Origin of the sequence: Streptomyces sp. NPDC060205, from assembly GCF_042728395.1 — a bacterium.
Lineage (GTDB): Bacteria > Actinomycetota > Actinomycetes > Streptomycetales > Streptomycetaceae > Streptomyces.
On record NZ_JBHWZP010000016.1, the window covers coordinates 1 to 57,671 of the forward strand.

The 57,671-nt window shown below is 73.7% G+C and carries 16 protein-coding genes and 1 pseudogene (1 of these 17 running past the window's edge); 12 read left to right on the forward strand and 5 right to left on the reverse strand.

All coding sequences use genetic code 11. From position 1 onward, the window contains the following. Together ACFWGJ_RS04795 and ACFWGJ_RS04800 are read left to right on the forward strand one after the other, a co-directional pair. A pseudogene (locus ACFWGJ_RS04795) lies at positions 1-829 on the forward strand (hypothetical protein); the annotation flags it as partial. 183 nt (positions 830-1,012) lie between these two features. Continuing rightward, entirely contained in the window at positions 1,013-2,983 is a 1,971-nt protein-coding gene (locus ACFWGJ_RS04800; protein ID WP_387321035.1) for an FHA domain-containing protein, read from the forward strand. Here ACFWGJ_RS04800 and ACFWGJ_RS04805 read toward each other — a convergent pair. Continuing rightward, positions 2,902-4,086, reverse strand: coding sequence for a P1 family peptidase (locus ACFWGJ_RS04805; protein WP_387321036.1), 1,185 nt, complete (start codon positions 4,084-4,086; stop codon positions 2,902-2,904). The genes ACFWGJ_RS04800 and ACFWGJ_RS04805 overlap by 82 nt on opposite strands. A gap of 362 nt (positions 4,087-4,448) precedes the next feature. On the opposite strand from ACFWGJ_RS04805, the gene ACFWGJ_RS04810 reads away from it, so the two are divergent. Beyond that, positions 4,449-5,357: an oxygenase MpaB family protein gene (locus tag ACFWGJ_RS04810; protein WP_387321038.1), complete on the forward strand. Its 909-nt coding sequence runs from the start codon at positions 4,449-4,451 to the stop codon at positions 5,355-5,357. Between the two features lie 336 nt (positions 5,358-5,693). Next, positions 5,694-7,721: an ATP-binding protein gene (locus tag ACFWGJ_RS04815; protein WP_387321039.1), complete on the forward strand. Its 2,028-nt coding sequence runs from the start codon at positions 5,694-5,696 to the stop codon at positions 7,719-7,721. Positions 7,722-7,777: 56 nt separating this feature from the next. On the opposite strand, the gene ACFWGJ_RS04820 is transcribed toward ACFWGJ_RS04815, so the two are convergent. Then, positions 7,778-9,052: an NAD(P)/FAD-dependent oxidoreductase gene (locus tag ACFWGJ_RS04820; protein ID WP_387321041.1), complete on the reverse strand. Its 1,275-nt coding sequence runs from the start codon at positions 9,050-9,052 to the stop codon at positions 7,778-7,780. A gap of 393 nt (positions 9,053-9,445) precedes the next feature. On the opposite strand from ACFWGJ_RS04820, the gene ACFWGJ_RS04825 reads away from it, so the two are divergent. Beyond that, positions 9,446-9,916 carry an MSMEG_6728 family protein gene (locus ACFWGJ_RS04825; RefSeq protein ID WP_387321042.1) on the forward strand — a complete coding sequence of 157 codons (471 nt, stop codon included), beginning with the start codon at positions 9,446-9,448 and terminating at the stop codon, positions 9,914-9,916. Positions 9,917-9,931: 15 nt separating this feature from the next. Here the strand turns inward: ACFWGJ_RS04825 and ACFWGJ_RS04830 are convergent, their stop codons facing one another. Beyond that, positions 9,932-10,507 carry a TetR/AcrR family transcriptional regulator gene (locus ACFWGJ_RS04830; protein ID WP_387321043.1) on the reverse strand — a complete coding sequence of 192 codons (576 nt, stop codon included), beginning with the start codon at positions 10,505-10,507 and terminating at the stop codon, positions 9,932-9,934. Positions 10,508-10,616: 109 nt separating this feature from the next. On the opposite strand from ACFWGJ_RS04830, the gene ACFWGJ_RS04835 reads away from it, so the two are divergent. Next, on the forward strand, positions 10,617-11,249 hold the full coding sequence (locus ACFWGJ_RS04835; RefSeq protein WP_387321045.1) for a TetR/AcrR family transcriptional regulator: 633 nt from the start codon (positions 10,617-10,619) through the stop codon (positions 11,247-11,249). 48 nt (positions 11,250-11,297) lie between these two features. Here the strand turns inward: ACFWGJ_RS04835 and ACFWGJ_RS04840 are convergent, their stop codons facing one another. Continuing rightward, positions 11,298-12,041: a VOC family protein gene (locus ACFWGJ_RS04840; RefSeq protein WP_387321046.1), complete on the reverse strand. Its 744-nt coding sequence runs from the start codon at positions 12,039-12,041 to the stop codon at positions 11,298-11,300. 1,096 nt (positions 12,042-13,137) lie between these two features. On the opposite strand from ACFWGJ_RS04840, the gene ACFWGJ_RS04845 reads away from it, so the two are divergent. The 6 genes from ACFWGJ_RS04845 (at position 13,138) to ACFWGJ_RS04870 (ending at position 56,225) form a co-directional block, all read left to right on the forward strand. Continuing rightward, positions 13,138-14,262, forward strand: coding sequence for a cytochrome P450 (locus ACFWGJ_RS04845; protein WP_387321047.1), 1,125 nt, complete (start codon positions 13,138-13,140; stop codon positions 14,260-14,262). Positions 14,263-14,366: 104 nt separating this feature from the next. Then, positions 14,367-15,713: a serine hydrolase domain-containing protein gene (locus ACFWGJ_RS04850; protein ID WP_387321048.1), complete on the forward strand. Its 1,347-nt coding sequence runs from the start codon at positions 14,367-14,369 to the stop codon at positions 15,711-15,713. Between the two features lie 129 nt (positions 15,714-15,842). Next, a complete protein-coding gene (locus tag ACFWGJ_RS04855; protein ID WP_387321049.1) occupies positions 15,843-34,784 on the forward strand; it encodes a non-ribosomal peptide synthase/polyketide synthase in 18,942 nt (6,313 codons plus the stop codon). 13 nt (positions 34,785-34,797) lie between these two features. Further along, the gene (locus ACFWGJ_RS04860) at positions 34,798-55,365 is read left to right on the forward strand and encodes a non-ribosomal peptide synthase/polyketide synthase (protein ID WP_387321051.1); all 20,568 of its coding nucleotides are present in this window, start codon (positions 34,798-34,800) and stop codon (positions 55,363-55,365) included. A 56-nt stretch (positions 55,366-55,421) separates the two neighbouring features. Beyond that, on the forward strand, positions 55,422-55,625 hold the full coding sequence (locus ACFWGJ_RS04865; RefSeq protein WP_387321053.1) for an MbtH family protein: 204 nt from the start codon (positions 55,422-55,424) through the stop codon (positions 55,623-55,625). A gap of 75 nt (positions 55,626-55,700) precedes the next feature. Further along, on the forward strand, positions 55,701-56,225 hold the full coding sequence (locus ACFWGJ_RS04870) for a GNAT family N-acetyltransferase (RefSeq protein WP_387321054.1): 525 nt from the start codon (positions 55,701-55,703) through the stop codon (positions 56,223-56,225). On the opposite strand, the gene ACFWGJ_RS04875 is transcribed toward ACFWGJ_RS04870, so the two are convergent. After that, positions 56,214-57,671, reverse strand: the 3' portion of a protein-coding gene (locus ACFWGJ_RS04875; RefSeq protein WP_387321056.1) for an FdhF/YdeP family oxidoreductase. The gene runs 858 nt beyond the window's last position; the window shows 1,458 of its 2,316 coding nt (coding positions 859-2,316); the start codon falls outside the window, past its right edge; its stop codon occupies positions 56,214-56,216. The genes ACFWGJ_RS04870 and ACFWGJ_RS04875 overlap by 12 nt on opposite strands.

The following is a 57,671-nucleotide window of genomic DNA, read 5'->3' on the forward strand; positions in this document are numbered from 1 at the left end:
GACCGCCGACGCGCAGACCGGCGCCGTCCGACCCGAGACTCTGCCCGTAGAAGCGTACAACACCCCGGAGACCCCCGTCGACGCGCCCTCCGGACAGGCGCTCCCCGCACCGCAGGCCTCGCCCTTCGACGTGACGGCGACGAGCACCACCGGCCCCAGCGCCCCCGTCGGCGCCTTCGGGCCCGCCCAGTCGGCGGGGTCGCTCACCCCGCCGCAGACCCAGTCGGCGTACTCGCTTCCGACGGCGAGCGGCCCGGTGACCGCGCAGACGCCCGCCCCGGCCCAGCCGCGGAGCAGGCGCAAGGGCTATCTGCTGGTGGCGCTGGCGACCGTGTCGGCCCTGCTCCTGGGCGGGCTGGGCTACGCCCTGACGCGTGACGACGAGGACCGGGCGGACGGCAAGACCCCCGGCGCGGAGACGAGTTCCTCCGCGCAGCAGGCACAGAACGGTTCTCCGTCCGCGGACGCCGACGGCTCGGGCGCCGCGGGGCAGCCGCCGGTCACGGTGAAGGTCACGGGGACGAACACGACGTACGCGGGAAGCTGCCCGCCGCCCCAGGGGGAGGCCCCCGCGTTCACGGCCACCTTCGAAGTGACGCAGCTGCCCGTGCGGTTCACCTACCGATGGGTCTCGGCGGAAGGGTCGGTGGTCGACAAGACGTGGCGGGCGCTGACCTTCTCGGAAGGCGGGCCCCGCACCCACCAGGAGACGATCCGTGTGACGACGTACGCGAAGGAGGGGACGCTGGCGAGTGCGATGGGCGTGGAGATCAAGTCGTCGCAGCAGACCATCTCCGACACGGTGCCGTTCACGCTGACATGCGAGTGACGGTCCGGGCGGCGGCCGTGCACCCTCGGCGTACCGCCGCCCGCTGACCGGCCCGGGTCGGCCCGATCGCACCCGGGTCACCTGCTTGTGATGGTGCTTGTGAAGGTCCAGTTGGCCCTTGTGCCGGATCGGCCGCCCGGTGCGGTCCCGCCCGGCACCTGGGCATGTCTGCTAGGAGTTTGAGTGTCGTCGGTCATCGTGGGACGCACGGGTCCCTTCAGCGGTCAGAGCGTGGTGCTGGGCACCGCTGCCCTGCGGTTCGGTCGCAAGAGCGACAACGATGTGATCATCGTCAGCACCAGCGCTTCCCGGCTGCACGCCGAGATCGTCGTGGAGGACGACACCTTCGTCCTGCACGACCGCAACAGCAGGAACGGCACCTACGTCAACGAACGGCGCATCACCCGCCACCCGCTGGCCCCGGGCGACGTCATCCGGATCGGCGACGAGACCTTCCTGTTCGAGACGCAGGAGGCGCTGGAGACGGTCATGGACCTCTCCCAGCTCGATGTGCCGCGTCCCACGGCCCTGGCGAACCCCAGCGCGCTCCGCGTCACGATCGCCGGCGGCGGGCCGGTCGGCCTCGCCTTCGCCCTGCTGCTCGAAAACGCCCTGCAGGGACGGGTGTTCATCACCGTCTACGAGGGACGGTGGGTGAAGAACGGTACGACGGTGGCCTGGAAGGACGAGACGCTGGGCAACGTCCGCCGTCAGCAGGTCGTCACCATCCAGAGCCGGCAGTACCTCGCGCTGACCGAGGAGATGCAGTCCGCGCTGTTCGCCGAGGGCCGGAACTTCTCGGAGATGTGGCCCGTCGGGCCCGACTCCGTCGACGGCCGGCCGCCCCGCAACATCCGGATCGCCTACGTCGAGGACAAGCTGCTGGAGCTGGCCAACAGCAAGTCGGCGATCCGGCTCGTGCCCAAGCGCTTCGACCCCTCGGAGCACGAGCACCGCGTCGCCAACGACCATGTCCTGGCGATCTGTGACGGCGGACGGTCCCGCACCCGCGAGCACTACGCCGACCGCTTCGGCGCCGCCGACGCCTCGATCTACTCCCTCGACGGCGAACACCTCCAGGACGTGGTGCTGGGGCTGCGGGTCAAGTCGCCGCTCACGGACCAGATGAGCGTCCTGCTGACCGTGTCGCAGAACAGGTTCCTGCTCAACTCGCTGCGCGGCGAGGGCTTCTTGAACATGAGGCTCACCCGCGAGGAGACCAAGGCCGTGATCGGCATCGATCCCGTCCGCCAGGTCTTCGAGGAGTGCATTGCCGCCCGCCCCTGCGTGATGAGCCGCCACGAGGACAACGAGTTCGTCTGTCCCACCCACGGCACCCTCTTCCTGCCCGCCCTGCTGCGCGGCTCCCACCTGTGGAAGCGGATCCGGGAGGGCCTCAAGCTGTTCGGGGTGGCCGAGGACGACCTCAGCGCGATCACCTCGTTCCGGCTGGACATGGTGCAGCGCCCCAGGTTCACGGCGCAGCTCACCCGTGCCACCGCGACGACCCCGGGAACGTACGGCTTCCTGCTGGGCGACGCCGCCAACGCCATCCACTTCTGGCCGGGCCGCGGCCTCAACAGCGGTCTCGCCTCCGCCGTCTCCCTGGCCCGCTCGCTCAGCCGCACCTGGCAGGGCAGGCCGTTGCGCGACGCCGACTTCATCCGGCACGAGGCCGCGATGTCGATGCTGCAGTACCGGCACAAGAGCCGCGCGTGGAACGCCATGGTCACCACGGACGAGCAGGGCGCCACCCGTGCGATCAAGGACATCATCGCCCGCAGCATGGAGCAGGGCGAGTCCCCGGTCGCCGCCATGGCACAGGCCGGCGGGTCCGAGGCCGAGGTGGAGCAGCCCGACCTGGACGCACTGCTTGAGCGCATGCGCGCGATACGCGACCGGCTGGAGACCCGCCTGCCCGGCATGCCCTCCGACGAGGAACTGCGCGAACACCTCGCCTCGCTCGCGCCGTCGACCCTGCGGACGCTCCAGGAGAGCGGTGCGTGGGACACCCTGATCGTCGGTGGTGAGGAGGCCGACATCGACCTCTTCTACCAGGAGGACGCCCCCATCTACGCCCCCCGCCCCGCGGACCCGCGCGTGGCGGGACCCGACGCGGGCCCCCAGGGCCCGGTGGCCCTCGACCGGGCCTGAGACCCTCCCGCGGCGCCCGGGTCCTCTCGTCCCAGCAGGGCGAGGAGCGGCGCCGCGGGCAGGGGATGGCGGGTGTGGCCGTACGGCCCCGTGGTCGTGGTGGCGGTGAGCAGCGAGTTGAGGACGGCCTCCTCGACGGCGTCGAGGACGGCGACGAAGAGGAGGTCCAGCCGGTCGTCGGGCACCACGGAGGGCCCGGCGGGCGTGCCCAGGGGACGCGTGCCGAAGGCGAGCCCGTAGTCGCCGCTGCCGTGTCCGTACGCGGCGCCGACCCGGGCGAGTCCGTAGACGGCGCGCCGGGCGAGGCGGGTCAACTGGCGGGCGTCCAGCGGCGCGTCGGTGGCGACCACGACCATGCAGGAACCGGCCTCGGGCGCGGCGCTCGTGCTGGAGCCCGGGTCCGCGGCCGGTACGCCGACGTCGGCGGGGGTGACCGTACGGCCCGACACGCGAAGCGTGCCGCCGAAGTTGGCCTGGACGAGCACCCCCAGCGTCACCTCCTCGCCGGCCAGCGGTACGCGGCGTGACGAGGTGCCGATACCGGCCTTGAACCCCAGCGCGGCCATCCCGGTGCCCGCGCCGACGCTGCCCTCGGCGACCGGCCCGCCGCACGCGGTGTCGAGCGCGGCCCGGACGTGTTCCTCGCGGACGGGACGTGAGCGGATGTCCGACAGGAGCCCGTCGTTGCATTCGCCCACGACCGGGTTCAGGCTCCGCGCGGCGGCCCCCTCGGGCCGCTCCAGGACCCAGCCGACCAGGGCGTCCGCGACCCTGAAGGCGGACAGCGTCGAGGTGAGCAGCACCGGTGTCTCCAGCGCGCCGAGTTCGGCGAGCTGCGTGGTGCCGAGCAGCTTGCCGTAGCCGTTGCCCGCGAACACCCCGGCGGGCAGCGGGCTGCCGGGGCCCACCCCGTCCGGCACGATCGCGGTGACACCGCTGTGCACGCGCGGCGGCCGGACGAGCGTGGTGTGCCCGACGCGGACCCCCGGCACATCGGTCAGGGCGTTGTGCGGTCCCGTGGGCAGGTCACCGACGGAGAGCCCCAGCTCACGGGCCCTGCGGGCGCTGACGGACGGGGACGGTTCGGGCAGTGACTCGCGCATGTCGGCACGCTACCCGGACGGCTCGGGCCCCGGCCCACTCGGCCTCCCGGGACGCCGCGTCCGCCGGGTGGGGCCGTCACCCGGGCCGTCCCGTCGCCCGGCCGGTCCGACACGCCGGGCAGGCAGCCTGCCAGGCCACTCCGCGTCCGGCGACACGCCCGGGTCACGCCCCGGCGCGCCGCCCGCGCGGATTTCGCGGACCGCTGCGTCCGAACGCCCCCGCAGTCCGGAATCAAGGGTGGGGAGCGGACCCGACAGCCGCCGGACGGAACCGGCGGGGGCGGGTGCCGGCCCCACCGGGCGCGGGTACCGCGTGCTACGCGCGCCCGCGAGCGACCGCCCGACAGGAGAACACGGCACCGATGAAACCGAACAGACCATCCTGCGTCGACGGACTGCGGGAACGCCTGGGCAGTGTGCTCTTCGCCCGGGTGGCAGGACCCGAGGGCCCCCGCAACCGTGCCCGCATCCACGACACGCCGGGCCCGCGCTGGTTCGGTCCGCAGCGCCCCGTCCGCCGGGTGCACGGGGACGCGTCGATGTTCATCGGGGGTCTCTCGGCCCTGCTCCTGCAGTCGCTCCACCCGCTCGCCATGGCCGCGGTCGCCGCCCACTCCGGCTTCCGCGGCGACCCGTGGGGCCGGCTCCAGCGCACCAGTACGTTCCTGGCGACCACGACGTACGGCACCGCCGAGAGCGCCCAGCAGGCCTGCGCACAGGTGCGCTCCGTCCACGAACGGGTGTCCGGGGTGACCGCCGAGGGCTCCGCCTACCGAGCGGGCGACCCCCATCTGCTGGGCTGGGTCCACGTCGCGGAGACCGACAGCTTTCTGCGCGCCCACCAGCGCTACGGGCGCCACCCGCTGACGGCCACGGAGTGCGACGGGTACATCGCGGACATGGCACGCGTCGCCACCGCGCTGGGCGTCGTCGACCCGCCGCGCGACCGGGCGGAGCTGGCCGAACGGCTCGCCTCGTACCGCCCGGAACTACGGGCGAGCGCACAGGCGCGCGATGCCGCACGCTTCCTGCTGCTGAACCCGCCGCTGCCGCTGCTCGCCCGGCTGCCCTACGGGGTGCTGGCCGCGAACGCGGTGTCCCTGCTGCCCGCCTGGGCCACCACGGAACTCGGCCTGCCACGGCTGGCGGTGGCCGAGAACCTGTGCGTACGGCCCCTCGGCTCGGCCATGACGTCGGCCGTGCGGTGGGCCATGACACCGGCTCCGGCCGCCGCCACGACTGCGGCCGCGACCGTGACCGCGAACGACTGAGGGGGCCGATCCGAGATGCCGCGCCGATGCCGGACCTGGCGCATCCCGCGCAAGAGACGCGTCGCATCCCGTGTGGCAGACGCATGACGTGTGCCGGGGGCGCACCTCGTACCAGACGCGTGACGCGTCCCGCGGCCTCCCCGCGCACCACAGCCCACACGGTGCGCCCCACCGGCCCGCAGCCACAAGCCGGCGCCCCCACCCGCCCCCCTGGGGGCGCGGGGACCCGCGCGACAAGCCGCCGCCGGCCCGCACCTGCAACCGGACCCCTGCACGCACCCCACCCGCAACCACCCAAGCCCTGCGCACGCGCTACGCACACGAAAGACGGTCACCGTGCTGAGGAACCTGCCCGAGCCCCCTGACGAACTCGTCGGACGACGCCGGGAACTGGCCCGCGTCGCCGACGCACTGGACCGGCACCGCCTGGTCGTCCTCACCGGCGTGGGCGGCGTGGGCAAGAGCCGGCTCGCGCTGCACGCGGCGGAACAGGTGATGCGTACCGGCACCAGAGGCGTCGCCTGGGCCGATCTGTGGCCGCTCACGAACCCCCGTCTCCTGCTCGCCACGGTCGCCGACGCCCTCGACTTCGCCGACCATGCGACGGCCGAGCCGCTGGACGCGCTGTGCGCATGGCTGGCGGGCAAGGACGTCCTGCTGGTGCTGGACTCGTGCGAGCACCTCTCGGCGGCCTGCCGCGACCTGCTCACCCGGCTCCTCGCCGACTGCCCGGGAGTGACCGTGCTGGCGACCAGCCGGGAGCCGCTGGGGATGGACGGCGAACACCGCGTCGTCGTGGAGCCGCTGCCACCGGCCTCCGACGCCGTGGAACTGTTCTCCCGCCGTGCCGCCGCGACGGGAGCCGGCCCGCTGGGCCCGCAGGACGTCCTGATCGCCGCCCGGCTGTGCCGGCGGCTGGAAGGGATCCCGCTCGCACTGGAGCTGGCGGCGGGCCAGCTGGCCCACCACACGCTCGACGAGGTCGAAGAACTCCTGCGGGCACGTCTGGACCTCTCCGCGCAGAACTCGGTCCGCGCGGGGCGCGTCCACTTCCGGCAGCGGACACTGCGCACCGCGATCGGCTGGAGCCACGAGCTGTGCGAGCCCGCGGAGCGTCTGCTGTGGGCCCGGTTCTCGGTGTTCCGGGACGCCGTGGACGCCGACGCGGTGCGCGCGGTGTGCGCCGACGACGCCCTGCGCGCCGCGGACGTCGAGCGGGCGCTCGCGGGCCTGGAGCGCAAATCCGTCGTGGCCCGCGTGGACGGCCGCTTCCGCATGCTGGACACGCTGCGCGAGTACGGCCGGATGTGGCTCGGAGAACTCGACGAGACCGAGGTGCTGTCCCGGCGCCACGCCGCGTACTTCCTGCGCCGTGCCCGGCGGGCCCACGCCGACTGGCTGGGCCCGACGCAGATCGACGCGTACCGCTGGATCTCCGCCGCCCACTCCGACCTGTGCGCCGCGCTCGACCACCTCCTCACGGGCCGGCCGCAGCAGGCGCTCGAACTGGCCGGGCTGCTGGGCTTCTTCTGGAGCTGCTGCGGCCATCTGCGGGAAGCCACGGCCTATCTGGAGGAGGCCCTGGCGCTGACCCAGGAGCCGGGAGCAGTGCGCACCCGGGCCCTGTGGTCCCTGGGCGTCGCCCGGGTGCTGTGCGGCGAGCACGACGCGGCGCAGCGGCTCGCCCTGGCGTGTCAGCGGCAGGCCGCGGCCCAGGAGGGGCCCGAGGGGGCACTGCACGCCGCCTATCTGCAGGGGCTGGTCCATCTGCTGCAGGGCAGGCCGATGGCCGCGCGGTTCGTCGTCGACGCGGCCCTGCGGAACGCCGAGGGCGGGCCCTTCACGTCCGTGGGCCGTGTGCTGTGCCGACTGGTCCGCGTCTTCGCCCTCACGGGCGAGGGACTGCGCGAGGATGCCCGCAGCGAGGCCGGTGAGCTGCGTCGGGAGTGTGTCGTACACGGCGAGTGGTGGACGCGGTCGTACGCCGAGTACCAGTTGGCGCTGCTCGCGCTGTTCGAGGACCGTGCGGAGGAAGCCGCCGGTCACGCGGCCGCCATGCTCGACGGCAAGCGGCGCATCGGCGACAGCTTCGGCATCGCCCTCGGCCTGGACCTGCTGGCCTCGGCGCTCGCCGCACAGGGCGCCGGGGAGCCCGCGGTCGCCGCGTACGGGGCCGGCGAGAACTACTGGGCCGCCGTCGGCCATCCACAGCGGGGCACTCCGGAACTCGGCCCGGTACGGGACCAGTACGAGTCGACGGCCCGGTCCCTGCTGGGCGACTCCGCGTACGACAAGGCCCTGCTCGTGTCGGTGCTCCGCGACCCCGAGTCGGTGCTCCAGGAACTCCTGGACAGCACCGGCTGAAGGACGCGGAGCCGACGACGGCGACGGCCGGGCGAGGGGCGCCCGCCACGCGGCGGCTACCTGCCGAGGTCCCGGGCCATCTCACGGGCCGCGCGGGCGCCCGAGGCCAGCGCGCCCTGCACCGAGCCCGTGGCCCGGTGGTCGCCGCACACGTACCGGCCGGGTGCGACGCGGGCGGTCCGGCTGAGCGGCTGCGGGGGCGCCATGACGGGCAGCGCGTCCGGCACGGTACGGACGGTCAGCAGATCCCAGTCATCGGTGTCGGCGCCGTACGCGTCGGCCAGTGCCGTCCGGACCTCCCGCTCACGGCCCTCCGTGTCCTTGCCGAGCACCGAGGTCGCGATCAGCGACATGCCCGCGGGCGCGTACGAGGGGACCACCTCGCTGAGGACACAGGAGTTCAGGAACCGTCTGCGGGTGTCGGTGACGAGGGTGGGCTCGGGGAGCGGGGAACGTGTCGCCGCGTGGTAGTACGTCGTCACCACGCGGTACGCGGGCACGTCGAGGTCCGGCAGCAGCGTGGCGGCCGGACCGGGGCCGGTGGCCACCACCACGGCGCGGGCCGCAAGTGTGGTCCCCGTGGCCAGTTCGACCCCGTCGTCCGTGAGCCGGGCCACCGGGGTGCCGAGCCGTACGGTCGACCGGGGGAGCGCGGCGGCGAGCGCGCGCGGGACCGCTCCGATGCCCTCGTCCGGCAGACACAGCGTGCCGCGCAGCATGCTGCGCCACACGAGGTGGAAGACGCGTGCCGAGGTCTCCAGTTCGTCCTCCAGGAAGACGCCGGAGAGGAAGGGCCGGAAGAAGCGCTCGACGAACTCCTCGGAGAACCCCGCCGCCGCGAGCGCGGTACGGGTGGTGCGGTCCTCGCCGCGTTCACGTTTCAGCAGCCGTGCGGGCGCGAGCATGTCCCGGCCCGACAGGGCGCCCAGCGCGACGAGATCGCGTGTGCCCGCCAGTCGGCCGGGACGCAGATCGCGGAGACTGCGTGCCCTGGGAGGCATCTGGGGAGTGCGCGGTCTGCGCGTCGGGTCGCTGAAACGCAGCGGTCCGTCCTCGGTGTGCACGAGGACGCCGGGGGTGAAGGGCCTCAGCCGCAGTTCGCGCAGTGGCAGCCGTCGGCGGACCTGAGGGTAGGCGGTGTTGAAGACCTGGAAGCCGCGGTCGACGACGAAGCCCTCGTGACGGTCGGAGCGCATGCGCCCGCCGACTTCGTCGGAGGCCTCCAGGACCTTGACGTCGAGACCGACATCCACCAGGTCGCGGGCGCAGGCCAGACCGGCGAGACCTCCGCCGACCACCAGGACATCCGGTTCTCCGCGAGTAGCGGCCATGGGCACTCTCCTTGTTCGGCAGGCGACGTGTGACCGGCGGCGTGCGACGTCCGGCGTCCGGCTGACGACATCCGGCGGACGGCATCCGGCTGACGGCGTCCGGCGTGCCGCGTGGAATCCGCCGACGTGGCCGCCGTCGGCACCCCGACTCCGCGTACCCGCGTACGCACGTTCCACAACCGATCTTCCAGCCGCACCACGTGGACAGATGCGGGCCGCGCCGACAGGTGTGCCCACCCAGGTGAGCGGCTGCGCCCGGATCGTCCGTACGGGCCAGGATGCGGACGGCCAGGATGCGGACGGCGCCGGTGCACGTACGGGGACGGTACGCGTGCGGGGACGGTACGCGTGCGGGTCCGTATGGGAACGGGCCCGCCGCGGTAGGCATGCTCCGTGCAGACCTTTCTTCCGTACTCCGACTTCACGCGGTCCGCCGCCGTCCTCGACCAGGCGCGCCTGGGCAAGCAGCGGGTCGAGGCCCTTCAGGTGCTGCGCGGGCTGACCGTGCCCGGCTACGGATGGCGCCACCATCCCGCGGTACGTATGTGGATCGGTTACGAGGAGGCCCTGGTCCGGTACGGCCTGGACGTGTGTGCCGTGTGGGTGGCGGAGGGGCGTGCCGACACCTGTGCCACCACGCTCGTCACCGACTTCGGCCTGGCCCGCCCGGGGGCCGCCGTGCGGATCCAGGACGACCTCGCCGACGAGGGGGAGCTGCCGCCCTGGCTGGGTGACCCCGACTTCCACCGCAGTCACCGGTCGGCGCTGGTGCGCAAGGCGCCCGAGTTCTACACCCCGTTGTTCCCGGACGTTCCCGACGACCTGCCCTACCTCTGGCCCTCCTCCGACCGCGTCACTCCGTAGTGCGAGCCGCGCACCTCACGGCCGTGCGTCGGCGCGCAGACCGTCGATGATGACGGTGAGCATCCTCGTACTGCGTTCCGGACACGGGGTCCCGCCGTCCGCCCGTCCGTCGTCCGTCCTCCAGAGGCAGGACCCCAGCGCGAGGACCTCCTCCGCCTCGGCGTCCTGTCGTACCTGCCCCGCCTCCTTGCCCGCACGGAGCAGCAGCTCCACGGCGGCGACGACCGGAGGGTGCCGGCGGCCGGCACGGGTGGCGGCCGCCACGGCCAGGGACGCCCCGCCGTTGGCGCGGGCGTCGGCGGCGAGGCGCTCGAACCAGCGGCGCAGGGCTTCCAGCGGCCCGTACGCGCGCAGCAGGAGCGGAGCGGCGGCGACGAGCGCGTCGAGCTCGTCGCGGTAGACGGCCAGCAGCAGGGCCTCGCGGTCGGGGAAGTGGCGGTACATCGTTCCCTGGCCCACGCAGGCCGCTCTCGCGATCGCCTGGAGGCTCGCCGAGGGGTCGCCGGTGAAGGCGGTGTGCGCGGCCTCGATGATGCGGGCGCGATTCTCCCGCGCGTCCGATCGCGGCGCACGACGAGGGGTTCGCATCATCCGATGCCTCCCGTTCCGGTCTACGGCATGCCTTCGGGGCAGGCGCCGCCGACAGCGCATTCTTATGCACTTGTTGGCCGTATGACAAGTTTCTTGTAGGGTCGGTCCCATGACCACCGCCCGCCGCACGCAGAAGCAGCGCCGTGAAGAAGCCGAGACCGCTCTGCTCACGGCCGCCGCCGAGGTGGTCGACGAACAGGGCGTGCGCGCGCTGACACTGGCGGGCGTGGGGGAGCGCGCCGGATACAGCCGCGGACTCGTGACGCACTACTTCGGATCGAAGCAGGCGCTCGTCGAGTGCCTGGCACGCTCGGCGCAGGCCGGATTCGTGCCGGGACTGGACGGCCTGCCGCCAGGGCTCGACCGTCTCCTGCGACTGATCGACGGCTACATCGGGGGACTCGGCCGTATGGGCGTGCTGAACAGGGTCTTCCTCAAGCTCTGGACCGAGTCCGCGACGGCGACGGAACTGACGCAGCTCTTCCGCGAGCGGAACAAGGCATTCCATGCGGATCTGTACGAGGACGTCGCCGCCGGGATCGCCGACGGCACGATCCGTCCCGAGGTGGCACCGGACGAGACCGCGACCGCGATCGTCGCGCAGCTCCGGGGGATCGGTATGCAACGCCTGGTCGACCCTGAACGCGTCGACACGGAACGGCTGCGGACTCAGGTCACGGAGTTGTGGCGCCGGGCGCTGGAAGAGGCCTCGCTCTCATCGGCAACGGCCAGGAACAGCTGAGCGCTTGCCGCTTCACGCGCATCGCGGGCTTCACGTGCATCACCTGCTTCACGTGCGCGACAGGACGCAGAATTCATGGCCCTCCGGGTCGGTCAGGCACGTCCACGGGACGTTCCCCTGGCCGACGTCGAGGTCGGTGGCGCCGAGGGCCCGCAGCCGGGCCACCTCCGCCGCCTTGTCGTCGCCGGGGCCCGGCACCAGGTCGAGATGGACGCGGTCCGGGACCGTCCTTGCCTCGGGCGAGCGGAGGAACTCAAGGTACGGACCGACACCTTCGGCGGAGCGCCACACCGCCTGCTCGTCGGTCACCCGGTGCAGGGTCCAGTCCATCGCCTGGCCCCAGAACCGGGCCATGGCCCGCGGATCCGCGCAGTCGACCACCACGGCGGCGATCGGCCCGGTGTCCCGGTAGATCTCCCGGGGCTCCAGCACACAGAACTCGTTGCCCTCGGGGTCGGCGAGGACCGTCCACGGCACAGCGCCCTGGCCCACGTCGGCGGGCGTCGCACCGAGATCCCTCAGGCGGGCCACCAGTTCCGCCTGATGGGCTTCGGAAGTGGTGGCGAGATCGAGGTGCACACGGTTCTTCGTCCTCGCCCTGGCTTCCGGGACGGCGACGACGTCGACGCAGACGCCGCTGCCCGGGTCCAGCCAGTCGAAGCCGTCGGGGTGAACGGCGGTCGCACCCGATCCCCCGCTCGTGACACGCCAGCCGAGCGCGTCGCCCCAGAACCGGCCGACCGCCGCATCGTCGACGGCCTTGATGTTCACCAGAACAGGTCGCAGAGTCATGCGCGGATCCTATGCACCCGCCCCGCGAAGAGGACTCCTCAGGCGGCTTCGCCCGGGTGGGCGGGGACCTCGTGGAGCAGACGGGAGACGACGTCGAAGACGAATCCCCGCACGGCGTCGGTGCAGGGCACGAAGGGGTTCACCGTGCTGCCTTCCTTGCGATGCGACCGCTCGGGGGCGAAACCGTCGGGCAGGGCCGCACTTTGGCGGAGGCGACCAGTGAGGGCCGTGGGGCTCGGCGCGCGAACTCGCGTGTGCCGCAGGGGAGTGCGCCCCGCGCGCTCCGGGCGGAATTCAGCCGAAGTCGGTGACGGGCCGGCAGGGTGACCGACGGTAGGGGGAGTTCGGTCTCCCGGTCCGGTGCCGAACGGCTCCCGCGTCCGGACGGTCTTCGAATGAAGTGTTCCGCTTTTTTATTTCCCTGCCGGGATGCCGCTGTGAGCAATCTCTGCGCAGGTGAGGGGAGATGCGGCCGACGGCCGCTCAAGGGCAGTTCCAGGTTCTGTGGATTCGGCTGTTTAGCCATCTGCTTCCGGGGCACGCGTGGGGGGCGGTGAAGCGGGCCGGACCATCGCCGACGCGTTTAGTGCGGGCTGCTCGCAGACAATGCGCTATGGCTTGCCGATATACCCTCCACCCGACTTCGGGGGGTTGCTCTCGGTTGACCCACCATGAAGACTGTCGCCGGGTTCGACGGGGTCGAGGATATTCACCCCGGTCATGTCCGCCCCGCCCGGCGGCTATGCACGGTTTCGCGTGTGTCGACAGCACGTCCGGCCCCACCCAAAGGCCCGGCATACGTGAGGTAAAGGCAAAGGCAATTCGCCGCGCGAACGCAGCGCGGGACGTGCACTCATTGGAGATACGTGATGTCAGCCGCTCGCGCGCCCAGGGCGATCGTCGACCGCGATCACCCCAGGTCGCGCCCGGGATCCGCCGCCGGGCCGGGGCGCGACGTCAGCCGTCCCGTCTGCGGTTCCGCCGTCCCCGCGTACCGCACGAAGGAGAACAGGTGACCGGCAACGCATCGCAACAGGAACACTTACCCTTCGACGCGCTGAACGATCGATGGCGGTCCTTACGCGCACAAGGACCGGTGCACTACGACGAACAGCAGAGCGCCTGGCAGGTGGTGGATCACGAGTCGGTGGCCGCCGTGCTGGCCGACCCGGCGACGTTTTCCTCCGACTTCTCGTCCATCGCGCCGAAGCAGGAGGATTTCGAGGTCTTCCGGCAAGGCAATTTCGTCGGTATGGATCCGCCGGAGCACCGGAAACTGCGAACTCTCGTGAGCCAGGCATTCACTCCCCGCGTGGTGAGCGGATTGGAGCCGCGCATCGAGAATGTGTGCGGCCGGTTGCTGGACGAGGTCGCCGACCGTGACCGCTTCGATCTGGTCGACACGCTCGCCTACCCGCTGCCCATCATCGTCATCGCCGAACTGCTCGGCATACCGGCAGCCGACCACAGGCTTTTCCAGGAATGGGCGGCCACCCTCTTCGGCGGCGACGAACTCGGCGAAGCGCCCACCATGGACGACCTGGCCCGCGCCCTCGAAGCCATCGCCCCGACCGTCCGGGCGATGAACGGCTACGTCCTGGACCACATCCGGCGCTGCCGGGCGAATCCGGGGAACGATCTCACCAGCAGACTGGTGGCCGCCGAGGTGGACGGGGTCCGCCTGGAGGACCAGGAGATCGTCGGGTTCGTCGCCCTGCTGCTCGTCGCCGGGCACGTCACCACCACGGCCCTGCTGGGCAACGCGGTCGTCACCTTCGACCGGCACCCCGGCACCCTCCCGGCGCTGCGGGCCGACCCGGGCCGGCTGCCGGACGCCGTCGAGGAGGTACTGCGCTGGCTGCCTCCCTTCGCGGAACTCGGCCGACGCGCCACACGCCCCGTGGCGATCGGCGAGCACGACCTTCCCGCGGGCGCGATGGTGGTGGCCCATCTGGGCGCCGCCAACCGCGATCCCTCCCGCTTCGATTCACCGGACGTCTTCGATCCGGCCCGCAGCCCGAATCCCCATCTGACCTTCGGTCACGGCATCCACTTCTGTTTCGGCGCACCGCTCGCCCGGCTGGAGGCGCGTATCGCGCTCCGGATGCTGCTTGAACGTTTCTCCGATCTGCGCGTCCCCGCCTACGGAGAAGTCACCTTCCAGAACCCGGGCGTCATCGTCGGCGTACGCCATCTGCCCGTCGAAGTCGCAAGGAACTAGCAGGCAAGAGCGCATCACCCGCACCGACGCGGGGGCCGTTCCGCTCATCCCCATCGGCCTCCGGCGTCACGTACACACCAAGTATCAGTGGGAGTCCCCTTCACATGCCTTACCCCACCACCGCTCAAGTCGCCCCGCCGTCGTCCCCCTTACGCCGCGTACTTCAGGACCGTCTCGACAGCCTCGCGCGGACCCATCGCGTACCCGGCGCCCATCTGGCCGTGGACACCGGGACGGAGATCGTCAGCGTGCACACCGGCACGGCCGACGCCGTCCGGGGCACCGCGTTCACGGCCGACACCGCCGTGCCACTGGGCAGCGTCACCAAGACGTACACGGCCGCTGCTGTCATGCTCCTGATCGACGACGAGGATCTCGGTCTGGACGAGTCCGTCGCCGATGTCCTGCCGGAGTTCCAGGACTTACCCAAGGTGACCGTGCGTCACCTGCTCTCCCACACGGCCGGCCTGCCCACCGGCCCCGACTCGGACACCGCGGCAGGCATGACGGCCTCCCGCTATCTCTCGGCGGTCTGCACCGCCGAGGACGCCCTGTTCGACCCCGGGACGGACTTCTCCTACTCCAACGCCGGTTACGTGGCCGCCGGGCGGCTCATCGAAACCGTGACGGGCATGACCTGGCACGAAGCCGTCCGCGTGCTCTTGCTGGAACCGCTGGGCATCACCCCCGCCTTCCTCGGCGACAGCACCCCCTCCCGCCCCACCGCCGGCGGCCACGCCCTGAACACGGCGACGGGAGCCGTGCGGCCGGCCCGGCAGAGCCTGGCGCCCGTCGAGGCCCCGGCCGGCGCCCTGCTGGCGAGCGCCCCCGATCTGCTGGCCCTGGGCAGGACCCTGATCGGCCGGTCCGCCGTCCTCCCGTCCGTCACCGCCGCGCTGATGCGGCGCCCCGAGGAGGGCACCGAAGCCGGCCCCCTGGCAGACGCCTGGGGCCTTGGCGCCGCCCTCTACCAGCAGGACGACCGCTGGTGGTGCGGCCACGACGGCAACGCCCAGGGCACCTCCTGCCATCTGCGCGCGGAGCCCCGCAGCGGCGTCGTGGTCGCCTTCACCGGCAACGCCGGCGGCGCCACCGCCCTGTGGCGGGACCTGGCCGACCAGCTCACCCGGCTCACCGGCCTGCGCGTGCCGGTCACTCCCGTGCGCCCGGACCGGGGCGGCCCCATCGCCTTCCCCCAGTGCGCGGGCACCTATCGCAACGGCACGAGCGAGTACCGGATCAGCCTCGGCGCCGACGGCCGTCCCGCCCTGTCCATCGACGGTGACCTGCCGCTGCCCCTGGTCTGCTACCCCGATCTCAGCTGCGACCTGGTCGACCCGGCCACCGGTCTGCGGGAACCCGGCGGACGCTTCCACCGTGATCCCGCCGACGGCAGCGTCGACCGCGTACAGATCTCCGGTCGTACGGCCCGCCGCGTCGGCACCGCCTGACGCCTGACGCCGAGCCGCCCCGCCGTACCCCTCCCCGCGCCGAAGCGCCGCCCCGTGCGGCCCGCCGCGCCCGGGCGCCTCCCCACGCCCGCGCGCACCCGTGTCACCACCGCTTGCGAAGGACCCCCCATGACGGACCTGCACAACGAGCCCGTGCCGATGTCCCCTTCCGCCCCGGCGGAAGACGTCACCGCCGAAGGCGGCACCGACGGCACGGTGGAGCCGCTGCCGCTCGGTGAACTGTTCGCCTCGTGGGCGCGCCGCACGCCGGACGCGCCTGCGGTGACCGACGGCCGGCGGACCTGGTCCTACCGGGAACTGGCGGAGCGGACCGGGCGCCTGGCCGCCGATCTCGTACGGCGCGGAGCCGGTCCTGAGCGGACGGTGGCGCTGGTCCTGCCGCGCTCGCTGGAGCTGATCGCCGCCGAACTGGCAGCGGCCCGTGCGGGCGCCGCCTTCCTGCCGGTCGATCCCCAGTACCCGCGTGAGAGGCGCGCGTTGATGCTGACGGACGCGGCGCCTGCCGTCGTCCTCGACGACCCGGCCGCCCTGCGCGCCGTCATGGAGGCCGCCGGGCCCGCCCCGGACCGCCCGGGCCCGCCGGTGGACGCCGACCAGGCCGCGTACGTCATCTACACCTCGGGCTCGACGGGAACGCCCAAGGGAGTGACCGTCACCCACCGGGGCATCGCCGCCTTCACCGCGGGCGCCGCCGAACAGTACGCCGTGGGCCCCGGCGACCGGGTCCTGCAGTTCTCCTCGCCCAGCTTCGACGCCTCCGTGCTGGAGCTGTTCATCTCCGTCCTGTCCGGCGCCACCCTCGTCGTCCCGCCCGACGGCCCCTGGCTGGGCGACGAACTCGCCGCGGTGGTCGACGAACACCGCATCACCCACGCGCTGATCCCGCCGGCCGCCCTCGCCACCGTGCTCGACCCCGCGCGGATCGGCCCGGGACGGCTGAGCACACTGATCGTGGGAGCCGAGGCGTGCCCCGCGGCACTCGTCGACCAGTGGGCGCCCGGCCGCCGGATGATCAACTCCTACGGTCCCACCGAGACGACGATCGTGGCCTCCTGGACCGGCCCGCTGTCCGCAGGCAGCGGCACACCGAGCATCGGCAGGCCTCTCGCCGGCACCGGGACGTACGTCCTGGACGCCGCCATGCGGCCGGTGCCGGCGGGAACCGACGGGGAACTGTACGTCGGCGGAGTCGGAGTGGCCCGCGGATATCTCAACCGCCCCGGCCTCACCGCAGGCCGCTTCGTCGCCAGCCCCTTCGGCCCGCCCGGGGCCCGGCTCTACCGCACGGGCGACCGGGCGCGCCGGAACGCGGACGGCGAACTGGAGTACCTGGGCCGCGTCGACCGCCAGGTGAAGGTGCGCGGTTTCCGTATCGAGCCCGGGGAGGTCGAGACGGCCCTGCGGCGCCACGGCGGGGTGCGCGACGCCGTGGTCGTGGTCCGCGAGGACGAGCCCGGACGGCGGCAACTCGTCGGGTACGTCACCGCCGCCGGCCCGGAACACCCCCTGGAAGCGGCCGACGTGAAGGCGGTCGCCGCAGCCGTCCTGCCCCCGCACATGGTGCCCGCCGCCGTGGTCGTCCTGGACGCCCTGCCGCTCACCCCGCAGAACAAGATCGACCGGCGTGCGCTGCCGGCACCCGTCCGCGCGGTCGCTCCGGGCCACGTGGCACCGCGCACCTCGCAGGAGCGCGTCCTCGCCGACGTCTGGGCGGACGTCCTCGGGGCGGAAGCCGTCGGCGTCGAGGACGACTTCTTCGACCTGGGCGGTGACTCGATCCTCGCCGCCCGCACCTTGGCCCGCATCCGTGAGGAACTCGGCGCACGGCTCTCGATCCGGGACGTGTTCACCGCGCGGACCGTCGCCGCGCTGGCCCGGCTGATCAGGCCGTCGACCCTCGTGGCACCCCCGGACCCGATCCCGGCCGTCCCGCGCGACCGGCCGCTCCCGCTCTCCGGCGCCCAGCGACGCCTGTGGTTCCTGGACGACCTCACCCCGGGCGGCACCGAGTACAACACCGGCCTCGCGCTGCGGCTGCGCGGCGAACTGGACACCGGGGCGCTGCGCCGGGCCCTGGACCGGCTGTCCGCCCGCCACGACTCCCTGCGCACGACCTTCGCCACGGAGGACGGCCAGGGCGTGCAGCACGTACACGCGCACACGGAACTGCCGTTGCGCACCGCCGACGTGACCCACCTGCCCGCCGCCGGGCACGACGAGGCCGTCGAGGAACTGCTCACCGACGAACTCGTCCGCCCCTTCGACCTGGCCACCGGTCCGCTCACCCGGGCCCTGCTCGTCCGCCGCGCGACCGACGACCATGTGCTGCTGCTGGCCCAGCACCACATCGTCACCGACGGCTGGTCCGTGGGCATCCTGACCCGTGACCTGGCGGCGCTGTACCGGGCCGAGGTGTCCGGCCTGCCCTCAGGACTGCCCGAACCCCGCGTGCAGTACCCGGACTTCGCCGTGTGGGAGCGGCAGCAGCGCTCCGGGAACGGCAACGCCTCGGACCTCGCGTACTGGAAGCGGCACCTCACCGGCATGCCGCAACTGGAACTGCCGACCGACCGGCCCCGGCCGGTGGTGCGCACCACCGACGGTCAGGCCCACCGTCAGCACCTCCCGGCCGAACTTCTCTCGCGGCTGCGACAGCTCGCCGGGGGCCGCGGCACGACGGTGTTCACCCTGTTCGCCGGGGCCGCGGCGGTGCTGTTCTCCCGGTACTCCGGGCAGCGGGACATCGCCTTCGGCACCGTCACCACCGGGCGGGGACGCCGCGAACTGGAGGACGTGACCGGTTTCTTCGCCAACACCGTCGTACTGCGCGGCGAGGTGGACGACACCCTGACCGTCGACCGGTACGTGGAGAGCATGCGGGCGACGGTGCTGGACGCCTTCGCCCATGAAGCGGTGCCGTTCGACCGGGTGGTGGAGGAACTGGCCCCGCCCCGGGACCCGAGCCGTACCCCGCTGGTGCAGGTGCTCGTGGTGCAGCAGACGGCCCTCAGCGACCCGCCGGGGGCCGACGGGATACGGATCGAGCCGCAGCCGCTGCCCCGGCCGGCCGCGCGGTTCGACCTGGTGCTGGAGTTCGTGCCGCGTACCGACGGCGGCTGCGAGCTGACGGTCGAGTACAACACCGGCCTGTTCGAGGCCCGGACCGTGGCGCGGATGGCCCGCCAGCTGGGCCGGCTCCTGGAGGGCATGGCCGACGGTCCGCACCGCACGGTGGGCGAACTGGCCCTGCTCTCGGAGGACGAACGCCACACGGTGCTGGAGGAGTGGAACCCGCCGGCCGAGGACACCGGCCGCGCACCGGCCCGTACGCTGCCCGCGCTGTTCGAGGCGCAGGTGGCACGGACACCCGACCGGACCGCCGTGACCTGCGGAGCCGAACGCCTGGACTACGCCGGCGTCAACCGGCGTGCCAACCGGCTCGCCCGGCTGCTGGCAGCCCGCGGCATCGGCCCCGAGACGCTGGTGGCCCTGTGCCTGCCACGCACGGCCGACCTGCTGCCGGTGCTGTGGGCCGTACTGAAGACGGGCGCGGGCTACCTTCCGGTGGACCCCGGCTATCCGGTCGAGCGCGTCCGCCTCATGCTCGCCGACGCGGCCCCCGCCTTGGTCCTGGCCACCCGCGCGACCGCCGGAGCACTGCCGGAGGACTGCGTCCCGCTGCTGCTGGAGGACTGCCTTCCGCGGGAGGACACCGGCACCGCCGACGGGGACACCGGCACCGCCGACGGGGACCTCGGCTGCCGCGACCTCACCGACGCCGACCGGGTGCGGCCCCTCGACCCGGAGCATCCCGCCTACGTCATCTACACCTCGGGGTCCACCGGCCGTCCCAAGGGTGTTGTGGTCACCCATCGCAGTGTCGCGGCCCTCGCGGCATGGGCGCAGGAGCGGTTCGGCCCACGGCGACTGGCCCACGTCGTGGCCTCCACCTCCCTCAACTTCGACGTGTCGGTCTTCGAGATGCTCTGCCCCCTGCTCGTGGGCGGTGGCATCGAGGTGATCACCGACCTCACCGCGCTTCTGGACACTCCGGAGCCCCGGCGGGCCGGACTCATCAGCGGGGTGCCGTCGGTGATCTCCCGGATGCTGGCCGAGGACGGCACGCCCGTGACGGCGGACACCGTCGTCCTGGCCGGCGAGGCCCTTCCCGCCCAGACCGTGCAGGACCTGCGGCGGGCCATGCCCGGCTGCGACATCGCCAACATCTACGGCCCGACCGAGGCCACCGTCTACGCCACCGCCTGGTTCGCCGGTGACGGGGCTCCGGCGCAGGCGCCGCCGATCGGCAGGCCCGTGGCCCGTACCAGGGCGTACGTCCTGGACCCCTTGCTGTGCCTCCAGCCGCCGGGTGTGACGGGAGAGCTGTACCTGGGCGGCAGGGGACTGGCACGCGGCTACCTGGGACGCCCGGGGCTGACCGCCACCCGGTTCGTCGCCGACCCCTTCGGCGCGCCGGGCGACCGCATGTACCGCACCGGTGACCTGGTCCGGTGGACCGCCGACGGCGAACTGGAGTACGTGGGCCGCACCGACCAGCAGGTCAAGGTACGCGGCTTCCGCATCGAACTCGGCGAGGTGGAGGAGGCGCTGCGCGGACTCGACGGGGTGGCGGAGGCGGCGGCCACCGTGGGGGAGAGCGAGGGCCACCGCCGGCTGGTCGGCTATGTCGTTCCCGCTCCGGACGCGCGCGTCGAACCGGAGGAGGTGCGCCGCACCCTCGGCCACACCCTGCCCGACTACATGGTGCCGACGGCCGTCATGGTCCTGGCGGACCTTCCCCTCAACCCCAACGGCAAGCTGGACCGGGCCCGCCTCCCGGACCCGGGACCCGCCTGCAGCCGCGCACACCGCGTGGCCCCGCGCACGCCCACCGAGCGCATCCTCGCCGCCGTGTGGGCGGACATCCTGCGCGTGGACCGCGTCGGGGTGGACGACAACTTCTTCATGCTGGGCGGTGACTCCATCCTCAGCATCCAGGTGGTGGCCCAGGCCCGGCAGGCCGGCCTCACCCTGACCTCCCGGGACGTCTACCGCCACCAGACGATCGCCGCCCTCGCCCGCTGCGCCGACGCGGCAGGCGGCCGCAGGCCCGCGACCCCGGCTCTCGTCGGCGCCACCGGCGGCGCGCCCCTGACGCCCATCCAGCGCTGGCTGTTCGAGAGCGCCGACCGTCACGCCGAGCGCTTCGCCCAGACCCTGTCGTTCCAGGTCCCCGACGACCTGGACCCGGCGGCCCTGGAGGAGGCTCTCAACGACCTCGTCGCCCACCACGACGCGCTGCGCTCGCGCTTCCTCACCGAAAAGACGAGCGAGCAGACGGATGACGAGACAGCGGGCGCCGGTGCCGAAGGCGCGGACGCCCACCCGCCCGTCGTCTGGCGCATCGAGGACAAGGCGCCCCGCGTGCACCTGACCCGCCACACGGGTCCGGACACCGACTCTCCGCACCACGGTGCCTTCGACCTGCGCCGGGGCCCGCTGCTGCGCGCGGTCCTGCACGACCGCGGCCCCGGCAGGTCCCGCGTGCTGCACCTGTCCGTCCATCACCTGGTCGTCGACGGCGTGTCGTGGCGCGTGCTCATGGAGGACCTGGACCGTGCCTACCGCGCCCGCCGGGAGGGCCGGGACGGACCGGCGGCACTGCCCCCGAAGAGTTCACCGCTGCGGCACTGGGCCCGGCGGCTGGCCGACCACGCGGCCGGCGGCGGCTTCGACGACGAGGCCGCCTACTGGACCGCTGCCGTCGCCGGCGCCGGTGCGACCCTGCCCACCGACGGCGAGGGCGCCAACACCTACGCCTCCGCCCGGTCGGTGACCGTCCGGCTCACACCCGAGGACACCTCCGCCCTGCTGCGCACCCTGCCGGAGACCTACCGCACCAGGGTCAACGACGTCCTGCTGAGCGCGCTCGGCCGCGTGCTGTGCGCGTGGACCGGGCACGAGCGCGTGCTGGTGGACGTCGAGGGGCACGGCCGCGAGGAACTGTTCGCCGACGTGGACACCAGCCGCACCCTCGGCTGGTTCACCACCCGCCACCCCGTCGCCCTCGCCGTCCCGCCCGGCGCCGGCTGGGACACCGTACTCAAGCAGGTCAAGGAGCAGCTGCGGGCGGTGCCCCGGCACGGCCTCGGGCACGACGCCCTGCGCCACCTCGCCCGCCCGGGGGCACTGCCCGAGGCGCCCGAGGCACAGGTCAGCTTCAACTACCTGGGCAGGTTCGGCCTCCCGGACACCACCGGAGGCCTGTACGCGGGCCCGTTCCGCACCCTGGAACTGGACGCCGACCCCGCCGCACTGCGCCCGCACCCGCTGGAGGTCGTGGGCCGGCTGGACGGCGACGCGCTGGAGTTCAGCTGGTTCTACTCCGACGCACTGCACACGCGGGCGACCGTCGCCGAGCTGGCCGCGCACTTCGCCGACGCGCTGGCCGGCATCGCACGGCACGCCGGCCGGCCCGGCAGCGCCGGACGCACCCCCTCGGACTTCCCCCTGACCCGCCTCGACCAGACCGCCGTGGACCGGATCGCCGGCGACGACCCGTACGCGGTGGAGGACATCCATCCGCTCACCCCCACCCAGACCGGCATGCTCTTCCACCGGCTCTCCCAGGACGATCTGGGCGTCTACTTCCAGCAGTTGACCTTCGACCTGGACGGCGTACCCGATCCGGCCGCGCTCGCGGCGGCCTGGCAGCGCGTCACCGACCACACACCCGTACTGCGCGGCCGGGTCGTCTGGCAGGACGTACCCGAGCCGCTTCTGGTGGTGCAGCGGCAGGCGGCCGTGCCCGTGACCCACCTGGACTGGCGCGACCTGGACGAGGAGGAGCGCGAGCACCGACTGCGGGACCTCCTGGACGGGGACCGCGAGCAGGGGATCGACCTCGACCGGGCCCCGCTCCAGCGACTGGTGCTCGCCCGCATCTCCGACGGCGGCGTACGGGTGGTGTGGTCGTTCCACCACCTGGTCCTGGACGGCTGGAGCCTGTTCCAGGTGCTGTCCGACGTGTTCACCGGACACGCCACGGGCGGGCGGGAGCCGCTGCCTGAGCGGCGCCCCTTCCGCGACTACGTGGCCTGGCTGCGCGAGCGCGACGGGACCGAGGCCGAACGGCACTGGCGGCGCCGCCTGGCCGATCTGACCGAGGCGACCTCGCTGCCGTACGACCGGGAGCCGCGCGAGAGTCACCGGGCCGAGTCCACCGCGGCCGTCCGCACCACCGTGGACCCGGTCATTACCCGGGCCCTGGAGGAACTGGGCAGGACGGCCGGGCTCACCGTCAACACCCTCGTACAGGGCGCCTGGGCGCTGCTGCTGAGCCGCCAGGCCCGCAGGGACGACGTCGTGTTCGGCACGACCGTGTCCGGGCGGCCCCCCGAGCTGCCGGGCGCGGACACCATGACCGGCCTGTTCATCACCACCCTGCCCACCCGGGTGACCGTGCCGCACGACAGGTCCCTGCTCGACTGGCTGCGCGACCTCCAGCAGGAGCAGAGCGAGGACCGCCGCCACGACCAGGTGCCGCTCACCCGCATGAAGGGGTTCACCGAACTCCCGGAACGCGCCGCCCTGTTCGACAGCATCGTCGTCTTCGAGAACTACCCGGTCGACGACGGCCTGGCCGCCGCGCACGGACTGCGGCTGAGCGCCCTGGACGGCATCGAGACCACCAACTACCCGCTGAGCCTGGTGGCCTATCCGGGCGCCGAACTCGGTCTGCGGCTCGGCTACGACCCCCGGTTGTTTGACGCGGACACCGTCGAGCGCATGGTCGAGTACCTCACCGTCCTGCTGACCAACATGGCGGGCATGCCCCAACGTACGCCCGCCCGGCTGCCGTTGCTCACGGACACCCGTCGCGCCCAGGTGGTCGAGGAGTGGAACGACACGGCCACCGGCCTGGCCGGGTCCGAGGCCACCGTGGCGGAGCTGTTCGCCGCGCAGGTCCGGCGCACGCCGGACGCCGTGGCCCTGGAGACGGACGCCCAGCGGTTCACCTACCGGGAACTCGACGCCCGGGCCGCCCTGCTGGCCGGCCGGCTCGCCGCGCTCGGAGTGGCGCCCGAGGTCCCCGTCGGCGTGCTGATGGACCGCTCGGCCGACCTCGTGGTCGTCCAGCTCGCCCTGGTCCGCACCGGCGGCGTGTTCGTACCGCTGGACAGCCGGGCACCGCACGAGCGGCTGCGCCGGATGCTCGCCGAGGCGGGCGCGCGGCTACTGCTCACCGATGCCGATGCCGATGCCGATGCCGGCCGGCAGACCGAGGTTCGGGATGTGCTGCCCGAGGGGACCGTACTGCGCGTGGCCGACCTTCTCGCCGCCGACGTACAGGATGCCGTGGTGCCGGGTGCGGAGGTGCCGGGTGCGGACGGCGAGGGCGTGCCCTTGGGAGCGATCCACCCGGACAACGTCCAGTACCTGATGTTCACCTCCGGCTCCACCGGCATCCCCAAGGGCGTCGCGGTACGCCAGCGGGACGTCGCCGCGCTCGCCCTCGACAGCGCCTTCGCCGGACACGACCGGGTCCTCGTGCACTCCCCGCACGCCTTCGACGCCGCCACCTACGAGCTGTGGGTGCCGCTGCTGCGCGGCGGAACGGCCGTGCTGGCCCCGCCGGCCGACGTGGACGCCACCGTCGTCCGCCGAGCGATCGGCGAGCAGGGAGTGCGCTGCCTGTGGTTGACCGCCGGCCTGTTCCGGCTGCTCGCCCAGGAGGACCCCACCTGCCTGCGCGGTGCCCATGAGGTGTGGACCGGTGGCGAGGCCGTACCGGGCGCCGTGGTGGGCCGCGTGCTCGACGCCTGCCCCGGCCTCACCGTCGTCGACGGCTACGGACCGACCGAGACCACCACCTTCGCGACCCGGCGGGTCTTCCGCGCCGGTGACCCGCTGCCGCCCGTGCTGCCCATCGGACGGCCGCTCGACAACACACGCGTGTACGTCCTGGACGACACCCTCCAGCCGCAACCCCCCGGCATACCGGGGGAGTTGTACCTCGCGGGTGCCGGACTGGCCCGCGGCTACGCCGGGCGGCCCGGCGCGACCGCCGCACGCTACCTCGCCGACCCGTTCGGCCCGCCCGGCGGGCGGATGTACCGCACCGGAGACATCGTGCGGTGGAGCGCGGACGGCGAACTGCACTTCGTGGGGCGCGCGGACGACCAGATCAAGATCCGGGGATTCCGCGTCGAACCCACCGAGATCGAGGCCCGGCTCACCGCCCACCCGGCCGTCGCCGAGGCGGTCGTCTCGGTGTACGAGCACGCCGGACGCAAGCGCCTGGCCGCACACCTCGTGCCCGTACCCTCGGCCGCCGTACCGCCCGCGGACGAGCTGCGCGCGCACGTCGTCGCCGAACTGCCCGACTACATGGCGCCCGCCGCCTACGTCACGCTGGCCGAGCTGCCCTTGACCGCCAACGGCAAGGTGGACCGGCGCCGGCTGCCCGCACCCGACTGGACGGCGGCCGGTGACGCCGAGTACCGCGCGCCGCGCACCGAGGCCGAGCGGACCCTCGCCGGGATCTGGGCGGAGCTGCTCGGTGTGGAACGGGTCGGCGCCGACACCAACTTCTTCACGCTGGGCGGCGATTCGATCCTCAGCATCCAGGTCGTCTCCCGTGCCCGTGCGGCCGGGCTCGCCCTCACACCGAGGGATCTGTTCCGGCATCCGACGGTCGCCGCTCTGGCCGCCGCGGCGACCAGCGGCACGGCCGTACCCGTCGCGGGGACCGGGCCGGTGAGCGGCGAGGTTCCGCTCACCCCGATCCAGCACTGGTTCCTCGAACCCGGGCCGCGGCGGCCGGAGTTCTTCAACCAGTCCGTCGTCGTGGAGACGCCCGACGACGTCGACCAGGCGGCCCTGCGGCGCGCACTGGAGGCCGTGTACGCGCACCACGACGCCCTGCGCTGCCGTTTCGTCCGGTCGGCCGACGGCTCCTGGCGCCAGGAGTGCCCGGCAGCCGACGAGGGGGCCCCCGAGCTGCTGACCGTCCATGACCTGCGCGGGCTGGGGGAGCCCGCGGCCGGGGAGACCGAGGCCCGGGTGACGGCCGAGGCGCACGCCTCTTTCCAGCTCGCGAGCGGACCACTGCTGACGGCCCGCCTGTTCACCGGCACCACCGGCACCACGGGTATGACGGGCAGCACCGGAGCCCGCCTGCTCCTCGTCGTGCACCACCTGGTCGTCGACGGCGTCTCCTGGCGCGTCCTGCTGGAGGACCTGGAGACCGCCTACGGGCAGGCCCGAGCCGGCGAACCCGTACGCCTGCCGGAGCGGACGACCTCCGTACAGGAGTGGACGCGGCGGCTGCGCGCGCACACCGCGTCGGGCGGTTTCGCCGCGCAGCGCGCGCACTGGGAGACGGTGGCCCGGCACTGCGCGGCACCCCTGCCGGCCGACGTGGTCGGCGGCACCACCACGGCCGACGTGGACGGTCATGGCCGCACCACCATGGCCGACGTGGACACCGTGACCGTACGCCTCGACCGGCGGCGCACGGATGCCCTGTTGCGTGCGGTGCCGGGTGTCTACCGCACCCGTGTCGACGACGTCCTGCTGACCGCCCTCGGCCGGGTGCTCGCCGACTGGACCGGACGGCGGACCGTCGCCGTCGGCCTGGAGGGACACGGCCGCGAGGACCAGCTCTTCGACGACATCGACCTGTCCCGTACGGTCGGCTGGTTCACCAGCCTGTTCCCCGTCGCCCTCGAACTCCCGGACCGGCAGGGGGACGGGGACTGGGGCGCCGCCCTGAAGTCCGTCAAGGAGCAGGTGCGGGCGGTGCCCGCGCGCGGCCTCGGCCATGGCGCCCTGCGCCACCTGGCGCGCGACGAGCGCCTGACCGACGCGCCGATGCCCGGCGTCAGCTTCAACTACCTGGGCCGCTTCGAGTGGTCGGCGCAGGGCGGCGCGCTGGTGCGTTCCGTGCCGGGCGGCCTGGACGGCGCCGAGGCACCGGAGTCCGTACGCCCGCATCTGCTCGACGTGGTCGCCCGTGTCGAGGACGGGCAGCTGGAGCTCACCTGGCACTACAGCCGGCGCCTGCACCGCGAGGAGACCGTCGACGGTCTCGCGGCGGGCATGCTCCGGGCGCTGGAGGACATCGTCGCGCACTGCGCCGAGCCGGACGCGGGCGGCCGTACGCCGTCGGACTTCCCCCTGGTCCGCATCGACCAGGCCGCCGTGGACCGGGTCGTGGGCGACGGCCGTACGGTCGAGGACCTGTACCCGCTGACGCCGATGCAGTCCGGCATGCTGTTCCACAGCCTGCTGGACCCCGACAGCCGCACCTACGTCAACCAGGTGCAGCTGGTGCTGTCGGGCGTCACCGATCCGCACGCCCTGGCCGAGGCGTGGCAGCGGACGGTGGACGCCAACGCGATGCTGCGCACCCACCCGGTGTGGCAGGAGACCGCCGAGCCGATGCAGGCCGTGCGGCGGCGGGCGACCGTGCCCGTCACGCACCACGACTGGTCCGGCTGGTCCGCCGCGCGCCGCGGGACGGAATTCGCGCGGCTGGTCGACGAGGACCGGCAGGCGGGCCTCGACCTGGAGACGGCCCCGCTGATGCGCCTGACCCTGATCCGGATGTCGCCCGAGCGGGTGCGCCTGCTGTGGACCTTCCACCACCTGCTGCTCGACGGGTGGAGCGCGGCCCAGGTCTTCGACGAGGTGTGCGAGCGGTACGCGGCGCTCACGGCGGGGCGCCGCCCGGCCGTGCCCGGCCGCGCCCCCTTCGGTGACTACCTCGGCTGGCTGGCCCGGCAGGACACCGGGCGGGCGGAGGCGTACTGGCGCGAGGCGCTGGCCGGTTTCCCCGTCGCCACCGAGCTGCCGCGCGACCGGCGGCCCGCCGAGGCGCACCGCACCTCGTCCTCCGGGTCGGTGCGGGTCACGCTCGACGCCGATGTGTCGGCGCGGCTGCGGGGGACGGCGCAGGCGGCCGGGCTGACCGTCAACACCGTCCTCCAGGGCGCCTGGGCGCTGCTGCTGTCCCGCTACGGCGGCGGGGACGACGTGGTGTTCGGCACGACCGTCTCCGGGCGTCCCGCCGACCTGCCGGGCGTGACCTCCATGGTCGGCCTGTTCATCAACACCCTGCCCACCCGGGCGCGCATCGACGGCGGGCGCCGCCTGCTGGAATGGCTGGGCGAACTGCAGGCCGCCCAGTCGGAGTCACGGCGCCACGACTTCGTCTCCCTGGCCCAGCTCCAGACGTGGAGCGAAGTACCGGGCGGCACGCCTCTGTTCGACAGCATCGTGGTCTTCGAGAACTATCCGTTCGACGCGGACGCCCTGGACCGGCACGGCCTCGCGATGGAGCAGGAACGCGATGTGGAGCCGACCAACTACCCGCTCAGCGTGGTCGTCGCGCCCGGCGACACCCTCACCGTCACCCTGGACTACGACCCCGCCGCCTTCGACGCGGCCACCGTCGAGGGCATCGGCGCGAGCCTGCGCACGCTGCTGACGGAGATGGCCACCGGCCCGGACCGGGTCCTGGCAGACCTGCCGCTGGTGGCCGCCGAGGAGGGCCGCCGCCTGCTGGACCGCTTCGGCGGCCCGCGCACCGGGCCCCTCCACCGGACGCCGTCCGAGGCGGCGTACCGCACCCTGCCCGAGGCCTTCCGCGCCCAGGTCGCGCGCACCCCCGGTGCCGTGGCGGTGCTCGGCGGCGGACGGGAACAGCTCACGTACCGGCAGCTCGACGAGCGTGCCAACCGGTTGGCACGACTGCTCATCGAGGCCGGGGCCGGGCCCGAACGGTTCGTCGCGCTCGCGCTGCCGCGCACCCCGGACCTGATCGTGGCACTCCTGGCGGTCCTCAAGAGCGGCGCCGCCTATCTGCCCGTCGACCCGGGTTACCCGGCCGAGCGCATCGCCTTCCTCTTCGACGACGTACGGCCGGAAGCGGTCGTGACCTGCGCGGAGACGGGCGGGCGGCTGCCGGACGGGCCGTTCACCCGGATCGCCCTCGACGACCCCGCCTGCGCCGCGCGCCTGGCCGCCCTGTCAGGCGACGGCATCACGGACAACGAACGGCACGGACGACTGCTGCCCGAGCATCCCGCCTACGTCATCCACACCTCCGGCTCGACCGGCCGGCCCAAGGGCGTCGTCGTCGCCCAGGCGTCGGTGCTGGCCCTGACCGACTGGGCCGCCACGGAGTTCGGCGGCGGACGGGGCCTGCAGCATGTGGTGGCCTCCACCTCGCTCAACTTCGACGTGTCCGTGTTCGAGATCTTCGCGCCCCTGCTGGCGGGTGGCCGCGTCGAGATCGTCCATGACCTGCTGGCCCTCGCCGAACGCGAGGAACCCTGGCAGGCGGGACTGCTCAGCGCGGTGCCCTCCGCGCTGGGCCGGCTGCTGGCGGAGGACACCGTCCGCGTCGGCGCCGACACCGTCGTCCTCGCCGGCGAGGCACTGCCCGTGCAGACCGTTCGCCAGGTCCGCTCGGCGGTCCCCGGCTGCCGGGTGATGAACATCTACGGCCCCACCGAAGCCACCGTCTACGCCACCGCCTTCACCTGCGACCCGGCCGAACCCGACCGCGTACCGCTCATCGGCAGGCCCGTCGGCGGCGCCCGCGCCTACGCCCTGGACGCCCGGCTGCGGCCGGTGCCCGCCGGAGTGCCGGGCGAGCTGTACCTGGCCGGGACCGGGGTGGCCCGCGGCTACCTCGACCGGCCGGGCCTGACCGCTTCGCGCTTCCCGGCCGATCCGTTCGGCCCGCCCGGCGGCCGGATGTACCGCACCGGAGACCTCGTACGGTGGACGGCCGACGGGGAGCTGGTGTACCTCGGCCGCTCCGACGACCAGGTGAAGGTCCGCGGCTTCCGTATCGAACTCGGCGAGGTCGAGGCGGCGTTGGCCCGGCACCCCGAGGTGTCCGCGGCAGCGGCCCGCGTGGTCGAGCACGACGGTCACAAGCGTCTGGTGGCGTACGTGGTCCCCGCGGGCCCCGCGCTTCCCGGCTCCGCCGGTCTGCGGGCCTTCCTCGCGCGTACGCTCCCCGACCACCTGGTCCCCGCGCTCGTCGTCCCGCTGGAACGGCTGCCCCTCGGAGCCACCGGCAAGCTCGACCGGCGCGCGCTGCCCGACCCCGTGTGGTCGGCGCCGGGCGGGAGCGGCGAACGCGCGCCGCGCACCGACGCCGAGCGGGTGCTCGCCGCGATCTGGTCCGAGGTGCTGGGCGTGCCCGAAGTGGGCGCGCGGGACAACTACTTCGCGCTCGGCGGCGACTCCGTCCTCGGCATCCAGATCGTCTCCGCCGCCCGCAGGGCCGGTCTCGCCCTGACACCCCGGCACCTGTTCCGCCACCAGACCGTCGCCGAACTGGCCGCCGCGGCCGGGGACCCGGCCGCCCCGCGGACCGCGGCGGAACAGGGTCCTGTCGTCGGGGACGTACCGCTGACCCCCGTCCAGCACTGGCTGTTCGATGATCTCACCGGCGATCCCGCGCAGCTGACCCAGGCGGTCTCCTTCCACCTGGCCGCCGACACCGACGAGACGCTGCTGCGGGCGGCCCTGGCCGTCGTCGTGGAACACCACGACGCCCTGCGCCTGCGCTACGAGCCGTCCGGCGGCGGAGACGGCGGACGGTGGCGGCAGTACGGCACGGCGCCGGGGGAGGGGCCGGGCCTGGAGGTGCACGACGTCTCCGGCGGGTCCGGTGCGTCGACCGCGGGCGACCCGTCCGAGGGCTCCGACGCCTCCGACGCGGCGATACGCGCCCTCGCCGACCGCCTGTGCGCCGGGTTCGACCTCGGCGCAGGGCCGCTGCTCCGGGCCGCCCTGTGCCGCCGCGGCGACGGCCGTCGGCCGGTGCTGCTGCTGGCCGCCCATCACCTGGTCGTGGACGCGGTGTCTTGGCGGCTGATCCTGGAGGACCTGGAGAGCGCCTACCGCGCGCTGCGCACCGGCGAGCGGGCCGACCTCGGCCCGAAGAGCACCTCCTTCCGGACCTGGGCCCAGCGGCTGGCCGCCCACACCGCCGCGGGCGGCTTCGACGACGAACTCGCCTACTGGCAGGGCCTGTCCGCCGACGCCACACCGCTGCCGACCGACCTCACGGGTGCCAACACGGCCGCCTGCGAGGAGACGGTGACGGTGGCCCTGGACGCCGACGACACCCGGCGGCTGCTCCAGGACGTACCGGACGTCTATTGCACCCGCGTCAACGACGTCCTGCTGTGCGCCCTGGGACGGGTCCTGGCCCGCTGGACCGGCCGGGACCGGGTCATGGTGGCGCTGGAGGGCCACGGCCGCGAGGAACTGTTCGACGACGTCGACCTGGCCCGTACCGTCGGCTGGTTCACCACCATGTTCCCCGTCGCACTGGACCTGCCCGGGGACGCGGGCACCGGAGCCGCGCTGAAGTCCGTCAAGGAGAGCCTGCGGGCCGTGCCGAGGGGCGGGCTGGGCTACGGCGCCCTGCGCCATCTGCACCCGGACCGCGACCGGTTCGGCCTGCCGGGACTGCCGCAGGTCGGCTTCAACTACCTTGGGCAGCAGGACCGCGGCACCACCGAGGACGGCCTGCTGCACACCCCGTACGCCGGACTGGCCGGCGGCCTCGACCGTACGGCGGACCGGCCGCACCTCCTCGACGTGCTCGGCCACGTCAGCGACAGGCGCCTGCAGTTCACCTGGTCGTACTCGCGCGAGGTGCACGAACGGGACACGGTCGCCCGGCTGGCGGCCGAACTCGCCGACGAACTGCGGCACATCGTGCGGCACTGCGCCGAACCCGGCGCCGGAGGCCGCAGCCCGTCGGACTTCCCACTCGTGTCCCTGGACCAGTCGACGGTGGACAGGCTGGTCGGCACCGGACGCGACCTCGTGGACCTCTACCCCCTCACCCCCACCCAGACCGGCATGGTCGTGCACGGCCTGGACGAGCCCGGCCGGGGCATGTACGTCGAGCAGATCACCTTCGTCGCCGACGGGGTGTCCGACCCTGGTCTGCTCGCCGCCGCCTGGCAGCACGTGGTCGACCGCACGCCCGTCCTGCGCACCACCGTCGTGCTGAGCGGCGTCCCCGCCCCGCTCCAGGCCGTGCACCGCACCGCCACGCTGCCGTTCACCGAACACGACTGGTCCGCCCTGCCCCCGGACGCGCGCGACACGGCGCTGGAACGGCTGCTCGCCGAGGACAAGATCCGCGGACTGGCACTGGACCACGCTCCGCTGCTGCGCCTGGCCCTGATCCGGCTCGGCCCGGACCAGGTACGGATCGTGTGGACCTTCCACCACGTCCTCCTGGACGGCTGGAGCGTCTTCCACGTCCTGGCCGACGTCATGGCCGCTCACGCGGCACTCGCCCGGGGCGAGGAGCCCCGGCTGCCGGACCGCCGCCCGTTCGGCGACTACGCGGCCTGGCTCGCGGCCCGCGAGACCGCACCCGCCGAGGAGCACTGGAGGCGCGCCCTCGCGGACCTCACCGCTCCCACGCCGCTGCCCTACGACCGCAGGCCCGGCCGGAGTTCAGCGGCCCGCTCCGGCACCTGGCTGTCCCAGTTGCTGGACACGGAGGAGACCAAGCGGCTGGAGGACTTCGCCCGCCGCAACCGCCTCACCCTCAACACCGTCGCGCAGGGCGCCTGGGCGCTGCTGCTGTCGCGGTGGAGCGGTGAACGGGAGGTGTGCTTCGGCACCACCGTCTCCGGACGGCCCGCCGACCTGCCCGGCGCCGACACCATCACCGGCCTGTTCATCACCACCCTGCCCGCCCGCGTCACCGTGGACGGGAGCGCGGCCTGCGACACCTGGCTGCGGGACACCCAGGCCGTACGGGCCGAGGACCGCCGCTTCGACCACGTACCCCTGACCGACCTCCAGGCGTGGAGCGGACTGCCCGCCGGGACGCCGATGTTCGACAGTCTGCTGGTCTTCGAGAACTACCCCGTCGGCGACGCCACGGCCGGCGCCCACGGCGTCCGCGTCCACGACCTCGACGCCCGGGAGGCGACCAACTACCCCCTCACCGTGGTGATCTCGCCCGGCGAACGGCTCGGCGTCGAACTCGGCTACGACCCGCGCCACTTCGACGCGGCCACCGCCGGCTCCCTGGCCGCCCAGCTCCTGCACACGCTGGCCGAACTGGCCGCCGCCCAGGACACCGACCGCCTCGACGCGATCGACATCCTGCCGCCCGGGGAACGGGCCCGGCTGCTGCGCGGCCCCGCCCGCCCGCAGCTCGCACCCGTCGCCCCGGCCACCCTGCCCGACCTGATCGAGGCGGCGGTGGACCGCGGTCCCACGGCCACGGCACTGAGCGCGCCCGGCCTGACCCTGACCTTCGCCGAGGCGGAGGAGCGGGCCAACCGCCTGGCGCACCGGCTCATCGCGCGCGGCGCGGGCCCCGGCACGCTCGTCGCCCTGGTCCTGCCGCGCTCGGCGGACATGGTCCTCGCCCAGCTCGCGGTCACCAAGGCGGGCGCCGCCTTCCTGCCGGTGGATCCCGACTACCCTCCGGAGCGGGTCGCGTTCATGCTGCGGGACGCGGCGCCCGCCGTCACGCTCGACGCCGCCGAGGTGGCTGAGCTGTTCACGGACGAGCAGGGAGGGATGGGGGGAGTCGACGGGGTCGGCGGGGCCGGTGGGCCGGATGGCGCCCCCGGCCGCAGGCCCACCGACGCCGACCGCCTCCGCCCCCTGGACCTGGACGACCCGGCCTACGTCATCTACACCTCGGGCTCGACCGGCACCCCCAAGGGCGTCATGGTCACCCACCGGGGCCTGGCCGCCTTCGCCGCCGCCGAGGCCGCGCACTACCGGGTGGCGCCGGGCGACCGGGTGCTGGCGTTCGCCACCCCCAGCTTCGACGCCTCGGTGCTGGAGCTGTGCATGTCCCTGCCGCAGGGCGCCCGCCTGGTCGTCCCACGGCCCGGTCCGCTGCTCGGCGCCGAACTCGCCGACGTGCTGCGCACCGAGCGCATCACCCACACCCTGCTGCCCCCGGCCGCGCTCGGCACCCTGCCGCCGGACACCCCCGGCACCCTGCCCGACCTCAAGACCCTGACCGTGGGCGCCGACGCGTGCGGCGCCGACCTGGTCGCCCGCTGGGCCCCGCACCACCGCCTGGTCAACTCCTACGGGCCGACCGAGGCCACCGTCGTCGCCACCTGGTCGGACGCACTGGAGGCGAACGGCGGCGCCCCGCCCATCGGCCGCCCGCTGCCCACCACCGGGGCGTACGTCCTGGACGCCCGCCGACGGCCGGTCCCCGACGGCGTGCCGGGCGAACTGTGGCTGAGCGGACCGGCGCTGGCCCGCGGCTATCTGGGCCGGCCCGGTCTGACCGCGACCCGCTTCACCGCCGATCCGTTCGGGCCGCCCGGCACCCGTATGTACCGCACCGGCGACCTCGTACGACGTGACACTTGTGGTGAACTGCATTACCTGGGCCGCACCGACCACCAGCTCAAGCTGCGCGGCCACCGCATCGAGGCGGGCGAGGTCGAGGCCACGCTCGTACACCATCCGGCCGTGCTGGACGCGGTGGTGAGCGTACGGGAGGACGAACCGGGCCTGCCGCGCCTGGTCGCCCACCTGCTGCGCGCGCCCGGCGCCGACACGCCGTCCGCCGCCGAGCTGCGGGCGCTGGCCGCCGCGACCCAGCCGGGCCCGATGGTGCCCACCGCGTACGTCGTCCTCGATCGCTTCCCGCTCACCGAGAACGGCAAGACCGACCGGGCCGCCCTGCCCGCGCCCCCACCGGACGCGCCGCGGACCGCGGAGCACGTCGCTCCCCGCACTCCCACCGAGGAGATCCTCGCCGGGTTGTGGGAAGAGGCGCTGGACACGCGCGTCGGCGCCGAGGACGACTACTTCGACCTGGGCGGCGACTCCCTGCGCGCCCTGCACATCTCCTCACGGGCCAACGACGCCTTCGGCGTGCACCTCACACCCCGTGACGTCCTGGTCCACCGCACGGTCGCCGCCCTGGCCGACCTGGTGGAGGAACAGGTGCTCAGCGAACTCGAAGACGCCGTACGCGGCGACAGCGACCACGACGAACGGTGAGGACCGGCAGACCATGACGTCTTCGAAGCGAGACCGCACCACCGCACTGCCCCAGGACCTCCAGGAGGCGATGCGCCGCCGCCTCGCCGGCCGGGCCGCCACCGCCCGCCAGGGCATCCCGCACGCCGACCGCACCCGGCCGCTGCCCCTGTCCTTCGCCCAGCAGCGGCTGTGGTTCCTGGACCGGCTGCGCCCCGGCGACGCCCGCTACAACAGCGCCGTCGCCCTGCGGCTGACCGGCCCGCTGGACCGCACCGCGCTCTCCCGCGCCCTGGACACCGTCGTCGAGCGGCACGAGGCGCTGCGCACCACGTTCGAGGAGAGCGACGGGCGGCCCGCGCAGACGGTACGGCCGGCGGCCCCGGTGCCGCTCCCGGTTGCCGACACGCCGTCGTACGCGCTGGAGGCGGCGCTGCTCACGGAGTACGAGCGGCCCTTCGACCTCGGCGCCGGTCCGCTGCTGCGGGCCCTGCTCCTGCGCGAGTCGGACACCGCGCACATCCTGCTGCTGACGGCTCATCACATCGTCACCGACGGCTGGTCGATGGGGGTCGTGCTGGAGGAACTGTGCACCGCGTACGACGCCTTCGCGCAGGGAGCGGCGCCTGAGCTGGCGCCGGTGGCTACGCAGTACCCGGACTTCGCGGCCTGGCAGCGCGAACAGCTCTCCGGTCCGCGTATGGAGCGCCAACTCGACTACTGGACATCGCAGTTGTCCGGGGCCGTCGCCTCCCGGCTGCCGCTGGACCACCCCCGTGACGGTGAGGAGTCCGGTGCGGGCGCCGTACGCACCTTCGCCGTGCCCGCGGAGACCACCGCACGGCTGCGGGAGCTGGCGGCCGAGCAGCACACCACGCTGTTCACCTCCCTGGTCGCCGCCTGCCAGGCCTTGCTGGCCCGCTGGTCGGGGCAGGACGACATCACCCTCGGCTCCCTCACTCCGGGCAGGTCCCGCACCGACCTGGAACGCACCGTCGGCTTCTTCGCCAACACCGTCGTCCTGCGCACCCCCGTGGACACGGGCGGCTCCTTCCGCGACCTGCTCGGGGCCGCCGCGGCCACCGTCAACGACGCCTTCGCGCACGGCGACACGCCGTTCGAGCGGCTGGTGGAGGCGGTGGGGGCGACCCGTGAGGCGGGCCGCAACCCCCTGTTCGACGTGATGGTCCTGCTCCACCCGGCCCCGCCCGCCACCCCCGCCCTGCGCGACCTGACCGCCTCCCCGGTCGCGGTGCCGCGGCAGGCGGCCACGTTCGACCTCAGCGTCGAGTTCGTCCCTGACGGGGACGGGCTGACCGGCCTGCTGGAGTACCGCACCGACCTCTTCGACACGGCCACCGCGGAACGGCTGACCGACCAGCTGTCACGCACCCTGGAGGGCGCCGCGACCGCACCGGACCGGCCGCTGGGCTCGCTGCCCCTGCTCGGTCCGGACGAGGCCCGGCGGATCACGGAGGAGTGGAACGGCGCCGCGCTGGCCGTCCCCGCCGTCACCTGCCCGGAGCTCTTCGCCCGGCAGGCGGAGCGCATCCCGCACGCCACCGCGCTGGTCGCCGGGGAGGACCGCCTCGACTACGCGACGCTCAACACCCGTGCCGACCGGCTCGCCCGCCACCTCGTCGCCCGGGGCGCCGGCCCCGAACGCCTGGTCGCGCTCCGGCTGCCGCGCACCGCCGACATGATCGTGGCGATCCTCGCCGTCTGGAAGTCGGGCGCTGGCTATCTGCCTGTGGACCTCGCCCTGCCGCAGGAGCGGGTCCAGTTCCTGCTCGACGACGCGCGGTCTGCGCTGGTGCTGGACGAGGCGGCGTTGGGTGCGGTGCGGGAGGTTGGGCCTTGGCCCGGGATCGCGGGTACGCCCCTACCGGACGCCAGCCCGGGCATGCCTCCGGATCCGGACGCCGGCCCGGGCGGGCGCTCGGGTCCGGCCATCGGTCCGGGCGGCTTCTCGGGTCCGGCCGTCGGTCCGGACGGCCTCTCGGGTCCGGATTCCGGTCCCGTGCCCGCACCCCCCGACCCGGACTCCACCGCCTACGTCATCTACACCTCCGGCTCCACCGGGCGGCCCAAGGGGGTCGCCGTGACGCACCGGTCGCTCGCGCATCTGCTGGCCGCGCACCGCGAGGGCTTCGTCGCCGACGCGGGAGGCGGGCCGTTGCGGGTGGCGCTGACCGCGTCGTTCTCCTTCGACACCTCGCTGGAGGGGGTGCTGCTGATGGCCGACGGCCACCCGCTGCACCTGGTCGACGAGACGACCCGGCTCGACGCCGCCGCACTGGTCGAGTACGTCGTCGAGCACCGCGTCGACTTCCTCGACCTCACCCCCTCCTACCTGCGCCAACTGCTCCCCGCCGGACTGCTCACCGACCCGCGCCACCACCCGCGCGTCCTGATGCTCGGCGGCGAGCCGATCGGCCCCGCCTTGTGGCGCGAGCTGGCCGGCCACCGGGGCGTGGCCGCGTACAACTTCTACGGGCCCACCGAGTGCACGGTCGACGCCCTGGCCTGCCGTATCGAGGGCGAGGGGAGCCCCCTGGTGGGCAGGCCCCTGCCCAACGTCCGCGCGTACGTCCTCGACGACCGTCTCCAGCCGGTGCCGCCCGGCGTCGGCGGCGAGCTGTACCTGGCGGGCGAGCAGGTCGCCCGCGGATACGCGGGCCGGCCCGGCCTGACCGCCGTCCGCTTCCTCGCCGACCCGTTCGGCCCGCCCGGGACCCGGATGTACCGCACGGGCGACCTGGCCCGCTGGACCGCCGACGGACGTCTGGACTACCTGGGGCGCGCCGACGACCAGGTGAAGGTACGCGGCCACCGCATCGAGCCGGGCGAGATCGAGGCGGCCCTGCTCGACCTGCCGGACCTCACCGGCGCCGCGGTCGTCGCGCTCCCCGACCCGCACGGCCAGCTGAGGCTCGCCGCCTACGCCGTACCTGCCGCGGGCGCCGAACCGCCCACCGCCACCAAGCTGCGGGCCGCCTGCCGGCGCGTCCTGCCCGACCACATGGTCCCCTCGTCGTTCACCGTGCTCGACACGCTGCCGCTGACCACCAGTGGCAAACTGAACCGCCGCGCCCTGCCCGCCCCCGACCTCGAAGCGGCCCCCCGTGAGCGGGAGTTCGTCGCACCGCGCACCCCGGACGAGGAGACGCTGGCCGGCGTCTGGGCGGAGGTACTGGGCGTCACCCGCGTGGGCGTCACCGACAACTTCTTCGAACTCGGCGGCGACTCCATCCTCAGCATCCAGGCCGTCTCCCGCGCCCGCGCGGCCGGCCTGCACCTGACCTCGCGGGACGTCTTCCGCCACCAGACCGTCGCCGACCTGGCCGCCGCCGCGTCCCGGCGCACCGCCGAGACACCGGCGCCCCGACGGCCGCGCGAGGCCGGGCCCGCCCCGCTGACCCCGGTCCAGGAGTGGTACGCGGCCACGCACGGCGACCGGGACGGCCGTCTGCGGCCCTTCAGCATGTCGATGCTGCTCGACCTGCCGTACGACGTAGACGAACCCGCCCTGGAACGCGCCCTGGAAGCGCTGGTCACCCACCACCCGGCGCTGCGCACCCGCTTCGCCCGCGACGGGAAGCCCGGTGACGGGACCGGCGGCGGGACCGACGGGACCGGCCGGATGGGCGGGACCGGCGACACCTGGCGGCAGCACCCCGGCGAAGGACCGGCCACCGGCCTGCTGACCCGTCACGACCTCACCGCCGCCGCGGATCCCGCGGACCGCGCCGGCCTCGCAGAGGCCCGCCTCATCGCCGCCGACACCGCCCGAGCCGCCCTCGACCCGGCGACCGGCGCCCTGTTCCGGGCCGCCCTGCTCCTGCCCCCGCCCGGCGGTCGCCCTCAACTGTTCCTCACCGCGCACCACTTGGCCGTGGACAGCGTGTCCTGGCGGATCCTGCTCGGCGACCTGCGGCAGGCCTACCGGCAGGCGGCTGCGGGGGAGGCGGTCCAACTGGAGCCCGTGGCCACGCCGTTCGCCGACTGGGCCGCGCACCTCACCGCACTGGTGCGGGCCGGCGACCTGGACGACGACCTGCCGTACTGGACCACGGAGGCCGCCCGGCCCCGTACCCCGCTGCCGGTGGACCGCCAGGGCACCCCGCTCGCCGGAACCGTACGCACCTTCCGCACCCGGGTGGACCGCACCACCACCGAGGCCTTGCTGCGCCGGGTGCCCGCCGCCTACCGCACGCGGGTCAACGACGTCCTGCTCGGCGCGTTGAGCAGAGTCCTCGCCGACTGGACGGGCACCGAGCAGGTGACCGTCGCCCTGGAGGGACACGGGCGCGAGGACCTGAACGCGGGAGACGTGGACCTGTCCCGCACGGTCGGGTGGTTCACCTCCCAGTACCCCATCACCCTCACCCCGGCCGGACCGCCGGCCGCCCCCGACTGGGGTGGCACGCTGAAGGCCGTCAAGGAGCGGCTGCGGGCCGTGCCCCGCCGCGGACTGAGCTACGAGGCGCTGGCACGCCTGGGCTCGCCCGACCCGGCCGCCGACGCCCTGCGCGAACTGACCCTGCCCCAGGTGTGCTTCAACTACCACGGGCAGTGGGACACCGCCGCAGGAGCGGACTTCGCACCGGCCGGCGAGGTGCCCGGCCGGGACATGGCCGCCGACGAACCACTCGACCACCTGCTCGACATCTCCGCCGTGGTCGCCGACGGCGAGCTGGAGATCACCTGGCACTACAGCGACCAGGCCCACACCCCGGACACCGTAAGGGAGTTGGCGCAGGGCATGGTGGCGGCGCTGGCCGCGATCGCCGAGCACTGCGGCCGTCCCGGCGCCGGCGGTCGCACCCCCTCCGACTTCCCCCTCGCCCGCCTGGACCAGGCCGCCGCGGACCGCCTCGTCGGCGACGGGCGCGCCGTGGAGGACCTGCTCCCGCTCACTCCGCTCCAGGAGGGCATGCTCTTCCACCGTCTGGTCGGCGGCGGCGCGGACGACGTGTACGTGGACCAGGCCGCCCTGCTCCTCGACGGCGTGGCCGACCCGCACACGTTCGGCCTGGCCTGGCAGCGGGTCACCGACCGCACACCCGCGCTGCGCACATCGGTCGTGTGGCAGGACGTGCCCGTACCCCTCCAGGTCGTGCACCGGGACGTACGGGTGCCCCTCACCCAGCTCGACTGGCGGGACCTGGACCCCGAGGAGCGCGCCGAGCGCTTCGACCGGCTCCGCGCCGACGACCTCGCACGCGGCATCGACCTCGCGTCGGCGCCGCTGATGCGGCTCACCCTGGTCCGGCTGCCCGACGCGCGCCTGCACCTGCTGTGGACCTCCCACCACCTCATCCTCGACGGCTGGAGCCTGGCCCAGGTGCTCACGGAGGTGTGCGAGGAGTACGCGGCGCTCACCGTCGGCGGCGAGCCGCGCCCACCCGTGCGCCGGTCCTTCGCCGACTACGTGCGCTGGCTGGCCGACCAGGATACCGAAGCCGCGCGTGCGCACTGGAGGGCAACCCTCGGCGGCTTCGCCACTCCCACACCGCTGCCCGTCGACCGGCCCCTGACCGGCACGCACGAGAGCAGGTCGGCGGACGTCCACACGGCCGAGCTGTCCGACACGGTGTCCGCGACGCTCGCCCGCACCGCGCGTGACGCCGGGCTGACCGTGAACACCGTGGTGCAGGGAGCCTGGGCGCTGCTGCTGGCCCGCCACAGCGCCGAGGCGGACGTGGTGTTCGGCACGACCGTCTCCGGCCGCCCCGACGAACTGCCCGGCGTGGAGTCGATGGTGGGCATGTTCATCAACACCGTGCCCACCCGTGTCCACGTCGACGGCCACCGCCCGGCCGCCGACTGGCTGCGCGAACTCCAGGACGTACAGGCCGAGTCGCGACGGTTCGCCGCCGCTTCGCTGGCCGAGCTGACCGCCCTGAGCGATGTGCCGTCCGGTACCCCGCTCTTCCACAGCATGGTCGCCTTCGAGAACTATCCCTTCGACGCGGCCCGCACCTCCGGCTCCGGGGTGCGCCTGGTGGACGTGGCCTCCCGGGACGCCACCAACTACCCGCTGGTCCTCCGCGCCTACCAGGGCGAACGCCTCGGCTTCGACCTGGCCTACGACCCGGACCTCTTCGACGCCGACACCGTCCGGGCGCTCGCGGACCGCCTTCGCCTGCTCCTCGCGGAGTTCGCCGAGCATCCCGGCCGGCCGCTGCGCGCCCTGGCCTGGACGACCGCCGAGGAACGGCGGCGCATGCTCGTCGACTTCAACGGCACCGCGCACGGCCGGCCGGCGGACACCCTGGTGGACCTGTTCGAGGCCCAGGCCGCCCGCACTCCGGAGGCCATCGCGGTCACCTGCGGCACCGACCGCCTCGACTACGCCACGCTCGACGCGACCGCCGGGCGCCTCGCCCACCGCCTGGCCGAGGCGGGCGCCGGACCCGAGCGGTTCGTGGCCCTCGCCCTGCCCCGCTCCACCGACCTCGTCGTGGCGGTACTCGCCGTCCTCAAGACGGGCGCCGCCTATCTGCCCGTCGACCCGAAGCTGCCCGCCGAACGCGTCGCCCAACTGCTGGCGGACGCCGCCCCGGTGACCCTGGTGACGACCACCCCGATGGCGACCATGGAGGCCGCCGGACGTGTGCGGGACACCGGCGTCCCGCTGCTCGTACTGGACACTCCCGACGTACGGGCCGACCTCGCCCGCCGCCCCGCCACCGGACCCGCACCGGCCCGCCGCCCCCTGCCGGAGAGCCCCGCGTACGCCATTTACACCTCCGGCTCCACCGGCCGCCCCAAGGGCGTGGTCGTGCCGCACGCCAACGTCGTGCGCCTGTTCGGCCGGACGCGCCAGTGGTTCGGCTTCGACGAGGACGACGTGTGGACCCTGTTCCACTCCTACGCGTTCGACTTCTCCGTCTGGGAACTGTGGGGCGCCCTGCTGCACGGCGGCCGGCTCGTCGTCGTGCCCGACGACACCGCCCGCTCCCCGGAGGACTTCCTGCGGCTGCTAGCCGACGAGCAGGTCACCGTCCTCAACCAGACCCCGTCCGCCTTCTACCCCCTGGCCCGCGCCGACGCCGAACACCCCGAGCTCAGTGGCCGACTCGCCCTGCGCACCGTGGTCTTCGGCGGCGAGGCCCTGGACGTCGACCGCCTCGCCGAGTGGTACGCACATCACCCCGACACCGCGCCCCGCCTGGTCAACATGTACGGCATCACCGAGACCACCGTGCACGTCACCCACGAGCCGCTGGACCGCACCACGGCCCGCACGGGCGCCGCGAGCCCCATCGGCACCGGCATACCCGACCTGCGGATCTACGTCCTCGACGACGACCTGGCCCCCGTACCGCCCGGAGCCGTGGGCGAGATGTACGTGGCGGGGGAGGGCCTGGCCCGCGGCTACCTGAGAAGGCCGGGGCTGACCGCCGCGCGCTTCCTCGCCGACCCGTTCGCGGCGTCCGATCCGTACGCGGCGCCGGGGCGGCGGATGTACCGCACCGGCGACCGGGCCCGCCGACGGGCCGACGGCACGCTGGAGTACCTGGGCCGCGCCGACCAGCAGGTGAAGATCCGCGGCTACCGCATCGAACCCGGCGAGATCGAGGCCGCCCTGCACACCCACGCGGGCGTCGGCGCCGCGGCCGTGAGCGTCTACGAGGACGGCTCGGGGACACGCCGGCTGGTGGCCCACGTCGTCGGCCGGCGCGGCGCCGAACCGCCGGACGTCACCGAGTCGTCGGCCGACACCGAACCGCCGGCCACCACCGGATCGCCCGCGGCCGCAGAACCGCCACCCGCCGCCGAACTCCGCGCCCACCTGGAGCAGTTGCTGCCCGCTCACATGGTGCCCGCCGCCTATGTGCCGATGGCGGCCCTGCCACTGACCGTCAACGGCAAACTCGACCGGCGCGCGCTGCCCGCTCCCGGGCCGGACGGCTTCGCCACGGACGCCGAGCGCGTCGTGCCGCGCACGGCCGCCGAGCGTGCGGTCGCCGCCGCCTGGGCGGACGTCCTCGACACCGACGAGGTGGGAGCCGACGACGACTTCTTCGCTCTCGGCGGCGACTCGATCCTCGCCGTCCGGGTCGTCTCCCGGCTGCGCGCCGCCTTCGGCACGGAGGTCTCGCCCCGGTTGCTGTTCACCCACTCCACGCTGTCCGCCCTGGCCGCCGAACTCGGCGACCCGGCGCCGCACGGCACCGCACCGGCCGACGTCATCCCGGCCGTCGACCTCGACACCCCGGCTCCGCTGTCGTACGCGCAGCAGCGGCTGTGGTTCCTCGACCGCTTCGAGCCGGGCAGCACCGAGTACACGACCCTGTCCGTGCTGCGGCTGCGCGGTCCGCTCGACGCCGACGCCCTGCGTGCCGCCCTCGACGGACTGGTCGCCCGGCACGAGGCGTTGCGCACCACGTTCGCCGATGCCGGACAGGATGGCCGGGCCCGCCAGACAGTGCGTCAGCCCCATGCGGTGGACCTGCCGCTGGACGACCTCACCGGCGCACGCGACCGCCTGGACGCCCTCATCGAACGCGAGGCGTCCGTCCCCTTCGACCTGGGCGCCGGACCTCTGCTGCGGGCCCGTCTCGCGCGGCTGGCCGAGGACGAGCACGTCCTGGTGCTGGCCGTCCACCACATCGTCACCGACGGCTGGTCGGCCGGTGTGCTGGGCCGGGACCTGGGCGAGTTGTACACGGCCGCCCGCGAGAGCCGCGCGCCCCGGCTGCCCCACCTGCCCGTGCGGTACGCGGACTTCGCGGCCTGGCAACGCGGGCGCACCGACGAGGTCGACGCACAACTCGCGTACTGGCGGCACGCGTTGAACGGGATCACCCCGCTGGAGCCTCCCACCGACCGGCCGCGTCCCGCCGTACGCAACCGGGAGGGCGCCCTGGTGACCTTCACCCTCCCCGCCGCGCTCATCGAGCGGCTGCGGGAGACGGGCCGGGAGGCCGACGCCACCCTCTACATGACACTGCTGACGGCCTGCACCGTCCTGCTCGCACGCTGGACCGACCAGGACGACATCACCGTCGGCACGGTCACCGCGGGGCGCGAACAACCCGAACTCCACGACGTGGTTGGCATGTTCGTCAACACCCTGGTGCTGCGCAACCGGGTGGAGCCGGGACTGTCCTTCCGCGCGCTGCTGGAACGGGTCCGCACCAACGTCCTGGACGCGTTCGCCCACCAGGACGTGCCCTTCGAGAAACTGGTGGACGTCCTCCAGCCCGAGCGGGACACCAGCCGCACCCCGCTGTTCCAGGTGATGGTGGCGCTGCACAATCTGGGCGCCGGGAACCTCGACCTGCCCGGCCTGGACGTCGAACCGCTCACGCCCCCGATTCGCTACGCCGCCTACGACCTCGCCTTCGACTTCGTCGAGAACGCCGCGCATGACGGTGGCGAGGCGCGCGACGGTGACGACGCGTATCCGGGTGGCGTGACCGGCTATCTGGAGTACGACACCGGGCTGTTCGACGCCGACACCGCCGAACGGCTCGCCGTACGGCTGCGGTTGCTGCTGGAGGCGGCGGTGGAGGCACCCCACCGGGACGTCCGCGCGCTGTCGCTGCTGACGGCCGCGGAGCAGCGGCAGGTCATGGACGACTGGCAGGGCGGCCGACTGCCCGTGCCGGACGGCGATCTCCCCGCCCTGTTCGAGGCGCAGGTGGCCCGTACCCCGTACGCCACCGCCCTGGTGGCCCGGGACGGCACGTTCACCTTCGAGGCCCTGAACGAGCGGGCGAACCGGCTGGCCCATCACCTGATCACGCTGGGGGTCGGCCCGGAGCGCGTGGTCGCCGTGCGGCTGCCGCGCACCTCGGAGCTGCTGGCCACGGTGTTCGCCGTGCTCAAGGCGGGCGGCACCCTGCTCTGCGTGGACCCGGACCTGCCCGAGGAGCGTGTCGTGTTCCTCGTCGAGGACGCCGCGCCGCACACGGTCGTCACGGCCGACACCCTGCGCGGGACGCCCTGGGACGAACTGCCCTCCCACGACCCCGCCGACGCCGACCGGCTCGCGCCACTGCACCCGGACAACGCCGCGTACATCATCTACACCTCCGGCTCCACCGGCCGGCCCAAGGGCGTCACGGTGGAACACCGCCACCTGGTCAACCTCTGCCACGACCACCGGGAAGGACTCGTCACCCCGCACACCGCCGACGGACACCGGCTCAAGGCCGCGCTCAGCGCCTCCTTCTCCTTCGACACCTCCTGGGAGGGGCCGCTGCTGCTCGCCCTCGGCCAGGAGGTCCACCTCGTCGACGAGGACGTACGCCTCGACCCGGAGGCGTTCTGCGCCCAGGTCCACGAGCGGGAACTGGACCTGGTCAACGTCACCCCGACCTTCCTCCGTGAACTCACCGCCGCCGGACTCCTCGCCCCAGGCAGCCACCACCCGCGTCTGCTGCTGGTGGGCGGCGAGGCGGTCGGACCCGACACCTGGGCCGAACTGTGCGCCGCCCAGGACGACTTCGGCGTCACCGCGTACAACATGTACGGCCCCACGGAGACGACCGTGGACGCCGTCTACGGCCGCTGTGCCGACCACCCCGAACGCCCGGTCATCGGCCGGCCGGGGCGCAACCTGCGCGCCTACGTCCTCGACGGCGCCCTGCGCCCGGTGCCGCCGGGCGTACCGGGCGAGCTGTATCTCGCCGGGGCGCAGGTCGCGCGCGGCTACCTGAACCGGCCGGGCCTGACCGCCACCCGCTTCCTCGCCGATCCGTTCGGAGCGGCCGGCACGGTTTCGGCGCCGGGGGAGCGCATGTACCGCACAGGCGACCGGGCCCGGTGGACCGGGTCCGGGGCGCTGGAGTTCCTGGGGCGGGCCGACGAGCAGGTCAAGATCCGCGGGTTCCGCATCGAACCCGGCGAGGTGGAGGCCGCGCTGCTCGCGCTGCCGGACGTCACCGACGCCGCCGTGACCGCCCGCGAACACGCCGGGCGCACCATGCTCGTGGCGTACGTCGTGCCCGCCGGGGAGCACGCCCCCTCCGCCGACGAGCTGCGGGTGCGACTGCGGCGGACCCTGCCGGACCACATGGTGCCCACCGCGTTCGTGCCGCTGACCCGCATCCCGCGCACCAGCGGCGGCAAGACCGACCGCCGCGCGCTGCCCGCACCTCCGGCCCGCCCCGACAGCGGCACACCGTACGTGGCACCGCGCCCCGGCACCGAGGAACGGCTGGCCGCCCTCTGGGCCGAGGTGCTCGGCGTGGAGCGGGTCGGCGCCCGGGACAACTTCTTCGCGCTCGGCGGCGACTCCATCCTCAGCATCCAGATCGTCTCCCGCGCCCGCCGGACGGGCCTCGCCCTGACCACCAAGGACGTCTTCCGCCACCAGACCGTCGCCGAACTCGCCCTGTGCGTGGCCGAGTCGGCGCCCCGGCCGGCGTCCGGTACGGACGACACCGTGCCCGCCGAGGCCCCGCTGACACCGATCCAGCGCTGGTACCTCGACCACCGGCGTCCCGGTGACGCGTTGCGTTTCACCATGACCCAGCGTCTGGAACTGGCCCTCGGTACCGACCTGTCGGCGCTGGAGCAGGCGGTCGACGCGCTCGTGAGCCGTCATCCGGCTCTGCGGACCCGCTTCCGGCACACCGAGGACGGCTGGCGCCAGCAGGTGCTGCCGCACGCGCCGCACACCGTGTTCACGTGCTACAACACGTCCCACCTGGACGACCCGGAGCTGGAGGCACAGGTACAGCGCGCGGCCGACGCCGCACAGGCGGCGCTCGATCCCACCGAGGGCCGGGTCGTACGCGTCCTGCTCTTCGACCGGGGCCCGGAGCGCCCTGCTCACCTGCTGTTCACCGTGCACCACCTGGCCGTCGACGGCGTGTCCTGGCGCATCCTGCTCGGCGACCTGGAGGCCGCTCACCGCGCCGCCGGAGCCGGCCGCCCCGTCGAACTCGCCCCGGCGGGCACCTCGTACGGCCGCTGGGCGCAGCGACTGGAGGAGTACACGCGATCCGGTGCCCTGGACGCCGACCTGGCGCACTGGACCCGTACCGCCGCCGCCCCCGCCGACCTGCCCGCCGGGCGGCCGGGGCCCAATACCCACGGCACCGCCGCCACGCTCACCGTGACGCTGGCGCAGGAGGAGACCGAGGCGCTGCTGCGCCGGGTGCCCGAGGTCTACCGCACCCAGGTCAACGACGTACTGCTCAGCGCGCTCGGCCGCACGCTGGCCCGCTGGTGCGGCCGTGACACGGTCCTCGTCGGAGTGGAGGGACACGGCCGGGAGGACCTGTTCGACGACGTGGACCTGTCCCGGACCGTCGGCTGGTTCACCGCCGAGTTCCCCCTCGCCCTGACCGTCGCGCCCGACGCGGAATGGCGTGCCACCCTGCGCTCGGTCAAGGAGCAGTTGCGCGCGGTGCCGCTGCACGGTCTCAGCCACGGCGCCCTGCGCCACCTCCTGCCGGACAGCCCGCTCGCGGACGTCCCCCACCCGCGGGTCGGGTTCAACTACCACGGGCGCTGGGACGCGGGCAGCGGCACCGAGGACGGTCTGTACGGGGCGGCGGCGCTCCCACCGGCCGGCCGCGACGCCGACCCGGACGAGACCCGCCCCTACCTCCTGGACATCACAGGAGCGGTCCAGGGGGGACGGCTCGAACTCGGCTGGACCTACCCGGCGGCCGTCTACGACGAGTCCACCGTGCGGCACCTGGCCGAGCAGATGCGCGAGGCGCTCCGCGACATCGTGACCCACTGCGCGCAGTCGGACGTGGGCGGCCGTACCCCCTCCGACTTCCCCCTCGCCGATCTCTCCCAGCAGCAGCTCGACCGGCTGGTGGGCGACGGACGGCACGTGACCGACGTCCTGCCGCTGACGCCCCTGCAGTCCGGCATGCTCTTCCACGGGCTCGTCGACACCGCCGGGGCCTACTTCGACCGTACGGCCGTACGGCTGACGGGAGTCGCTGACCCGAAGGCGTTCGCGGCGGCCTGGCAGCAGGTCACCGACCGCACCCCGGTCCTGCGCACCGACGTCCACTGGCAGGGCCTGCCGCACCCCGTCCAGGTCGTCCACGACCGCGTGGAACTGCCTGTCACCCACCTGGACTGGCGGACCCTGACCCGCGAGGAGCGCGCCGCGGCGACGGAACGGCTGCTCGCCGAGGACCGCGCGGCGGGCATGGACCTGACGGCGGCGCCGCTCACCCGGATCACCCTGGCCGCGCTGCCCGGCGACGAGGTGCTGCTGCTGTGGTCCTCCCACCACCTGATCCTCGACGGCTGGAGCACCGGGCAGCTGCTCACCGAGGTGTGCGAACGGTACGCCGCGCTCACCGGCGGCCAGGACGGCGCACCGCCCGTACGGCGGCCGTTCGCGGACTTCGTGCGCTGGCTGCGGCAACAGGACGAGGGCGCGGCCGAACGCCACTGGGCCGACACCCTCGCCGGTGTCACCGAGCGAACCCCGCTCCCGTACGACCGCACTCCCGCCGAGGCGCACCGGGCGCGGTCCGCTGTGTCCGTCCACCACGAGCTGGACGGGGACGTGTCACGGCGGCTGCGGGAGACGGCGGCCCGCGCCGGACTGACCGTCAACACCGTGGTCCAGGGCGCCTGGGCGCTGCTGCTGGCCCGCTACAGCGGTCGCGACGACGTCGTGTTCGGTACGACCGTCTCCGGCCGGCCCGCCGAACTGCCCGGCGTCGACACGATGATCGGCATGTTCATCAACACCGTGCCCACCCGGGTACGGGTCCGGGGCGACGCCGTCCTGGACTGGCTGCGGGGCCTTCAGGAGGCGCAGAGCGAGGACCGGCGCTTCGACTTCCTCTCCCTCGCCCGTATCCAGGCGCTCACCGAAGTCCCGGCCGGGCAGGCCCTGTTCGACAGCATGGTCGTCTTCGAGAACTATCCGGTCGACGAGTCTGCCGCCGCCCGGACGGGTGTGGGCGTGGCCGAGGTACGCGCCGACGACGCGACGACCTTCCCGCTGTGCCTGCGCGCCCACGTGAGCGACCGGCTCGGCTTCGACCTGGCCTACGACCCGGCCTTCTTCGACCGCGGGACGGTGGAACGGGCGACGGGCCGCCTGGCCGCGCTGCTCACCCGGTTCGCCGACGGCATCGACGGCATCGACGGCGGCGTCGGCGCACTCGACCCGCTCACCGCGGGCGACCGGCGCCTGCTGGCGGAGTGGAACACCACCGCCCGCCGGGTGGAGCCGCGCAGCCCGGTGGACCTGTTCGCCGAGCAGGCCCGCCGTACGCCGGAAGCGCTCGCCCTGGACGACGGCGACCGGAGGCTGACCTACCGCGAACTCGCCGGCTGGTCCGACCGGGTGGCCTCCCGGCTGCTCGCGGACGGCCTCGCCCCCGAGGACGGGGTGGCCCTGCTCATGGACCGCTGCGCCGAACTCGTCGTCGCCCAGCTCGCGGTCCTCAAGGCGGGCGGCGCGTACGTGCCCGTCGACGGCCGCGCCCCACAGGAGCGGCGCCGGACCATGCTCGCGCAGGCGAACGTCCGGGCCCGGCTCACCGCCGAGGACGTCGCCGCGGCCCGCCCCACACCCGTGACGGGCCCCGCTCCCGTGCCCACTCCGGTGCGCGCGGATCCCGACCGGCTCGCCTACGTCATGTTCACCTCCGGATCCACCGGCCTGCCCAAGGCCGTGGCGGTACGCCACCGCGACGTGGCGTCGCTGGCCACGGACAGCCGCTTCACCGACGGCGTGTGCGACCGCGTCCTGCTGCACTCACCGGTCGCCTTCGACGCCGCCACCTTCGAGGTATGGGCACCCCTGCTGACCGGCGGCTGCGTGGTCGTGACCCCCGGAGAGACGGTGGACGCGGCGCTGCTGCGCCGCCTGATCGCCACGGGCCCGCCCGCCGCGGGCGACGGCACCGGGCTCACCGCCGTGTGGCTGACCGCCGGGCTCTTCCGGTTGCTGGCGCAGGACTCGCCCGGCTGCTTCGCGGGGCTGCGCCAGGTGTGGACCGGCGGTGACGTGGTCCCCGCGGCGGCCGTACGCCGTGTGCTGGCCGCCTGCCCCGGGCTGACCGTGGTGGACGGCTACGGGCCGACCGAGACCACCACCTTCGCCACCTCCCACGCCCTCGACGAAGCGGCGGCCGTCCCGGACACCGTTCCCGTCGGCAGGCCGCTCGACGACAAGCGGGTCCACGTCCTGGACGCGCGCATGCGTCCCGTCCCGCCGGGCTGCGCGGGCGAGCTGTACATCGCCGGCGAGGGCGTGGCCCGCGGCTACCTCGGCCGCCCGGGCGAGAGCGCGCGCCGCTTCCTCGCCGACCCCCTCGGACCGCCCGGCGCGCGGATGTACCGCACCGGCGACCTGGCCCGGCGCCGCCCGGACGGCACGGTCGAGTTCCTGGGCCGCGCCGACGACCAGGTGAAGATCCGCGGCTTCCGGGTGGAACCCGGCGAGGTGGCCGCCGCGCTGGCGCCCCACCCCGGCGTCGCGGACGTGGCGGTGGTGGCCCGCGAGGACCGCCCCGGCGCCCGCCGCCTGGTCGCCTACGTCGTGGGCCCGGCCGGACACGACCCGGGCGAGCTTCGCGCGTATGCCCGCCGCACCCTGCCCGACTACCTCGTGCCCTCCGCGTTCGTCGCGCTGACGGCCCTCCCGCTGAGCGGCAACGGCAAGGTGGACCACGCCGCCCTCCCGGCTCCGGAAGGAGACACCGGCCCGGGACGGGGCACGCGGACCGCACCGCGCACGGAGGCCGAACGCCGTACCGCCGAGGTCTTCGCCGACGTGCTGGGCGGCCGGCCGCCTGGCATGGAGGACGACTTCTTCGCGCTGGGCGGCGACTCCATCCTCAGCATCCGTCTGGCCTCCCGCCTCGCCGAGGAGTTCGGCACCACCCTCTCGCCGCGGGCCGTGTTCACCCACCCGACGCCCGCCGCACTCGCCGGACTGCTCACCGGGGACCGGACCGCGGACGAGAAGCGTCCCGTCATCGCACCGGTGGACCGGGGCGCGACGGCACCGATGTCGTACGCGCAGCAACGCCTTTGGTTCCTGGAGGAGTTCGCACCCGGCGGCACCGAGTACGTGACCGCCCTGGCGCTGCGCCTGCGCGGCCGGCTCGACGCGCGGGCCCTCGCGGCGGCCCTGCGGAAGCTGGTGGCACGGCACGAGTCGCTGCGCACCACCTTCGACACGGTGGACGGCAGGGGCGTACAGATCGTGCAGCCGCCGCAGGAGGTACCGCTGCCGCTCCACGACCTGTCCGGGCTGCCGGAGGGCGAGCGCACGGCCCGGCTGGAGAAGCGGCTCGCGGCGGACCGCGCCCTGCCCTTCGACCTGCGCGAGGGCCCCCTGCTGCGGACCGGCCTGATCCGGCTGGCCGACGACGAACACGTGCTGACGCTCACGCTGCACCACATCGTCACCGACGGGTGGTCGACCGCCGTCCTCACCGGCGACCTCGCCCACCTCTACCGGGCCGAACTGGACCCGGCCACCGAGCCGTTGCCGCCGCTGCCCGTGCAGTACGCCGACTATGCCCACTGGCAGCGCACCACGAGCGGCCATGAGGAGCAACTGGGTTACTGGAAGGAACAGTTGGCGGACATCGAGCCGCTGGACCTGCCCGTAGACCGGCCCCGCCCGCCGATGCGCACCCGGTCCGGCGCGAGCACCCGGCTGTCCCTGCCGCCCGGCGTGGCACGCCGTCTCGGACAGGTGGGCCGGGACCGTGGAACGACCCTCTTCACCACGCTGGTCGCCGCCGCCCAGACGTTCCTCGCCCGGCTGTGCGGCAGCCAGGACGTCACGGTCGGGACGGTCACCTCGGGCCGGGACCAGGCCGAGATCCAGCACCTGATCGGCTTCTTCGTCAACACCCTGGTGCTGCGCTCGCACGTCGACGCCGAGCGGCCCTTCGCCGAGTTCCTGGACGACGTCCGGCGGACCGTGCTGGACGCCTTCGCCCACCAGGAGGTGCCGTTCGAGCAGGTGGTCGACGAGGTGCGTCCGGTGCGCGACACCAGCCGGACCCCGCTGTTCCAGGTGATGGTCGTCCTGCAGAACACCCCGGCCGCCGGCCTCGACGTACCGGACCTGGAGGTGTCCGCCGTCGAGACGGAGCTCCGGCACGCCGCGTTCGATCTCACCCTGGAGTTCGCCGAGGCGGACTCCGGCGCGCTGGACGGTCTGCTCACCTACAACACCGACCTGTTCGACGCGGCCACGGCCGAGCACCTCGCCGCTCAGCTCGCCACGCTGCTGACCGCCGTGGCGGACGACCCGCACCGCTCGCTCGGCGCATTGCCGCTCGCCTCCGACGAGGAGCTGAAGGCCCTGCCGGCACAGGGGCGCGGTACGGCCCGGCCGGTACCGGTGGCGACACTGCCGGACCTGTTCGCGCGGCAGGTGGCCGCCACCCCCGACGCCGTGGCGCTGGAGGACACCGGACGGCAGCTGTCGTACGCCGCACTGGACCGCGCCGCCGACCGGCTCGCGCACCGGCTGATCGCCCGCGGGGTCGGCCCCGAGGACGTCGTGGCCCTCGCTCTGCCCCGCACCGCCGAGACGGTGGTGGCGCAGCTCGCCGTCGCCAGGGCGGGCGCCGCCTTCCTGCCCGTCGACCCGAACTACCCCGCACAGCGTAGGGAGTTCATGGTCCGTGACGCGGGCGCCCGGATCGTCCTCGACGACCCGGCCGAGCTGGCGGAGACCGCGGACCTGTGGGGGGCGGGCGGCCCGGACACGGCTCCCGCCGACGCGGTCCGGGTCACCGCCCTCACCCCGGACCATCCCGCGTACGTCATCTACACCTCCGGGTCCACCGGCAGCCCGAAGGGCGTCACGGTGACGCACCGGGGCCTGGCGGGCTTCGCGTCGGCGGCGGCCGAGCGGTACGCGGCGGGCCCCGGCGACCGGGTGCTGCAGTTCGCCTCACCCAGTTTCGACGCCTCCGTCCTCGAACTGTGCGTCTCCCTCCTCAGCGGCGCCACCCTCGTCACAGGGGAGGAAGGGCCGTTGATCGGCGAACGGCTGGCCGAGGTGCTGGCCGAGCGCCGCATCAGCCACACCCTGATCCCGCCGGCCGCGCTGGCCACCGTGGACCCGGCGACCGCCGGGCGGCTGCCGCAGCTGCGCACCCTGATCGTCGGCGCCGAGGCCTGCCCGGCCGACCTCGTGGAACGGTGGGCGCCCGGCCGCCGGATGATCAACTCGTACGGGCCCACCGAGGCCACCGTCGTCGCCACCTGGACCGGTCCGCTGAGCCCGGCGGCCGGCGCACCGCCGATCGGCCGCCCGGCCGGCGCCACCCGCGTGTACGTCCTCGACGCCGCCCTGCGCCCCGTCCCGGCCTGCGTGACCGGGGAACTGTACGTGGCGGGGCCGGGGCTGGCCCGCGGCTACCTCCACCGGCCGGGTCTGACCGCCGGGCGGTTCGTCGCCGACCCGTTCGGCGGGGCGGGGGAGCGCATGTACCGCACCGGCGACCTGGTACGGCGGGGCGCCGACGGCGAACTGCGCTTCGTCGGCCGCGCCGACGACCAGATCAAGCTGCGCGGCTTCCGTATCGAACCGGCAGAGACGGAGAGCGCCCTGCGCCGCAGCCCGCATGTGCGCGACGCGGTGGTCGTGGTCCGCACCGACGGCCCCGACGGCCCCGACGGCCCACCGGCCGGTCAGTCGGCCGACGGTCACGGGCGGTTGGTGGCGTACGTCGTTCCCGCCGACGCCGACGCCGACGGCAATGGCAATGGCAATGGCAATGGCCATGGATATGGCGGTGGTCTGCCGGTCGCCGCGCTGCGCGAAGACCTCGCCGCGCTGCTGCCCCCGCACATGGTGCCGTCCGTGTTCGTGCCACTGGAGCGGCTGCCGCTGACCCCCAACGGCAAGACGGACCGACGGGCCCTGCCCGCACCCGGCCCCGCGCACACCGCCGTCGCGGCCGGCCCGCGCACCGCGCCCCGTACCGCCACCGAACGCCGTATCGCGCACGTCTGGACCGATGTCCTCGGCGTGGAGGACATCGGCGTGGACGACAACTTCTTCGTCCTCGGCGGAGACTCGATCCTGAGCATGCAGGTGGTCTCCCGGCTGCGGCGCGAAGGCCTGCACCTGGCCACCCGGGACCTGTTCACCCACCAGACCGTCGCCGAACTGGCCACCGTCGTCGGCACCGCTCCCCAGCACGCCGACGACGGCCCGGCGACCGGCGCGGTGCCCCTCACCCCGATCCAGGAGTGGTTCCTGAGCACACCGCGCGCCGACCACAGCCACTTCAACCAGTCGGCGCTGCTCGAACTCGACGCCGCGCCCGACCCCGCCGCCCTGGGCATCGCCCTGGACGCACTGAGGGAACACCACGACGCGCTGCGCATGCGCTTCACCGGGGACGCCGACGGCTGGCACCAGTTCAACCCGCCGCCCGCAGAGCCGGGCGGGAGCGAGGAACAGCTCGTCCGGTACGACCTGTCGGGCCTGCCGCCGCAGGAGGCGGACGCGGCCATGAAGAAGGCCGCCGACGAACTGCACACCGGCTTCGACCTGAGCCGGGGTCCGCTGCTGCGGGCGGCCCTGTTCACGGGCGTACACGTGGACGGTACAGCGGAGCCCAGCGGCGAGAGCGCGGACAGGGCGGCTGCGGACGACGTCCCGGCGGACCGGCCAGCAGGAACGGCCTTCCTCCTCCTGGTCGCCCATCACCTCGTCGTGGACGCCGTGTCCTGGCGGATCCTCACCGACGACCTGGAGGCCGCCCACCGGCAGGCCGTGCGCGGTGAACCCGTCCGGCTGGGGGAGCGCACCACCTCGTTCCGCGACTGGGCCCACCGACTCGCCGGGCACGTCGCCGCCGGCGGCCTCGACCACGAACTGCCCTACTGGGAGGACGCCGTGACCGTCGGTCAGCTCCCCGCCGTCACCGCACCCGACCCGGCCGCACAGGACGACCCGGCCGCACAGGAGGCCGGGTCGTTCACCGTCGAACTGGGCGAGGACGACACGGAATCACTGCTGCGCGCCGCCCCGGCCGCCTACCGCACCCGCGTCAACGACGTCCTGCTGGCCGCGCTCGCCCTGGCGCTCGCACGCTGGACCGGGAACGAACGCGTCCGCCTCGACCTCGAAGGGCACGGCCGCGAGGACCTGCTCGACGACGTGGACCTCTCCCGCACGGTCGGCTGGTTCACCACCGTCCACCCGGTCGTCCTCCAGGTCTCCGAACCGGACCGCCCCGGGCCCGCCCGCAACTGGCGTTCCCTGGTGAAGTCGGTACGCCGCCAACTGCGGTCCGTACCCGGCAACGGGCTCGGCTTCGGCGCCCTGCGCACCTTCGGGCCGCCCGAGGTACGCGAACGGCTGGGCGCGGCCGCACACGGGCAGGTGGTCTTCAACTACCTCGGCCAGTGGGACGTCCGCCCCGCAGCCCCGGACGGCGGCCTCGTACGGACCGAGCACGGCTCCTTCGGCCAGGACCACGACCCCCGCGACAGCGGATCGCATCCGCTGGAGGTGGTCGGCGCCGTGCGGGACGGCCGCTTCGCCTTCACCTGGCACCACCACCCCGGAACGTACGACCCGCGGACCGTGCGCCGCGTCGCCGGGGACTTCGCCGAGGCACTGAGCCACATCGCCCGGCACGCCAGAGACAGCCTCTGACCCCACACCGACCGGACGAACCGACAACGCCCCCACCCACGACAGGAGAGAACGACATGGACGAGAACACCCGCTACCAGGTGCTGCGCAACGACGAGGACCAGTACTCCCTCTGGCCGGTCGACGTCGAGGTGCCCGCGGGCTGGCAGCCCGTCGGGAAGGAGGGCACCGAGGAGGAGTGCTCCGCGTACGTCGACGAGGTGTGGACCGACATGCGCCCGCGCAGCCTGCGCGAGCGGATGGAGAACACGGAGGCCTGACCCGTCAGTGGCCGCGGAGGGGCGGGAACAGGGAACCTTGTCCCCGCCCCTCTGCCCTCACCCAGGAGTCCACCGATGACACCCGTCCTGAAGACCGAACGGCTGGAGTTCACGCCCTACCGCGCCGAGGACGAGACCCACTTCGTCGCCCTGCTGCGCAACGAGGAGGTGTGCCACTGGATGGGCCAGGACATGGTGCCCGAGGCCGATCTGCGGGCGGCGTTCCGTGCCATCCTCACCGACGTCTATCCCACCCGGCGGTTCGACGTGTGGGGGGTGTGGTGGCAGGGGACGTACATCGGGCACGCGGAGGTGAAGAAGACCGGCAACGTCGACGGGCACGAACTCATCGTCGCCCTCGCCCCCGAATACTGGGGGCAGGGCATCGGCACCGAAGCCGTGCACGGCCTGCTCCGCCATGCCTCCGACAACCTGGGGCTGACGGAGGCCTACGGCATGGTGGGCGCCGGGAACACGGCGAGTCTCGCGCTGTGCCGGCGGCTGGGCTTCCGGCACGTACGCGATGTGGTCGGCGAGGACGGCACCGTGAACCGGATGGTCGTCATCTCCGTACCCGACGCCTCACGTTCACCTCGGTGACGCGGTCGCCGGCGCCGCGACCGGTTCCAGGCGGACCACGATCGCCTTCGACGTCGGCTGGTTGCTCTTGTCGGCCACGCTGTCCAGCGGCACCAGGACATTGGTCTCGGGATAGTAGGCGGCGGCGCAGCCCCGGGTGGTGGGGTAGGGGACCACGCGGAAGTCCTCGGCGCGCCGCTCGGGGTCCTCGCCCCACACACTGACCAGATCGACGTGCTGCCCGGCCACGAGACCGAGCCCGGTCACGTCCTCCGGATTGACGAGCACCACCCGGCGGCTTCCGTGGATGCCCCGGTAGCGGTCGTTGGACGTGTACGGGACGGTGTTCCACTGGTCGTGGGAGCGCAGCGTCTGCAGCAGCAGATGCCCCTCGGGGGCCTGCAGCATCGCGAAGTCGTTGGCGGTGAACAGCGCCTTGCCGACGCCGTTGTGGTAGACGCCCTCGTTGACCGCGTTGGGCAGTTGGATGCCGCCGGGCCGTGTCACCCGCCGGTTGAAGTCGTGCAGTCCCGGGACGATGCGCGAGATGTGGTCGCGGATCGCGCCGTAGTCGGCCTCGAACTGCTCCCACGGCACGTCGGCGGCCCGGCCGTCGAGGGTGCGGCGGGCGAGCCGGCACAGGATGGAGATCTCGCTGAGCAGCAGGGGCGAGGCCGGCTGCAGCCGCCCCTGTGTGGTGTGCACCTCGCTCATCGAGTTCTCGACGGTGACGAACTGCTCCCCGTCGGCCTGGATGTCGATCTCGGTGCGGCCGAGGGTCGGCAGGATGAGCGCGGTCTCACCGCACACGGTGTGGGACCGGTTGAGCTTGGTGGAGATGTGGGCCGTCAGACGGCAGCTGCGCATGGCCTCTTCGGTGACCTCGCTGTCGGGAGCGGCCCGCACGAAGTTGCCGGCCAGGGCGAGGAAGAACTTGATACGGCCTTCGCGCATCGCCCGGATCGTGTTCACCGAGTCCAGTCCGTGCTCGCGCGGCGGGTCGAAGCCGAACTCCTCCTGGAGCGAGTCGAGGAAATCGTCCGGCATCTGCTCCCAGATGCCCATCGTGCGGTCGCCCTGCACGTTGCTGTGCCCGCGCACCGGACAGGCGCCGGTGCCGGCCCGGCCGACGTTCCCGCGCAGCAGCAGGAAGTTGACGATCTCCCGGATGGTGGGGACGGCGTGCTTGTGCTGGGTGATGCCCATCGCCCAGCACACGATGACTCGGTGGCTGCCGAGCACCTCGTCCCGGACCTGCTCGATCTCCTCGCGGGCCAGACCGGTCGCGGCGAGGATGTCGTCCCATTCGATGGTGCGGGCGTGCTCGGCGAACTCCTCGAAGCCCTTCGTGTCGCTCCCGATGAAGTCGCGGGCCAGCACCTCGCCCGGCCGGGCGTCCTCGGCCTCCAGCAGCAACCGGTTGATCCCCTGGAACAACGCCAGGTCGCCGCCGTTGCGGATGTGCAG

Coding starts and splice junctions, on each gene's coding strand:
- ACFWGJ_RS04805 (WP_387321036.1), bottom strand. CDS start 4,086: ATGCGCGAGTCACTGCCCGAACCGTCCCCGTCCGTCAGCGCCCGCAGG.
- ACFWGJ_RS04850 (WP_387321048.1), top strand. CDS start 14,367: ATGCCTTACCCCACCACCGCTCAAGTCGCCCCGCCGTCGTCCCCCTTA.
- ACFWGJ_RS04855 (WP_387321049.1), top strand. CDS start 15,843: ATGACGGACCTGCACAACGAGCCCGTGCCGATGTCCCCTTCCGCCCCG.
- ACFWGJ_RS04870 (WP_387321054.1), top strand. CDS start 55,701: ATGACACCCGTCCTGAAGACCGAACGGCTGGAGTTCACGCCCTACCGC.
- ACFWGJ_RS04810 (WP_387321038.1), top strand. CDS start 4,449: ATGAAACCGAACAGACCATCCTGCGTCGACGGACTGCGGGAACGCCTG.
- ACFWGJ_RS04840 (WP_387321046.1), bottom strand. CDS start 12,041: ATGACTCTGCGACCTGTTCTGGTGAACATCAAGGCCGTCGACGATGCG.
- ACFWGJ_RS04865 (WP_387321053.1), top strand. CDS start 55,422: ATGGACGAGAACACCCGCTACCAGGTGCTGCGCAACGACGAGGACCAG.
- ACFWGJ_RS04830 (WP_387321043.1), bottom strand. CDS start 10,507: ATGATGCGAACCCCTCGTCGTGCGCCGCGATCGGACGCGCGGGAGAAT.
- ACFWGJ_RS04835 (WP_387321045.1), top strand. CDS start 10,617: ATGACCACCGCCCGCCGCACGCAGAAGCAGCGCCGTGAAGAAGCCGAG.
- ACFWGJ_RS04860 (WP_387321051.1), top strand. CDS start 34,798: ATGACGTCTTCGAAGCGAGACCGCACCACCGCACTGCCCCAGGACCTC.
- ACFWGJ_RS04820 (WP_387321041.1), bottom strand. CDS start 9,052: ATGGCCGCTACTCGCGGAGAACCGGATGTCCTGGTGGTCGGCGGAGGT.